Origin of the sequence: Amycolatopsis sp. A1MSW2902 (assembly GCF_017312175.1) — a bacterium.
GTDB lineage: Bacteria > Actinomycetota > Actinomycetes > Mycobacteriales > Pseudonocardiaceae > Amycolatopsis > Amycolatopsis nivea.
Genome location: NZ_QJPO01000001.1, coordinates 6,048,024 through 6,105,380, shown reverse-complemented (window position 1 = coordinate 6,105,380; position 57,357 = coordinate 6,048,024). Strand labels below are relative to the sequence as shown.

General features: G+C 67.7%; 45 protein-coding genes, 3 rRNA genes and 1 pseudogene (2 of these 49 running past the window's edge). 30 read left to right on the top strand and 19 right to left on the bottom strand.

The features are described 5' to 3' along the window. A protein-coding gene (gene panB, locus DMP23_RS28015; RefSeq protein WP_337823030.1) for a 3-methyl-2-oxobutanoate hydroxymethyltransferase crosses the window boundary here: on the bottom strand, positions 1-738 show its 5' portion. The gene continues 153 nt to the left of window position 1, outside the view; the window shows 738 of its 891 coding nt (coding positions 1-738); it begins with the start codon at positions 736-738; its stop codon lies beyond the left edge, outside the window. A gap of 242 nt (positions 739-980) precedes the next feature. On the opposite strand from panB, the gene lysX reads away from it, so the two are divergent. The 3 genes from lysX to DMP23_RS28000 all read left to right on the top strand — a co-directional run bounded on the left by lysX (position 981) and on the right by DMP23_RS28000 (position 6,064). Continuing rightward, positions 981-4,301: a bifunctional lysylphosphatidylglycerol synthetase/lysine--tRNA ligase LysX gene (gene lysX / locus DMP23_RS28010; RefSeq protein WP_337823029.1), complete on the top strand. Its 3,321-nt coding sequence runs from the start codon at positions 981-983 to the stop codon at positions 4,299-4,301. 580 nt (positions 4,302-4,881) lie between these two features. Further along, the gene (locus tag DMP23_RS28005) at positions 4,882-5,475 is read left to right on the top strand and encodes a hypothetical protein (RefSeq protein WP_037815718.1); all 594 of its coding nucleotides are present in this window, start codon (positions 4,882-4,884) and stop codon (positions 5,473-5,475) included. 7 nt (positions 5,476-5,482) lie between these two features. Then, positions 5,483-6,064: a DinB family protein gene (locus tag DMP23_RS28000; RefSeq protein ID WP_238608462.1), complete on the top strand. Its 582-nt coding sequence runs from the start codon at positions 5,483-5,485 to the stop codon at positions 6,062-6,064. Between the two features lie 561 nt (positions 6,065-6,625). Here DMP23_RS28000 and DMP23_RS27995 read toward each other — a convergent pair. From DMP23_RS27995 to secA2, 3 genes are all read right to left on the bottom strand, one after another. Further along, positions 6,626-7,159 carry a methylated-DNA--[protein]-cysteine S-methyltransferase gene (locus tag DMP23_RS27995; protein ID WP_037815715.1) on the bottom strand — a complete coding sequence of 178 codons (534 nt, stop codon included), beginning with the start codon at positions 7,157-7,159 and terminating at the stop codon, positions 6,626-6,628. A 343-nt stretch (positions 7,160-7,502) separates the two neighbouring features. Next, positions 7,503-9,224 carry an NAD+ synthase gene (locus tag DMP23_RS27990; RefSeq protein WP_037815705.1) on the bottom strand — a complete coding sequence of 574 codons (1,722 nt, stop codon included), beginning with the start codon at positions 9,222-9,224 and terminating at the stop codon, positions 7,503-7,505. Between the two features lie 104 nt (positions 9,225-9,328). Then, a complete protein-coding gene (gene secA2, locus DMP23_RS27985) occupies positions 9,329-11,668 on the bottom strand; it encodes an accessory Sec system translocase SecA2 (RefSeq protein ID WP_337823028.1) in 2,340 nt (779 codons plus the stop codon). A gap of 144 nt (positions 11,669-11,812) precedes the next feature. Here secA2 and DMP23_RS27980 point away from each other — a divergent pair, with 144 nt between their 5' ends. Both DMP23_RS27980 and DMP23_RS27975 read left to right on the top strand, forming a co-directional pair. Beyond that, the gene (locus tag DMP23_RS27980; protein ID WP_443111359.1) at positions 11,813-13,390 is read left to right on the top strand and encodes an alpha/beta hydrolase; all 1,578 of its coding nucleotides are present in this window, start codon (positions 11,813-11,815) and stop codon (positions 13,388-13,390) included. 2 nt (positions 13,391-13,392) lie between these two features. After that, entirely contained in the window at positions 13,393-14,802 is a 1,410-nt protein-coding gene (locus DMP23_RS27975) for an alpha/beta hydrolase (protein WP_337823026.1), read from the top strand. Here DMP23_RS27975 and DMP23_RS27970 read toward each other — a convergent pair. Continuing rightward, entirely contained in the window at positions 14,799-15,434 is a 636-nt protein-coding gene (locus tag DMP23_RS27970) for an LppX_LprAFG lipoprotein (RefSeq protein WP_337823025.1), read from the bottom strand. The genes DMP23_RS27975 and DMP23_RS27970 overlap by 4 nt on opposite strands. Before the next feature lie 92 nt (positions 15,435-15,526). On the opposite strand from DMP23_RS27970, the gene DMP23_RS27965 reads away from it, so the two are divergent. From DMP23_RS27965 to rrf, 6 genes are all read left to right on the top strand, one after another. Beyond that, entirely contained in the window at positions 15,527-16,816 is a 1,290-nt protein-coding gene (locus tag DMP23_RS27965) for an MFS transporter (protein ID WP_337823024.1), read from the top strand. A gap of 64 nt (positions 16,817-16,880) precedes the next feature. Next, entirely contained in the window at positions 16,881-18,224 is a 1,344-nt protein-coding gene (glnA, locus tag DMP23_RS27960) for a type I glutamate--ammonia ligase (RefSeq protein ID WP_037368721.1), read from the top strand. A gap of 45 nt (positions 18,225-18,269) precedes the next feature. Further along, a complete protein-coding gene (locus DMP23_RS27955; RefSeq protein WP_037815695.1) occupies positions 18,270-19,853 on the top strand; it encodes an amidase in 1,584 nt (527 codons plus the stop codon). A 685-nt stretch (positions 19,854-20,538) separates the two neighbouring features. Beyond that, positions 20,539-22,058 (top strand): 16S ribosomal RNA (locus DMP23_RS27950). Between the two features lie 276 nt (positions 22,059-22,334). Continuing rightward, a 23S ribosomal RNA gene (locus DMP23_RS27945) occupies positions 22,335-25,454 on the top strand. 84 nt (positions 25,455-25,538) lie between these two features. Then, positions 25,539-25,655, top strand: a 5S ribosomal RNA gene (gene rrf / locus DMP23_RS27940). The 16S, 23S and 5S rRNA genes sit together here, the layout of an rRNA operon. Positions 25,656-25,782: 127 nt before the next feature. Here rrf and DMP23_RS27935 read toward each other — a convergent pair. Beyond that, on the bottom strand, positions 25,783-26,220 hold the full coding sequence (locus tag DMP23_RS27935) for an Lrp/AsnC family transcriptional regulator (RefSeq protein WP_337823023.1): 438 nt from the start codon (positions 26,218-26,220) through the stop codon (positions 25,783-25,785). A 124-nt stretch (positions 26,221-26,344) separates the two neighbouring features. Between DMP23_RS27935 and DMP23_RS27930 the strand changes: the two genes are divergently transcribed. From DMP23_RS27930 to DMP23_RS27910, 5 genes are all read left to right on the top strand, one after another. Next, positions 26,345-26,761 (top strand): rhodanese-like domain-containing protein, encoded by a 417-nt coding sequence (locus tag DMP23_RS27930; RefSeq protein WP_337823022.1) that lies wholly within the window; start codon positions 26,345-26,347, stop codon positions 26,759-26,761. After that, positions 26,758-27,507, top strand: a complete 750-nt coding sequence (locus DMP23_RS27925) for a type 1 glutamine amidotransferase (protein ID WP_337823021.1) — start codon at positions 26,758-26,760, stop codon at positions 27,505-27,507. Before DMP23_RS27930 ends, DMP23_RS27925 begins: the two co-directional genes overlap by 4 nt. Positions 27,508-27,601: 94 nt before the next feature. Then, on the top strand, positions 27,602-28,732 hold the full coding sequence (locus DMP23_RS27920) for an inorganic phosphate transporter (RefSeq protein ID WP_037818247.1): 1,131 nt from the start codon (positions 27,602-27,604) through the stop codon (positions 28,730-28,732). Between the two features lie 30 nt (positions 28,733-28,762). Beyond that, positions 28,763-31,738 (top strand): bifunctional [glutamine synthetase] adenylyltransferase/[glutamine synthetase]-adenylyl-L-tyrosine phosphorylase, encoded by a 2,976-nt coding sequence (locus DMP23_RS27915; RefSeq protein WP_337823020.1) that lies wholly within the window; start codon positions 28,763-28,765, stop codon positions 31,736-31,738. A gap of 10 nt (positions 31,739-31,748) precedes the next feature. After that, on the top strand, positions 31,749-32,177 hold the full coding sequence (locus DMP23_RS27910; protein ID WP_337823019.1) for an acyl-CoA thioesterase: 429 nt from the start codon (positions 31,749-31,751) through the stop codon (positions 32,175-32,177). A 191-nt stretch (positions 32,178-32,368) separates the two neighbouring features. On the opposite strand, the gene DMP23_RS27905 is transcribed toward DMP23_RS27910, so the two are convergent. After that, positions 32,369-32,920, bottom strand: a complete 552-nt coding sequence (locus DMP23_RS27905) for a TetR/AcrR family transcriptional regulator (RefSeq protein WP_134669753.1) — start codon at positions 32,918-32,920, stop codon at positions 32,369-32,371. 232 nt (positions 32,921-33,152) lie between these two features. Between DMP23_RS27905 and DMP23_RS27900 the strand changes: the two genes are divergently transcribed. From DMP23_RS27900 to DMP23_RS27890, 3 genes and pseudogenes are all read left to right on the top strand, one after another. Further along, a complete protein-coding gene (locus DMP23_RS27900) occupies positions 33,153-33,605 on the top strand; it encodes a (2Fe-2S)-binding protein (protein WP_337823018.1) in 453 nt (150 codons plus the stop codon). Then, positions 33,592-34,554, top strand: coding sequence for an FAD binding domain-containing protein (locus DMP23_RS27895; RefSeq protein WP_337823017.1), 963 nt, complete (start codon positions 33,592-33,594; stop codon positions 34,552-34,554). The genes DMP23_RS27900 and DMP23_RS27895 overlap by 14 nt, the downstream gene beginning before the upstream one ends. Further along, positions 34,551-36,721: pseudogene (locus DMP23_RS27890) on the top strand (xanthine dehydrogenase family protein molybdopterin-binding subunit). Before DMP23_RS27895 ends, DMP23_RS27890 begins: the two are co-directional and overlap by 4 nt. A 143-nt stretch (positions 36,722-36,864) precedes the next feature. Here the strand turns inward: DMP23_RS27890 and DMP23_RS27885 are convergent. Further along, positions 36,865-37,716 (bottom strand): oxidoreductase, encoded by an 852-nt coding sequence (locus DMP23_RS27885; protein ID WP_238608451.1) that lies wholly within the window; start codon positions 37,714-37,716, stop codon positions 36,865-36,867. A 72-nt stretch (positions 37,717-37,788) separates the two neighbouring features. Between DMP23_RS27885 and DMP23_RS27880 the strand changes: the two genes are divergently transcribed. Continuing rightward, positions 37,789-38,385 carry a TetR/AcrR family transcriptional regulator gene (locus DMP23_RS27880; protein WP_238608450.1) on the top strand — a complete coding sequence of 199 codons (597 nt, stop codon included), beginning with the start codon at positions 37,789-37,791 and terminating at the stop codon, positions 38,383-38,385. Between the two features lie 199 nt (positions 38,386-38,584). Continuing rightward, a complete protein-coding gene (locus tag DMP23_RS27875) occupies positions 38,585-39,472 on the top strand; it encodes a hypothetical protein (RefSeq protein WP_337823016.1) in 888 nt (295 codons plus the stop codon). 46 nt (positions 39,473-39,518) lie between these two features. Here DMP23_RS27875 and DMP23_RS27870 read toward each other — a convergent pair whose 3' ends face one another. The 8 genes from DMP23_RS27870 to DMP23_RS27835 form a co-directional block, all read right to left on the bottom strand. Continuing rightward, positions 39,519-40,364, bottom strand: coding sequence for a hypothetical protein (locus DMP23_RS27870; RefSeq protein WP_337823015.1), 846 nt, complete (start codon positions 40,362-40,364; stop codon positions 39,519-39,521). After that, complete coding sequence (locus tag DMP23_RS27865) at positions 40,364-41,569, bottom strand: RNA polymerase sigma factor (RefSeq protein ID WP_337823014.1); 1,206 nt, start codon at positions 41,567-41,569, stop codon at positions 40,364-40,366. The genes DMP23_RS27870 and DMP23_RS27865 overlap by 1 nt, the downstream gene beginning before the upstream one ends. Beyond that, positions 41,566-41,928, bottom strand: a complete 363-nt coding sequence (locus tag DMP23_RS27860; RefSeq protein ID WP_037818257.1) for a YciI family protein — start codon at positions 41,926-41,928, stop codon at positions 41,566-41,568. Before DMP23_RS27860 ends, DMP23_RS27865 begins: the two co-directional genes overlap by 4 nt. 148 nt (positions 41,929-42,076) lie before the next feature. Continuing rightward, a complete protein-coding gene (locus DMP23_RS27855; RefSeq protein ID WP_037818258.1) occupies positions 42,077-42,904 on the bottom strand; it encodes a dioxygenase family protein in 828 nt (275 codons plus the stop codon). 50 nt (positions 42,905-42,954) lie between these two features. Then, the gene (locus tag DMP23_RS27850; RefSeq protein ID WP_037818259.1) at positions 42,955-43,890 is read right to left on the bottom strand and encodes a helix-turn-helix transcriptional regulator; all 936 of its coding nucleotides are present in this window, start codon (positions 43,888-43,890) and stop codon (positions 42,955-42,957) included. Positions 43,891-43,964: 74 nt separating this feature from the next. After that, positions 43,965-44,501: a helix-turn-helix domain-containing protein gene (locus tag DMP23_RS27845; protein ID WP_037818260.1), complete on the bottom strand. Its 537-nt coding sequence runs from the start codon at positions 44,499-44,501 to the stop codon at positions 43,965-43,967. A gap of 13 nt (positions 44,502-44,514) precedes the next feature. Beyond that, a complete protein-coding gene (locus DMP23_RS27840) occupies positions 44,515-46,020 on the bottom strand; it encodes a sodium:solute symporter family protein (protein WP_337823013.1) in 1,506 nt (501 codons plus the stop codon). 4 nt (positions 46,021-46,024) lie between these two features. Next, complete coding sequence (locus tag DMP23_RS27835) at positions 46,025-46,252, bottom strand: DUF3311 domain-containing protein (protein WP_051171722.1); 228 nt, start codon at positions 46,250-46,252, stop codon at positions 46,025-46,027. Positions 46,253-46,425: 173 nt separating this feature from the next. Here DMP23_RS27835 and DMP23_RS27830 point away from each other — a divergent pair, with 173 nt between their 5' ends. The 4 genes from DMP23_RS27830 (at position 46,426) to DMP23_RS27815 (ending at position 50,713) form a co-directional block, all read left to right on the top strand. Further along, positions 46,426-47,562, top strand: a complete 1,137-nt coding sequence (locus tag DMP23_RS27830; protein ID WP_337823012.1) for an aminotransferase class V-fold PLP-dependent enzyme — start codon at positions 46,426-46,428, stop codon at positions 47,560-47,562. Further along, entirely contained in the window at positions 47,559-48,797 is a 1,239-nt protein-coding gene (locus tag DMP23_RS27825; protein ID WP_337823011.1) for a metal-dependent hydrolase family protein, read from the top strand. Before DMP23_RS27830 ends, DMP23_RS27825 begins: the two co-directional genes overlap by 4 nt. Positions 48,798-48,829: 32 nt before the next feature. Beyond that, a complete protein-coding gene (locus tag DMP23_RS27820) occupies positions 48,830-49,480 on the top strand; it encodes an HAD family hydrolase (RefSeq protein ID WP_238608444.1) in 651 nt (216 codons plus the stop codon). Positions 49,481-49,570: 90 nt separating this feature from the next. Further along, positions 49,571-50,713, top strand: a complete 1,143-nt coding sequence (locus DMP23_RS27815) for a TetR/AcrR family transcriptional regulator (RefSeq protein WP_337823010.1) — start codon at positions 49,571-49,573, stop codon at positions 50,711-50,713. Here the strand turns inward: DMP23_RS27815 and DMP23_RS27810 are convergent. The 3 genes from DMP23_RS27810 to DMP23_RS27800 all read right to left on the bottom strand — a co-directional run bounded on the left by DMP23_RS27810 (position 50,710) and on the right by DMP23_RS27800 (position 54,768). Next, positions 50,710-51,921, bottom strand: coding sequence for an oxygenase MpaB family protein (locus DMP23_RS27810; protein ID WP_238608442.1), 1,212 nt, complete (start codon positions 51,919-51,921; stop codon positions 50,710-50,712). The two genes, DMP23_RS27815 and DMP23_RS27810, sit on opposite strands and share 4 nt — an antisense overlap. 297 nt (positions 51,922-52,218) lie before the next feature. Further along, positions 52,219-54,213 (bottom strand): hypothetical protein, encoded by a 1,995-nt coding sequence (locus DMP23_RS27805; protein ID WP_337824455.1) that lies wholly within the window; start codon positions 54,211-54,213, stop codon positions 52,219-52,221. Positions 54,214-54,318: 105 nt separating this feature from the next. Further along, complete coding sequence (locus DMP23_RS27800) at positions 54,319-54,768, bottom strand: ArsI/CadI family heavy metal resistance metalloenzyme (RefSeq protein ID WP_337823009.1); 450 nt, start codon at positions 54,766-54,768, stop codon at positions 54,319-54,321. Positions 54,769-54,848: 80 nt separating this feature from the next. Between DMP23_RS27800 and DMP23_RS27795 the strand changes: the two genes are divergently transcribed. The 5 genes in view from DMP23_RS27795 to DMP23_RS27775 are tightly spaced (at most 43 nt apart) and all read left to right on the top strand, a layout consistent with a single transcriptional unit that may run on beyond the window. Next, the gene (locus DMP23_RS27795; RefSeq protein ID WP_134732824.1) at positions 54,849-55,211 is read left to right on the top strand and encodes an ArsR/SmtB family transcription factor; all 363 of its coding nucleotides are present in this window, start codon (positions 54,849-54,851) and stop codon (positions 55,209-55,211) included. Then, on the top strand, positions 55,208-56,272 hold the full coding sequence (arsB, locus tag DMP23_RS27790) for an ACR3 family arsenite efflux transporter (protein ID WP_337823008.1): 1,065 nt from the start codon (positions 55,208-55,210) through the stop codon (positions 56,270-56,272). The genes DMP23_RS27795 and arsB overlap by 4 nt, the downstream gene beginning before the upstream one ends. Next, positions 56,269-56,667: an arsenate reductase ArsC gene (locus tag DMP23_RS27785; RefSeq protein ID WP_337823007.1), complete on the top strand. Its 399-nt coding sequence runs from the start codon at positions 56,269-56,271 to the stop codon at positions 56,665-56,667. The genes arsB and DMP23_RS27785 overlap by 4 nt, the downstream gene beginning before the upstream one ends. Before the next feature lie 43 nt (positions 56,668-56,710). Continuing rightward, positions 56,711-57,043, top strand: coding sequence for an ArsR/SmtB family transcription factor (locus DMP23_RS27780; protein WP_337823006.1), 333 nt, complete (start codon positions 56,711-56,713; stop codon positions 57,041-57,043). Continuing rightward, on the top strand, positions 57,040-57,357 hold the beginning of the coding sequence (locus DMP23_RS27775; RefSeq protein ID WP_337823005.1) for a methyltransferase domain-containing protein. Its footprint extends 375 nt past the window's final position; only the first 318 of its 693 coding nucleotides appear in the window; the start codon lies at positions 57,040-57,042; its stop codon lies beyond the right edge, outside the window. Before DMP23_RS27780 ends, DMP23_RS27775 begins: the two co-directional genes overlap by 4 nt.

The following is a 57,357-nucleotide window of genomic DNA, read 5'->3' as shown; positions in this document are numbered from 1 at the left end:
GACCAGCACCTGGGCGTCGCAGTCCGGACCGGCCCCGATGCCGACCGTCGGGATCTTCAGCTCGTGCGTGACGCGCTTGGCCGCCTCGGCGGGGACCATCTCCATCACCACCGCGAACGCGCCGGCTTCCTGCAGCGCCAGCGCGTCGGCGAGCAGCTTCTCCGCCGCTTCGCCGCGCCCCTGCACCCGGTAGCCGCCGAGGTTGTGCTCGCTCTGCGGGGTGAAGCCGATGTGGCCCATGACCGGGATCCCGGCCGAGGTGAGCGCCTCGACATGCGGTGCGAACCGGTGCCCGCCTTCGAGCTTGACCGCGTGCGCGCGGCCCTCCTTCATGAACCGGACGGACGTGGCCAGCGCCTGCTCCGGGGAAAGCTGGTAGGAACCGAACGGCAGGTCGGCCACCACGAGCGCCCGTTTCGCCGCCCGGGTGACCGAGCGGACCAGCGGGAGCAGCTCGTCGACGGTGACCGGCAGCGACGTGTCGTAGCCGAACACGTTGTTCGCCGCGGAGTCGCCGACCAGCAGCACGGGGATGCCTGCTTCGTCGAAAAGCTCGGCGGTATACATGTCGTAAGCGGTGAGCATCGGCCACGGTTCGCCGCGGTCCTTCAGCTCGCGCAGATGATGAATCCGGACTTTTCGCGGTTTGCCCGGGCCCGCGCTGGTCGCGGGGCCGGTTCCGTAAGGGGCGGCCACCTCGCCGGCGGCGCCGTCGGGTTGGGCAGACTGGGCAGACATCGTCGTCGACCGTCCTTCCCTCGAGGCCTCGCAGAGGTCCCCGGGTCGTGGAGTCAGTACCGGACACAGCGTGACACGCGCGCCGGAGGGCCCCAAGGTCGTGCGACCAGCTTCACACGGCCGGGTAGCGACAACCGTTTTGCCTCCTGTGACGTCTTGATAGGCATCGGGCCGATTTGCGCCCGGTGGGTGAGAAGGTCCGGCGCGTCCCGCAAGGTGATCGCGCCGCAAGAAAGGTACCGATGGGAACCCCAGTGACCCGTCCGCGCAGCCTAGGCTGGAAAGCCCGCGCGGGCGGCCTCGTGGCCACTGTCGTGCAGCTGGCAGCGCTTTTCTCGATCGTGCTGCTGCTCGCCGGCGGACGGCACGGGCACCTGCTGAACGGCATCGACATGGCGTTCGGCGTGGTGAGCGTGCCGACCAGTTCGAGCCTGGTGATCGTGCTGCTGCTCGTCGTGCTCGGCGCGGCGCTGCGCAGGCGCAAGAAGGCCGCGCTGTACGTGCTCGTGCTGTTCCAGGTCGCCGGTCTGGTGACGACGCTGGTCCTGCAGGCGCTGCTGCTGTGGGCTCCCGACCTGCTCACCCTCAGCGCCCGGCAGATGCGCCACATCCCGACCCAGGTCGGCGCGCTCGCCATCGCCGACGTGATCTCGATCCTGCTGATCGTGTTCCTGCTGTCGCTGCGTCCGGCGTTCCCCGCGCGGCTCGCCCCCGGTGCCTGGTGGAACGGGCTTTCCGTGCTGTTCGTCGGGTTCCTCGGCGTGATCGTGCTCGGCTGGGCACTCACCGAGGTGTTCCCGGGCAGTCTCGGCGACGCGTGGGAGCGCTTCGCCTGGGTGGTCAACCACGCCACCGGCGAGAACCTGCAACTGCGCCGGATCGGCGTCGGCGAAGGCCCGGCGTGGATCGACGTGGTTCTCGACCTCGGCGCGACCTTCGTGTCCACAGCCGCGCTGTACACGCTCTTCCGCGGCGTACGCAGCCGTCGCATTCGGACAGACGACGAAGAGTTGCAGTTGCGCCGTCTGCTGGGAGAGTTCGGCGAGGACGACTCTCTCGGCTACTTCGCAACGCGCCGCGACAAGAGCGTCATGTTCGCGCCTAACGGCCGCGCCGCGGTGACGTACCGCGTGCTCGCCGGGACCACAGTGGCGAGCGCGGACCCGATCGGCGACCCGGACGCGTGGCCGGACGCGGTGCAGGCGTGGCTCCACGAAGCGCGTACGTACGGCTGGACGCCGGGCGTGCTCGGCGCGAGCGAGAAGGGCGCGAAGGTGTACGCCGCCGCGGGGCTGCGCGCGTTGCAGATCGGCGACGAAGCGGTCCTCGACGTCCGCGAGTTCTCGCTGACCGGTCCTGAGCGGAAGTCCGTGCGACAGGCGGTGAAGCGGATTCAGCGCGCCGGGTACACCTCGCAGGTCCGGCGGCACAGCGAAATCCCCGAAGACGAGATGGTGCAACTGCTCGCCCGCGCGCAGCAGTGGCGCGTCGACGAGACCGAACGCGGCTTCTCGATGGCGCTCGGCCGGCTCGGCGACCCGAGCGACGGCCGCAGCGTTATGGTCGAGGCGTACGACGCGCACGGCGAGCTGCGCGGCTTGCTGTCGTTCGTTCCCTGGGGCCGCCGAGGCCTTTCTCTCGACCTGATGCGCCGTGACCGGGACGCCGAAAACGGGCTCAACGAGTTCATGGTCGCCGAGGTCGTTTCTGCCGCCCAGCACATCGGCGCACAGCGGATTTCGCTGAACTTCGCGATGTTCCGCGCGGTGTTCTCGGAAGGCGAGCGCATCGGCGCCGGCCCGGTACTGCGCGCGTGGCGGGCGGTGCTCGGCGTCGCGTCGCGGTTCTTCCAGCTGGAATCGCTTTACCGGTCGAACGCCAAGTACGGCCCGGATTGGGAACCGCGGTTCCTCTGCTACTCGTCGGCGCGACGGCTCCCGCGAGTCGGCATCGTCGCGGGCGCGCTGGAGGGCTTCGTGCCGACCGGACGCGCGCGGTCGCTGCGGCTGGAGAACGTCGGCGAGGATTTCGTCGCGCAGGTCCGGCGGATCGACGAGGAAGCGGCGCAGGTCGTGCCGCGGGCCAAACGCCGTCCGGAACAGGTCCGCGTGCGAGTGGCCAAAGTGGACAAACTGCGGGAACTCGGGGTGGACCCGTACCCGGTCGGTTTCTCCCGCGAGGACCACCTCGGCGACATCGTGCACGCGTTTTCCGGACTGGAACCGGATTCCCGCACCGGAAAACGCGTCCGGGTAGCCGGTCGGGTGCTCGCCCTGCGCACCCTCGGCGGCCTGTGTTTCGCGCGGATCAAGGACTTCTCCGGCGAACTGCAGCTGATGCTCGACGCGAAGGTCCTCGACCTGACCGGCTGGCGCACCGGCGTCGACCTCGGCGACCACGTCGGCGTGAGCGGCGAGGTCATCACCTCTCGCCGCGGCGAACTGTCGGTGCTGGTGGACGAATGGACCGTCACCGCGAAGTGCCTGCACCCGTTGCCGGACAAGCGAAAGGGCCTCACCGACCCGGAGACGCGCGTCCGGCAGCGCTACCTGGACCTGGCGGTCAACCCCGACTCCGCGAACATGCTCCGCCTGCGCTCGACAGTCGTCCGCGCCGTCCGCGAACGCCTGCACCAGGGCGACTTCCTCGAAGTCGAAACCCCCATGCTGCAAACCATCCACGGCGGCGCCAACGCACGGCCGTTCGTCACGCACATCAACGCGTACGACATGCGGATGTACCTGCGCATCGCCCCGGAGCTGTACCTGAAGCGCCTGTGCGTGGCCGGCGTCGAGCGGGTTTTCGAGCTGAACCGGAACTTCCGCAACGAAGGTGTCGACGCGACCCACAACCCGGAATTCACGATGCTGGAGGCGTACCAGGCGTACGCGGACTACAACGCGATGCGCCACCTGATGCGCGACCTGATCCAGTACGCCGCCGAAGCCGCGTACGGCGCACAGATCGTGCGACGCCCAGACGCCGACGGCCGCATCGTCGAACACGACATCTCCGGCGACTGGCCGGTGATCCCGGTGCACAAAGCCGTGTCGGAGGCCTTGGGCGAAGAAGTCGACTCGCAGACGCCGGTCGCGACATTGCGAAAACTGTGCGCCGCCGCCGGAGTCCCCGTGCCGGAGGAAGCCGGTGCAGGCGACCTGGTCCTGAAAGCACACGAGCACTTGGTCGAAGGCTCGACGGTCCTGCCGACCTTCTACACGGACTACCCGACCGAGGTCTCCCCGCTGACCCGCCAGCACCGCACCGACCCGCTCCTGGCCGAACGCTGGGACCTGATCGCGTTCGGCTCGGAAGTCGGCACCGCTTATACGGAACTGACCGACCCGCTAGAACAGCGCCGCCGGCTGGAGGCACAGTCACTGCGCGCCGCGAGCGGAGATGTCGAAGCGATGGAGTTGGACGAGGACTTCCTGCTGGCACTGGAACACGGAATGCCCCCGACCGGCGGGTTGGGCCTCGGAGTGGACCGGCTGCTGATGATGCTGAGCGGGACGTCTATTCGGCAGACGGTGCTTTTTCCGTTCGTCCGACCGCAGGGGTGAGGGTGGCGTTCGGGGCTGGCTGTCCTTTTGCCTGCTTGGCGCCGACGCGCTTCGTTCGGCTTCGCCTGCTTTGTCTGCCTAGCGCCGATGCGCTTCCCTCGGCTTCGCCTGCCTAGCGCCGATGCGCTTCGTTCGGCTTCGCCTGCCTGCCTGCCTGCCTGATGCCGATGCGCTTTGCTCAGCTTCGGCCTGATTTTGCTGCTCGGCTCCGACGCGCCTCGCTCGCCCTTGGCCCCTTCGCCTGCCTGCCTCGATGCGCTTTGCTCGGCTTCGACTCGCTTCGCTTGCCTGGCCCTCCGCACTTCGTTCGGCACTGACCCTTTGCCTGCCCAGCCCTGATGCGCATCGCTCGGCACGGCCCGCTTCGCCCTCATCCGGCTGGCCGCTGTCAGTCCCGGCCCGTCCCCGAGGCAGGTATTGGCAGTCCGCCAACTCGGATCCGGTAACCTCCACCAGGGATTCGGTGCGTGAGTTCGTGGTAGCGGATGGTGTCCGGAACCTCCGGTAAGTCACGGGTGTGACACCATCCGGCACTTCGTCGCAGAGATTCGCTTAGGGTGGGCAAGTGCATGCTGCGCGGGTGGCTTCGATAGTCCTGCTCGGACTGGGTTTGGCGGGATATTCCGCGTGGCTGCTGGAGTTCTTCATGCAGACCGGGGTGTCGCCGACCGAACAGCCGGTCTGGGACCTGTTCAGCGCGCAACCGGTCTTCCCGGTAGCGACGGCGATCGGCGGCCTGGCCTTTCTTCTCACCGGACCCGCCCTCATGCGACTCGCGCCAGCACACTGGAGCGGGCGGCTGACGTCGGTTTCGGTGTCCGCGTTCGGAATCATGCTGATGGTGTACGCCGGGGTCCCGGAAACCGCAGTGACCCCGAACCTGCTGAGCGCCGCCGTCGCGGTCGGAGCGCTGAGCCTCGTCTTCTGGTGGCCGTCCGGCTGGCGAGCCTGCGCGGTGGGTTGCCTGGTAGTCGTGCTGCTCGCGTGGGCGCTGGTGGTGGCGTCGAAGCTGACCGGGCACCTGGAAGGCGTGTTCACCAGGGTGCAGTTGGTGGTGCACTCGGCGCAGGTTGTGATCGGCGGCGCGTACATCGTCCAGACTCCCGTTCCGGTCCGCGGCCGAAAATTGTCGGTGGCAGGTGCGATGCTGCGGAGCAACAGACACCGGAAGTGAGGCCACCATGGCTGGAAAGCTCTCCCCGACCCCCGACGAACGCGGCGGTCTGCTCGGTTTCCTGGCACAACAGCGTCAGGCAATGAAGGTCGCCACGTACGGTTTGACCGACGACCAGGCACGCGCCGTCCCCAGCGCGAGCGCGCTGAGCGTAGGCGGCCTGCTGAAACACGTGTCGTCCACCGAAAGCGGCTGGATCGACCTGGTGCTGAAAATCGAGCCAAAACCCTTCGCCGAAGCCGTGGAGGCCTTCCAGGAGAACTACCGGCTGGGCCCGGACGAAACGCTGGAGTCGGTCATCGCCGCCTACGACCAGGTCGCCGCCCGTACCGAAGAGGTCATCGCCGGGATCGCGGACCTGAACCAGGAAGTCCCCATCCCGAAAGGCGTCCCCTGGTACCCGGACGACGCGTCTGCCTGGTCCGTCCGCTGGGTGCTGCTGCACCTGATCGAAGAAACCGCCCGGCACGCCGGCCACGCCGACATCGTCCGCGAGTCCATCGACGGAGCCACCGCCATGCCCCTGCAAGCCGCCGCCGAGGGCTGGCCGGAGACGGACTGGCTGAAGCCTTGGAAACCGGCCGAATGAGCTGACTTTCCGCGCGGGCTGGGCTTGATCGAGCCGGGCCGAGCTTCCCTGGATGGCCGTTGGGACTGGTTCGGTTGCGGGAGGGACAGGGCTTGGTTGCTCCGCGAGGTTGTCACTCCGGTGGTTGGGCTTGGGCGATGTGGCTCGTGTTTCCCGGTAGCTGACGCGGTCGGGGGAGTTGGCTTGGGCGGTCGGCGAGGCGCTCGCCCCGATGGTTGGGCCTGAGCCATGCGGCTCGTGTTTCCCGGTGGCTGATGCGGTCGGGAATCTGGCTTGGCTGCTGAGCGGACCGGCCTGTCCCGGGGAGCCGGAGCGCTCGTCGGCGGGCTGTCGGGTCGGCTCGCCGAGGCGCGCCGATGGGCCCGGGACCGCGAAGCCAAGCGATCTGGCTGCGCTGCACTTGGGGAGGCGTGCAGTCAATTCATTCGGTTGGGCTCAGCAGGTTTGGGGCGTGCTCGGTTGGCGTCCAGCGGCACTGGGGGTGCGGCTGGAACCGACCGAGCGCGCCGACGCCCAATCCGTTCAGGCACCGAGGCTGGTCCGATTCCCGCAGCCGATGCGTCAGAACAGAGTCGGTTCCTCCGGAAACGCCCCTTCGATCACCAACATCCGCCGCTTGGTCTCGACCCCTCCCGGTGCCGAAAAGCCGCCAGTGTTCTTGCCCGCGCCCAAAACCCGATGGCACGGCACGATGATCGGGAACGGATTGCTCCCCATCGCCTGCCCGACAGCCTGCGCGGAGCCCGGCGCACCCAGCTGATGCGCGATGTCCCCGTACGTCAGTACCTTCCCCGGCGGAATAGCCCGCGCGACGTCGTACGCCCGCCGGTTGAACTCCGGCACATCCCGATAATCCAGCGGAGCCGCACGCAAATCGCGTGCCTCCCCCGACAGCAGCGCGACGACGTCATCCACCACCACGCGCAGTTCCTCCGGCACCGGCGATTCCACCGCATCAGGGAAGCGCTTCGCGAGGTGCGCGCGAGTCCGCTCAGCCGTACTCCCCGGCAGCGCGGTTCCGACCACCGCACCATCCCGCCAGGCGAGGCCGCACGCCCCGATCGGGGTGTCGAACACCGTGTACCCAACCGTCATATCGCCAGCGTACGACCCGGCACCGACAGAAACTGGCGAGAAAACGACATGACCCTGCAGCCGCGTTCAGCAACGCGGCTGATCGCGCCCGGCGAGCCGGACGGGCATCGGAGTTTCAGCGAGCCAGGCCGAAAACCAGGCCGTGGAGCCGGAAATCCCGGTCAGCCAAGTTCACCCAGCCGACCGCGCCAGCCAATCCGGCCAGTCCAGCCGACCGCGCCAGTCAGCCCGGCCAGTCCAGCCGACCGCGCCAGCCAGCCCGGCCAACCCAGCCGACCGCGCCAGCCAATCCAGCCAGCCCGGCCAACCGAGTCCGAACAACAACCAGTGTCAGAAACCCCGATCAGGACTTCCGTTCCCGCCACCCGTTCGTCATCGGAAGACGCCGGTCCCGCCCAAACGCCTTGAACGTGATCTTCGTGCCCGGCGGATATTGCCGCCGCTTGTACTCGGCTCGGTCGACCATCCGCACCACCCGGTCGATCGTCTCCGGATCGAACCCCGCCTCGATGAGATCCGCGTAGCCGCGGTCGTTCTCGACGTAATCGTCCAGGACGTCGTCCAGCAGTTCGTAGTCCGGCAGCGAGTCCGAGTCCTTCTGGTCCGGCCGCAGCTCCGCCGACGGGGGCTTCGTGATCGAGTTTTCCGGGATCGGCGGCGTTTCCCCTCGCTTGGCCGCTTCCTCGTTCCGCCACCGCGCCAGCTGCCACACGTGCGTCTTGAACAAGTCCTTGATCGGCGCGAACGCTCCGACCGCGTCGCCGTAAATGGTCGAGTAACCCACGGCCAGTTCGGTCTTGTTGCCGGTCGCCAGCACCAGGTGTCCGTCCAAATTGGACAGAGCCATCAGCAGCATCCCTCGCACGCGCGCCTGGATGTTCTCCTCGGCGAGCCCGGTCAGCTGCAGTTGATTGACATAAACATCGACCATCTCGCCGATCGGCTCGACCCGGTAGTGCGCGCCGATCCGCTCCGCCAAATCCGAAGCGTCGTCCCGCGAGTGCGAGGACGAGTACTTCGACGGCATCGAAACCCCGTACACGTTGTCGCCGCCGAGTGCGTCCGCCGCCAGGGCCGCGCATACCGCGGAGTCGATTCCGCCGGAGAAGCCGAACGTGACCGTCGAGAAGCCGTTCTTGTGCACGTAGTCCCGCAGCCCGACCACCAGCGCGGACCACACCTCGGCCTCGTCCGACAGCGGCTCGCTGATCGTCCGGGCCGAAAGCGGTTCGTACGCGGGCAACGGCGCATCGGTCAGCACTCGACGGTGGACCTCGAGGCCGTCGAAAGAGCCCGTGGCCGATGCGTCCGCAGTGGGGAGATCCAAGTCCAGCACCAGCAGGTGCTCCACGAACTGCGGCGCCCGCGCGAGCAGCGTCCCGTCCGCGCCGACCACGAGCGAGTCGCCGTCGAAAACCAGATCGTCCTGTCCGCCGACCTGGTTCGTGTACACCAGCGGCGCGCCCGCTTCGGCCGCGCGGCGGGCGATGAGCGGCAGCCGCTGTTCGTCCTTCGACCGTTCGTACGGCGACGCGTTCGGCGCGACCACCAGGTCGACCCCGGCCTTGCCCAGCGCGGAGATCGGGCCGCCGTCCTGCCAGATGTCCTCGCAGATCACCATGCCGATGTCGACGCCGTGCAGCCGCAGCACCTCGAGTTCGGTGCCCGGCTTGAAGTACCGGTGCTCGTCGAACACGCCGTAGTTGGGCAGGTGGTGCTTGAACTGCCGGGCCACGACCTCGCCGCGGTAGAGCGCCGCCGCGGCGTCGCGCGGGCCGACCTCGTCGTGGTCGAGATAGCCGACGTACGCGAGCACCTCGCCGCAGCCCGCCTCGTCGAGCCGGCGCGCCAGTTCGGTCACCGAGCGCCGGGACGCGTCGGCGAACGTGCGCCGGAGCGTGAGGTCCTCGACCGGGTAACCGGTCTGGGACATCTCCGGGAACACGACGACGTGCGCGCCCGCCTCGGCGGCTTTGCGGGTCCACTCGACGGTGAGCGCGGTGTTCCCGTCGATGTCGCCGACGGTGGTGTTGACCTGGGCCAGTGCGATGCGCAGTTGCGGCATGCCGCCATTCTGTCCCACCGCACCGACAGAAACTACGCAGAGGTGAGCCAGAGAACGGCGAAGAGCCCCCCCACCCGCGGCGAGGGGCCCTCCGAAAGAAGGAATCAGGACTTCTTCATCCGCATCATGCTGCGCACCTTCTTGACCGTCTGCTCGAAGTCCGAGTCGAACGGGTTGTCGTGCACCAGGTACGTCCACGTCGTGTTCGCTCGCCGCACGCCGACGTCCTCGAGGTTGAGGCCGTTGTCGGTGATCTCGGCTTCCTCGAGCGTCTTCGCCGCCCGCGAGGCGGATTCGGCGATGATCTTGTGGAACTCCGGGATCGCCGCGCGGTGGAATTCGTCCAGCGGCGTCTCGCGGGCGAGCGCGCGCAGGTGGATGCTCTCGCGCACGTCGGTGAGGTACGCCAGGTGATCCGACCACAGCTGGTCGAGGTGGAACAGCCGGACCTCGCGGCACACCTGCTCGAGCCGGTCGTCGTCGTCCAGCTTTTCCTTCAGCTCGGCGAACTTCTCCGGCTGCGCCTTCTCCAGCTCCTCCGCCGCGAGCCCGGTGTGCAGCACCTGGTCGCGGTGTTCCAGCAGCTCAGCGCGCTGCCGCTCGATCAGCCGGGTGTAGCGCCAGGTGTTGCGGTGGATCTCCAGGTCGACGCCCTCGGCGACGCGCTGGGCGTGGTTGAGCTGCCGGTGCGCGGCCGGGTCGGTGATCTCGCCGGTCTCGGTGTCCGCGTCGATGCCGTCCGGCAGGTCCGGCGCGTTCGACAGCACGAGGTCGTCGTTGAGGCTCGCGAAGAAGATCGCGCTGCCCGGGTCGCCCTGTCGTCCGGACCGGCCGCGCAGCTGCCCGTCGAGGCGGCTGGAGGGATACCGCGCGGTGCCGATCACGTGCAGACCGCCCAGCTCGGCGACCTCTTCGCGGGACGCGCCGTCGCTGCCGCCGAGCCGGATGTCGGTACCGCGGCCCGCCATCTGCGTGGACACGGTGACCGCGCCCTTCTTGCCCGCCTCGGCGATGATCGCGGCCTCTTCGGCGTCGTTGCGCGCGTTCAGCACGACGCACGGCAGGTCGGCCTTCGCCAGCTTCTCCGCCAGCTCCTCGGACTCGGCGACGTCCTGGGTGCCGACGAGGATCGGCCGCCCGGTCTCGTGCACCGTGCGGATCTCCTCCTCGATCGCGCGCAGTTTCTGCGACGGCGACGCGAAGACGCGGTCCTGCAGGTCCTCGCGGACGTTCGGGGTGTTCGGCGGGATGACCGCGACCTCGAGCTTGTAGAACTCGCGCAGCTGCTCGGCGACCGCGACCGCGGTACCGGTCATGCCCGCGACCTCCGGGTAGCGCGCGAGCAGCGCCTGCACGGTGATCGAGTCGAGGATTTCGCCCCGGTCGGTGGCCGTGACCTGCTCCTTCGCCTCGACCGCGGCCTGGAGGCCGTCCGGCCAGCGCTGCAGTTCGGCGACGCGGCCGCGGGCGGCGTTGATCAGCTGCACCTTGCCGTCGCGGACCAGGTAGTCGACGTCCCGGGTGAGCAGGGCGTGCGCGTGCAGGGCGACGTTCACCGCGGCGAGCCGGTCCGAACCGGACTCGTCGTACAGGTCGACGCCGCCGAGCGACTTCTCCACGACTGACGCGCCGGCGCTGGTCAGCCACGCGTTGCGGCCCTCGGAGTCGGTTTCGTAGTGCAGGCCGAGCCGCAGCCGCCGGACGATCTTGGCGACCTCCTCGTCGGCGTCGTTGTGGTCGATCGAACCGGCCATGACCAGCGGCACGCGCGCCTCGTCGACCAGCACCGAGTCGGCCTCGTCGACGATCGCCACCTCGGGAGCCTTCTGCACCAGGTCGTCGGGGTGCGTGACCAGGCGGTCGCGCAGCACGTCGAAGCCGATTTCGGCGACCGCGCCGTAGGTGACCTCCTTGCCGTAGGCCTCCTTGCGCTCCTCCTTCGAGTGCGCCGGTTCGACCCAGCCGACGGTGACGCCGAGCAGGTCGTACACCGGGCTCATCCACTCCGCGTCGCGGCGGGCGAGGTAGTCGTTGACCGTGACCACGTGCACGCGCCGGCCGCGCAGCGCGTACCCGGCGGCGGCGAGCGCGCCGGCGAGCGTCTTGCCCTCACCGGTCTCCATCTGCACGACGTGGCCGGTGAGCAGGCCCATGGTGCCGAGCAACTGCACGTCGAAGGCCCGTTCGCCGAGCTCGCGGCGGGCGGCCTCGCGGCCGAGCGCGCAGATCTCGATGAGCTGGCTGTCGGTGAACGAGGCGGCCCCGCCGATGGAGTCCCGCAGCTTGCCCGCGCGCTCGGTGAGCTCGGCGTTCTCGAGTTTCTCCAGCTCCGGTTCGAGCTTCTCGACGGCGGGCAGCAGCGCTTCGTAGCGGGTCAGCTCGACGCTGCCCGGCCGCTGGATGATCCGGCGGAGCCGCTTGCCCACTCGGCTGATCAGTGCCACCCCTGGTCTCCTCGTGTCGATGTGTCTCCGGTCGCACCCGCACTGCCCAACGCGCCGACGGTGCGTTCGAGTTCCGCGCCCGGATGGCACGATCAAACCGTGTCCCGTCATCCCAGCGCCAGCCCGAAAGTCCATCCGTTAGTCGTGTTCGCGGCTGCCGGCCTGCTCGCGACCACGCTCGCGGCGTGCACGTCCAAGCCCGACCAGGCCGCGTCCGCGCCGACGGTCGAATCGCACGCTCCGGTGGGCCCGGTGCCCGCCGGACTGGACCGGTTCTACGGGCAGAGCATGTCCTGGTCCGCGTGTGCACCCTACGCGACCTCGGCCGACGCCCGGTCGGCGTTCAAGGCGCAGGGAATCGAGTGCGGACGCCTCACCGTTCCGTTGAACTATGACAAACCGGACGGCCAGACGATCACCATCGGCGTGCTGCGGCACCGTGCGAGCGATCCGGGCGAGAAAATCGGTTCGCTCGTGGTGAACCCGGGCGGACCGGGCGCTTCGGGCATGGTCGCCGCTGCGGGCCTGATCGACCAGGTGTCGAAGTCCGATCTCGGCGACCGGTTCGACCTCGTCGGCTTCGACCCGCGCGGCATCGGCGCGAGCGAACCGCAGATCCAATGCCTGACCGGACCCGAGCGCGACGCCGACCGCGCCGACGACAGCGAGACCGACGGTTCTCCCGCGGGCGTCACGAAGCAGGAAACAGAGCAGAAGGACTTCGCCGCGAAGTGCGCACAGCGGACGAAGTACGGCGACGACATGCTCGCGCACGTCGGTACGCGCGACGTCGTCAAGGACATGGACGTGCTGCGAAGCGTCCTCGGTGACCAGAAGCTCACGTACCTCGGTTACTCGTACGGCACGCGCATCGGGTCCACGTACGCGGAGACCTTCCCGAAGAACGTGCGCGCGCTCGTCCTCGACGGCGCTGTCGACCCGACGCAGAGCACGGAAGACTCGCTCGTCGCGCAGGGCCAGGGCTTCGGCGGCGCGTTCAACGAGTTCGCGAAGTGGTGCGCGGCGCGTCAGGACTGCGCGCTCGGCAACAACCCGGCTGACGCGACGAAGCAGTTTCAAGACCTCACGCGCCGGCTGATCGACTTCCCGGTTCCGGTCGGCGACGGCCGCAAGCTGTCGTACGACGACGCCACGACGGGTGCCATACAGGCCCTCTACCAGCAGAATCTCTGGGAGTACCTGAACACCGGGCTGAACGAACTGAAGCTGCAGCGCGGCGCCACGCTCGAGAAGCTGGCCGACATCTACAACGAGCGCAATCCGGACGGCAGCTACGGCACCACGCAGGACGCCTTCGTCGCGATTCGCTGTGTAGACGACCCGCGCGTCACCGATCCGAAGCAGATCCTGGAAGGCCAGGAGAAATACGTAAAGGCCGCGCCCTTCTTGGACGACGGCCGCCAACCCAGTTCCGCCCGTGACGCGTGCGCGTTCTGGCCGGTGCCGAACACGTCGAAGCCGCACGAACCGAACGTCGAAGGCCTGCCGAAGACGCTGACGATCTCGACAACGAACGACCCGGCAACGCCGTACCAGGCGGGCGTGAACCTCGCGAAGGCGCTGAAGGGGTCACTGCTCACCTTCGAGGGGACGCAGCACACGGTGTTCCTGCAAGGCAACGCCTGCGTCGACAAGGCAGCCACCGCGTACCTGATCGACGGCACCACGCCTCCGGACGGCACGCGCTGTAAGGCCAACTGAGATTGCGCTGGCTCGCGACGGTCGTGGTGGCGATGATGCTCGCTGCTACGGCTTGCGCGAGCCAGCGGGCAACGCTCGAGTGGGGACCGTGTGCGCCGTACGCGCAGACCGCTGCCGAGAAGAGCCTGTACGCGGACGAGTCGGTCGACTGTGCTCGGCTGACGGTTCCACTCGACTACGCGAGCCCGCAGGGCCCGACAGTGTCGATCGGTTTGCTGCGGCACCGGGCCACAGATCCGGCACACCGGATCGGATCGCTCGTGCTCAACCCCGGCGGGCCGGGCAGTTCGGGGATGACTGCGGCGGCCACGTTGGCGGGACCTGCCGGAAAGCTTGCTGAGCAGTTCGACTTGGTCGGCTTCGACCCTCGCGGTGTTCACGCGAGTGAGCCGCGGATCAGGTGCCGGTCGGATGCCGAACAAGACGCCGCTCGTGCGTCAGACACCGGGGGAGCGGCTGACTGTCTCAAGAAGACCAGCGCGGAGTTCCTCGCACACGTAGGCACGCGAGAAGTCGTACGCGATCTCGACGCGCTCCGTGCCGCCCTCGGCGACACGAAACTCACGTACGTCGGTTACTCGTACGGCACGCAGATCGGTTCCGCGTACGCAGAGGCGTACCCGGACAAAGTGCGCGCCATGGTCCTCGACGGAGCCATCGACCCCGCGCAGAACTTGCCGCAGACGCTGATCGCCCAGACTGCCGGTTTTCAGGACGCCTTCACCCGCTTCGCGCAGTGGTGCGCGAAGCGACCTGGATGCCCGCTAACCAGCGACGCGACCGCAGCCTTCCAGCGAATCGCGAGCCTTCCGGTCTCTGCCCTGCCCGGACGCACGCTGTCTTTCGCCGACGCCGTCACCGCGACAGAAGCCGCGCTCTACTCCCGCGCGCAGTGGCCGAATTTGCAGCAAGCATTGGAAGAACTAGCGACCACGCATAACGGCGCGAAGCTGCTTCAGCTAGCCGACGACTACTACCAACGCGACCAGAACGGCCACTACAGCGGAGCCTTCGACGCCTACTACGCCGTCCGCTGCGTCGACTACGACCGCGTCACCGACCGCGCGACCATCGACGCCGCGCACCGCCAAATGCGCACCGGCGCACCGTTCCTGGCTGGCAGCTCACCCGACGCGCACGAACTCGACACTTGCTCGACTTGGCCGGTACCGCCGACCTCACGGCCGCACCGTCCGTCCGCACCCGGCCTGCCGAAGACGCTCGTCATCTCAACCACGCATGACCCAGCTACGCCCTACCGCCAGGGCGTATCGCTCGCGAAAGACCTCAACGCCGCACTGCTGACTGTCGACGACGTACAGCACGCAGCGTTCCTCAAGGGCAACGCCTGCGTCGACAAAGCCACAACGACCTACCTCAGCACGGCCATCGCCCGCACCGGCGACTGTTAAGGCTGCTGATCCGTCAGCAGCACCTCGTACATCACCGGACTGTCGCGGTTCGTCGCAGGCGGCACCTGCAGCCACATCCGCGCGAACCGGTGCGGTTCGGCGACCGTCACCCAGATCTTCACGTTCACGTCGTCGTGGATCTGCGGCACCAGGTTCGCCGCGACCGCTTGGGGCACGGTTCCGCCGACGCGGTACCCGTCGACGTGCTGGATCGTCTCGCGGATTTCGGTTTTCGGCTGCTGGAGCGAGTCGAGGAGCCGGATCAGGCCGCCGTGCGGGCCGAGGAACCGGTCGACGGTGAAGGGCGTGGGGCCGTTCGTTTCGCGACCCTTCGTGTCCTTTGTGGTCGCGGTGGGCCCGGAGACGGTGAACGAGAACGACCGATCGGTGAATTCCGCGCTGCCGCTCGCTTGCCCGCCGCGTTTGAGGGTCGCGTTGCCGACGAGCTTGGTCATCGGCAGGCCGGGCAGCACGCCGTTGACGCCGACCGAGAAGTGCAGGCTGGCGACCTTGGCGAAGTTCGTCTTGGCGGCGGCGAGCAACCCGTCCGCCGCGGGCAAGGGGGGTGCCGCGGTGCAACCGCCGACCAGCCCGAGGAGCAGCAGCGCCGGCAGGACACGTCGGCTGAGCATGGCCGAGAGCCTACTTGGCTGGCCCGATCCTTTCGCACAGTGTCCTTCCGGCCACTGTCACCGAGGCTTCCGGCGCACCAGACTGTCTGCTCGTGACCGTTGAGACCCGTCCTGCCCGCCGCCTGCATCGCGCCTGGTTCGTCGCGGCGGCCGCGTTCGTCGCCCTCCTCGCCGCCGCCGGCTTCCGCGCCGCGCCGGGCGTCCTGATCGATCCGTTGCACGAAGAGTTCGGCTGGTCCCGCGCCACGATCGGGTCCGCCGTCTCGGTCAACCTCGTTCTGTACGGCCTCTTCGCGCCCTTCGCCGCCGCGCTGATGGAACGGTTCGGCATTCGCCGGGTCGCGGCTACCGCGCTGTGCGTCGTCGCTCTCGGCGCGGGCGGCACCGTCTTCATGAGTGCCAGCTGGCAGTTGATCCTCTGCTGGGGCGTGCTCGTCGGCCTCGGCACCGGCTCGATGGCGATGAGCTTCGCCGCGATGGTCGCGACGCGCTGGTTCATCCGCCACCGCGGCGTCGTAACCGGCGTGCTCACCGCCGCCGGGGCGACCGGGCAGCTGATCTTCCTGCCCTTGATCGCGTCGCTCGCGGCGGACGACGGCTGGCGGACAGCGTCCATGGTCATCGCCATCGCGGCTCTCGCCGTGGTCCCGGTCGTGCTGTTGGCCGTACGCGACCACCCCGCCGACATCGGCACTGTCGCGTACGGAGCGCCCGAAGACGCCGAAGTGGAGCGTCCGGCACCGAAGGTCGGCACTGTCCGCCGCGGTCTGTCGGTGCTGTTCCAGGCCGCGCGCACCCGGACGTTCTGGCTACTCGCTGTCGGATTCGCGATCTGCGGGGCGACCACGAACGGGTTGGTCAGCACGCACTTCGTCCCGGCCGCGCACGACCACGGCATGCCGCAGACGACCGCGGCGAGCCTGCTCGCACTGGTCGGTGTCTTCGACGTGGTGGGAACGATCGCGTCGGGATGGCTCACCGACCGTGTCGACCCGCGGATCCTGCTCGGCATCTATTACGCGTTGCGGGGAGTTTCGCTCGCCCTGTTGCCGCAGCTGTTCACGAATTCGGTCCAGCCGAGCATGTGGGCGTTCATCCTTTTCTACGGTCTGGACTGGGTCGCGACCGTCCCGCCGACCGTCGCGCTCTGCAGCCGCTCCTTCGGGGAAGCCGGTCCGATCGTGTTCGGCTGGGTCTTCGCCTGCCACCAGCTGGGCGCGGCGTTCGCCGCCTCCGCCGCCGGCGCGGTGCGGGACCAGTTCGGCGATTACGCGATCGCCTGGTACGTCGCCGCCGGGCTCGCGGTGATCGCCTCGGTCGCGTCGTTGTCGATCACCCGGTCGAGGAAACCCGGGAAAACCCAGCTCGCGCAGGTGGCGTGAATCCGCCGCCGTTGTGGGTGACCCGTGAAACATGGCGTTAACACGTGCTGGTTAGGGTTCGGCCATGGATCGCCAGCAGGAATTCGTGCTCCGCACCTTGGAAGAGCGCGACATCCGTTTCGTCCGCCTGTGGTTCACCGACGTGCTGGGATTCCTGAAGTCCGTCGCGGTCGCGCCCGCCGAACTGGAGGGCGCGTTCAGCGAGGGCATCGGGTTCGACGGCTCGGCCATCGAGGGCTTCGCGCGCGTCTACGAGTCGGACATGGTCGCCAAGCCCGACCCGTCGACGTTCCAGGTGCTGCCGTGGGAAACCCCCGACGGCGGCCCGTACTCCGCGCGCATGTTCTGCGACATCGCGATGCCCGACGGTTCGCCGTCCTGGGCCGACCCGCGGCACGTGCTGCGCCGCCAGCTGTCGAAGGCCAGCGAAGCCGGATTCACCTGCTACGTGCACCCGGAGATCGAGTTCTTCCTGCTCGCCAACCTCCCCGACGACGGCAGCGAGCCCGAGCCCGCCGACAACGGCGGCTACTTCGACCAGGCCAGCCACGCCACCGCGACGCACTTCCGCCGGCACGCGATCGAGACCCTCGAGGCGATGGGCATCTCGGTCGAGTTCAGCCACCACGAGGGCGCGCCGGGCCAGCAGGAAATTGACCTTCGCTACGCCGACGCCCTCACCATGGCCGACAACGTGATGACGTTCCGTTACGTCGTCAAGGAGGTCGCGCTGACCCAGGGCGTGCGCGCGACCTTCATGCCGAAGCCGTTCACCGACCAGCCCGGCTCCGGCATGCACACCCACGTCAGCCTGTTCGAAGGCGACCGCAACGCGTTCTACGACGCGGAGGACCCGCACGAGCTTTCCGAGACCGGAAAGGCGTTCGTCGCCGGCGTCCTGCACTACGCCAAGGAAATCTCCGCGGTCACCAATCAGTGGGTCAACTCCTACAAACGGCTGATCAGCGGCAGCGAGGCGCCCACGACGGTGTCGTGGGGGAGGGCGAACCGCTCGGCGCTCGTGCGCGTGCCGATGTACTCGCCGGGCAAGGCCTCGTCGCGGCGCGTCGAGATCCGCACGCTCGATTCGGCGTGCAACCCGTATCTGGCCTACTCGGTGATACTGGCCGCGGGGCTGAAGGGCATCGAAAAGGGCTACGAGCTGCCGCCGCCCGCCGAGGACAACATCTGGCAGCTGTCGGATTCCGAACGCCGCGCCGCCGGCTACTCCCAGTTGCCGCAGAACCTCGGCGAGGCGCTCGCCGAGATGGAGAAGTCCGAGCTGCTGCCGGAAGCGCTCGGCGAGCACGTTTACGACTTCTTCTTGCGCAACAAGCGGGTCGAGTGGGACAACTACCGGAGCGCGGTCACTCCGTACGAGCTCCGGACCCTGTTGCCGATGCTCTGAACCGGACCCCGGGGCCGTGCTCCGACGTTGGGGAGGCATCGGAACATGGGAAAAAGACTGCCCGCCGTACTCGCCGCACTGGTCGCGGCGGCGGGCTTGGCCACCGCGCCGCCGGCGGTCGCGATGGAGACTGACCACGCGGACCCGGCCGAACTGCACTTCGACCTCGACCGCGCCGACATCCCGTCGCTGCAGCACCGGATGGCGGCCGGGCAGCTCACCGCGACCCGGCTGACCAGCGCGTATCTCGCCCGGATCCGGGTGCTGGACCCGAAGGTCAACGCCGTCCTCGCGCTCAACCCGGCGGCGCTCGCGCAAGCCGCGGCCAGCGACGTCCGGCACCGGACCGGCCGCACCCGCGGTCCGCTCGACGGGATCCCGGTGCTGGTCAAGGACAACGTCGACACCCACGACCAGCAGACCACCGCCGGTTCGCGCGCGCTGCGCAGCCGTCCGGCCAAGGACGCCACGCTGATCACCCGGCTGCGCGACGCGGGCGCGGTGATCCTCGGCAAGGCGAACCTGTCGGAATGGGCCAACTTCCGCGCCGCGAAGCCGACTTCCGGCTGGTCCGGCGTCGGCGGCCAGACCAACAACCCGTACGTCCTGGACCACAACCCGTGCGGTTCTTCCGCCGGATCCGCGGCGGGCGTCGCCGCGTCGCTCGCCCAGGTCGCGATCGGCAGCGAGACCGACGGGTCGATCGTGTGCCCGGCCGGGATGACCGCGACCGTCGGGCACAAACCGAGTCTCGGGCTCGTCAGCCGCACCGGCGTCGTCCCGATCTCCGCGGAGCAGGACACGGCGGGACCCATCGCGCGCAACGTCGTCGACACCGCGTTGACGCTCTCGGTGCTGCAGGGCCGCGACCCGTCCGACCCGGCCACCCTGCGCTACCCGTCGACCCAGCCGACCGACTACGCGAAACTTCTCCGCCCCGGCGTCCTGCGCGGCGCCCGGATCGGCCTGTGGCGGCTGCCAGTGCTCGGCCCGGACACGGACGCCGTGGTCAGCAAGACGAAGGCTTCGCTGGAACGCGCGGGCGCGACGGTCGTCGAGGTGACGCTGCCGTACCAGGACCGGCTCTCCGAGCTGGAATTCCCGGCGCTGCTGACCGAGTTCCACCGCGACATCGACGCGTACCTCGCCACGCGGCCCACCGGCCCGCGGAACCTGGCGGACCTCATCGCGTACAACCGCGCCGACCCGCTGGAACGCACCTGCTTCGCTGGTCAGGAGCTGTTCGAACAGGCGCTCGCCGCACCCGGCCCGCAGGATCCGACCTATCTGAAGAACCGCGCGGAGCTGACGGACCTGTCGCGCCGGTCGCTGGACGAGACCCTCGCGAAGTACGACCTGGACGCCATCGCGTCGCCGACGAACCCGCCGGCTTGGAAGACGGACTGCAAGGTCGGCGACAACGACGTGATCCCGTCCTCGACGCCGGCAGCGGTGGCGGGCTACCCGGACGTGACGGTCCCGGCCGGTTCGGTCGGACCGCTTCCGGTGGGGATTTCGTTCATGGGCGGACAGTGGACGGACGGCAAGATGCTCGCGCTGGCCGCGGACTACATGCGGGTCGCGCCGGTCCGGGTTCCGCCCCGGTACCTGCCGAAGCTGCCCGGCTAATCCGGTTGGGGTTGCCCGGAGCGGGTGAAGGTTTGTGGCGGCCGCCGGTCAGTGCCCTTGTACTGGCCGGCGGCTTGCTTTTCCGGCGAGATCGCTTGCGCCGCGGTGGTCGGGCAGGGCGCTGACCTGCTGAATCGGGTCTGGTTCCGGGGTCTTCGGCAGCAGGAGGCTCGCCCGATGGGGGAGACCTGGGTCACTCGGGGCCTTTCCGGGGCCCTTCGGAGCGCGGTCCGCGGCCCTCGAAGCGGTCGAATCGGCGCGCTGGCAACCCTCTGACCAGGGTCGATGCCGTTAAGTGACCCCCCTGTTTTCGGGTGGTTGGAAGGCATGTAATCTTCTCTTCGTCGCCAGGAACACCGGGCCGGCGGGGCCGAAAGCCTCACCGACCAGGAGCCAGGGCCGAGCGGGTTGACACCGCGAAACGGACCAGGTAATGTTCAGCGTCGGCCCACGAGCGGCCGCCGACTCCCTACGACTAGCCTTGTAGGTACCGGCATGCTCGACCAAAAGCTTGAAATAACGCATCGAGCTTGGCCTGGTTGATTCCGGGGCTGGTTCGGGGTGTGTTGCTTGAGAACTCAACAGTGTGCTAGTGAACTAAGCCAGTAGAGCTTATATGAAACCCCCTCGTCGGGGTTTCCTTTGAGAAATGATTGAGAAGTAGTCTCGATCGAACTTGAAGACATTGTTGGAGAGTTTGATCCTGGCTCAGGACGAACGCTGGCGGCGTGCTTAACACATGCAAGTCGAACGCTGAACCGGTTTCGGCCGGGGATGAGTGGCGAACGGGTGAGTAACACGTGGGTAATCTGCCCTGTACTCTGGGATAAGCCTGGGAAACTGGGTCTAATACCGGATATGACCTTTCACCGCATGGTGGGGGGTGGAAAGTTCCGGCGGTATGGGATGAACCCGCGGCCTATCAGCTTGTTGGTGGGGTAATGGCCTACCAAGGCGACGACGGGTAGCCGGCCTGAGAGGGTGACCGGCCACACTGGGACTGAGACACGGCCCAGACTCCTACGGGAGGCAGCAGTGGGGAATATTGCACAATGGGCGCAAGCCTGATGCAGCGACGCCGCGTGAGGGATGACGGCCTTCGGGTTGTAAACCTCTTTCGCCAGGGACGAAGCGCAAGTGACGGTACCTGGATAAGAAGCACCGGCTAACTACGTGCCAGCAGCCGCGGTAATACGTAGGGTGCGAGCGTTGTCCGGAATTATTGGGCGTAAAGAGCTCGTAGGCGGTTTGTCGCGTCGGCTGTGAAATCTGGAGGCTTAACCTTCAGCGTGCAGTCGATACGGGCAGACTTGAGTTCGGCAGGGGAGATTGGAATTCCTGGTGTAGCGGTGAAATGCGCAGATATCAGGAGGAACACCGGTGGCGAAGGCGGGTCTCTGGGCCGATACTGACGCTGAGGAGCGAAAGCGTGGGGAGCGAACAGGATTAGATACCCTGGTAGTCCACGCTGTAAACGTTGGGCGCTAGGTGTGGGCGACATTCCACGTTGTCCGTGCCGTAGCTAACGCATTAAGCGCCCCGCCTGGGGAGTACGGCCGCAAGGCTAAAACTCAAAGGAATTGACGGGGGCCCGCACAAGCGGCGGAGCATGTGGATTAATTCGATGCAACGCGAAGAACCTTACCTGGGCTTGACATGCGCCAGACATCCCCAGAGATGGGGCTTCCCTTGTGGTTGGTGTACAGGTGGTGCATGGCTGTCGTCAGCTCGTGTCGTGAGATGTTGGGTTAAGTCCCGCAACGAGCGCAACCCTTATCCTACGTTGCCAGCGCGTCATGGCGGGGACTCGTGGGAGACTGCCGGGGTCAACTCGGAGGAAGGTGGGGATGACGTCAAGTCATCATGCCCCTTATGTCCAGGGCTTCACACATGCTACAATGGCTGGTACAGAGGGCTGCGATACCGCGAGGTGGAGCGAATCCCTTAAAGCCGGTCTCAGTTCGGATCGCAGTCTGCAACTCGACTGCGTGAAGTCGGAGTCGCTAGTAATCGCAGATCAGCAACGCTGCGGTGAATACGTTCCCGGGCCTTGTACACACCGCCCGTCACGTCATGAAAGTCGGTAACACCCGAAGCCCATGGCCCAACCCGCAAGGGAGGGAGTGGTCGAAGGTGGGACTGGCGATTGGGACGAAGTCGTAACAAGGTAGCCGTACCGGAAGGTGCGGCTGGATCACCTCCTTTCTAAGGAGCACAACACATCCCGGCCACGGTCGGGAGTGGGCACGGTCTAACACCCGCGTGTGGTGTTGCCGGGCTTGCTCAAGGAATTGTGGAACTACTGGTTATCGCCGGCGACGGTGGATGATGTTCCTGCTCAGTACTGCGGCTTGCCGTGTGGAACGGGGGAGCGGAGTCCGGGTGGTCGGGTGTTCACTGCACGCTGTTGGGTCCTGAGGCAACACACGTTGTTTCTGGTGTGGTGTTTGAGAACTGTAGAGTGGATGCGAGCATCTTTGTGGTCAAGTTGTTAAGGGCACATGGTGGATGTCTTGGCTTCAGGAGCCGATGAAGGACGTGGGAGGCTGCGATATGCCTCGGGGAGCTGTCAACCGAGCTGTGATCCGAGGATTTCCGAATGGGGAAACCCAGCACCAGTGATGTGGTGTTACCCGCCGGTGAATATATAGCCGGTGCGGAGGGAACGCGGGGAAGTGAAACATCTCAGTACCCGCAGGAAGAGAAAACAAAAGTGATTCCGTGAGTAGTGGCGAGCGAAAGCGGAAGAGGCTAAACCGTTTGCATGTCAAGCTGTCAGGCGTTGTGCAGGCGGTGTTGTGGGACCCAGCGTCGAGGATCTGACAGTCCTCGGAATGTGCGCGCGTGTTAGTGGAACCGCTTGGGATGGCGGACCGGAGTGGGTGAGAGTCCCGTACGCGAAAACATGTTGCGTGTGTTTGTTTGGTGTTCCCGAGTAGCAGCGAGCTCGTGGAATTTGCTGTGAATCTGCCGGGACCACCCGGTAAGCCTAAATACTTCCTGAAGACCGATAGCGGACGAGTACCGTGAGGGAAAGATGAAAAGTACCCCGGGAGGGGAGTGAAAGAGTACCTGAAACCGTGTGCCTACAAGCCGTCAGAGCGTTTCGACGTGATGGCGTGCCTTTTGAAGAATGAGCCTGCGAGTTAGTGCTGCGTGGCGAGGTTAACCCGGGTGGGGTAGCCGTAGCGAAAGCGAGTCTGAATAGGGCGAAATAGTCGCGTGGTCTAGACCCGAAGCGGAGTGATCTACCCATGGCCAGGGTGAAGCGACGGTAAGACGTCGTGGAGGCCCGAACCCACTTAGGTTGAAAACTGAGGGGATGAGCTGTGGGTAGGGGTGAAAGGCCAATCAAACTCCGTGATAGCTGGTTCTCCCCGAAATGCATTTAGGTGCAGCGTCGCGTGTTTCTTGCCGGGGGTAGAGCTACTGGATGGTCTAGGGGCCTTACCGGGTTACCGAAATCAACCAAACTCCGAATACCGGTTAGTGAGAGCGCGGCAGTGAGACGGCGGGGGATAAGCTTCGTCGTCGAGAGGGAAACAGCCCAGAACACCAGCTAAGGCCCCTAAGTGTGTGCTCAGTGGGAAAGGATGTGGGATTGCCCAGACAACCAGGAGGTTGGCTTAGAAGCAGCCACCCTTGAAAGAGTGCGTAATAGCTCACTGGTCAAGTGGTCCTGCGCCGACAATGTAGCGGGGCTTAAGCACACCGCCGAAGCTGTGTCATTCACACAATACATCCGCAAGAGCTTTCGGGTTCTTGTGCAGTGGTGTGGATGGGTAGGGGAGCGTCCTGCATCCAGGGAAGCGGCCGCGGAAGCGAGTCGTGGAGGGTGCGGGAGTGAGAATGCAGGCATGAGTAGCGAATGCAGAGTGAGAAACTCTGCCGCCGGATGACCAAGGGTTCCTGGGCCAGGCTAATCCGCCCAGGGTAAGTCGGGACCTAAGGCGAGGCCGACAGGCGTAGTCGATGGACAACGGGTTGATATTCCCGTACCCGAGCATGTGCGCCCATGGCGAGGCGGTTGACACTAACCACCCGAAGCCGCGGTTGAAGTCTTCGGACGGAGGCCGTGTGTGGAGCGTGGGACCTGATTCCGTAGTAGTCAAGCGATGGGGTGACGCAGGAAGGTAGCTCCGCCAGGCGATGGTTGTCCTGGTGTAAGCGTGTAGGCCGTCATGTAGGCAAATCCGCATGGCATATAGGCTGAGACGTGATGCGTAGCCGTTTGAGGCGAAGTGGGTGATCCTATGCTGTCGAGAAAAGCCTCTAGTGAGTGCATGCACGGCCCGTACCCCAAACCAACACAGGTGGTCAGGTAGAGAATACCAAGGCGATCGGGTGAACTGTGGTTAAGGAACTCGGCAAAATGCCCCCGTAACTTCGGGAGAAGGGGGGCCAAGCACTGTGATACCCCTTGCGGGTGGAGCGGTGGTTGGCCGCAGAGACCAGCGGAAAGCGACTGTTTACTAAAAACACAGGTCCATGCGAAGTCGCAAGACGATGTATATGGACTGACGCCTGCCCGGTGCTGGAACGTTAAGAGGACCGGTTAACTCCTTTCGGGGGGTGAAGCTGAGAATTTAAGCGCCAGTAAACGGCGGTGGTAACTATAACCATCCTAAGGTAGCGAAATTCCTTGTCGGGTAAGTTCCGACCTGCACGAATGGCGTAACGACTTTCCGGCTGTCTCGACCACAGGCCCGGCGAAATTGCATTACGAGTAAAGATGCTCGTTACGCGCGGCAGGACGGAAAGACCCCGGGACCTTTACTATAGTTTGGTATTGGTTTTCGGTTCGGCTTGTGTAGGATAGGTGGGAGACTGTGAAGCGCTCACGCTAGTGGGTGTGGAGTCGTTGTTGAAATACCACTCTGGTCGGATTGGGAATCTGAACCTCGGACCATGATCTGGTTCAGGGACAGTGCCTGATGGGTAGTTTAACTGGGGCGGTTGCCTCCTAAAGGGTAACGGAGGCGCCCAAAGGTTCCCTCAGCCTGGTTGGCAATCAGGTGTCGAGTGCAAGTGCACAAGGGAGCTTGACTGTGAGACAGACATGTCGAGCAGGGACGAAAGTCGGGACTAGTGATCCGGCACCTCCTGGTGGAAGGGGTGTCGCTCAACGGATAAAAGGTACCCCGGGGATAACAGGCTGATCTTGCCCAAGAGTCCATATCGACGGCATGGTTTGGCACCTCGATGTCGGCTCGTCGCATCCTGGGGCCGGAGTAGGTCCCAAGGGTTGGGCTGTTCGCCCATTAAAGCGGCACGCGAGCTGGGTTTAGAACGTCGTGAGACAGTTCGGTCCCTATCCGCCGCGCGCGCAGGATACTTGAGGAAGGCTGTCCCTAGTACGAGAGGACCGGGACGGACGGACCTCTGGTGTGCCAGTTGTCACGCCAGTGGCATGGCTGGTTGGCTATGTTCGGAAGGGATAACCGCTGAAGGCATCTAAGCGGGAAGCCTGTTCCAAGATGAGGTATCCCACCCCATGTGGGTTAAGGCCCCCAAGAGACGATTGGGTTGATAGGCCAGAAATGGAAGCACAGTAATGTGTTGTCGAGTTGACTGGTACTAATAGGCCGAGGACTTGCCCACGAAGATGTTACGCATCCACTCTACGGTTCTGAAACACCACACCGGTCGCCCCTCGAGGGGTGGGTGTGTGTTGTTTCGGAGTGTTTCGGTGGTTTTAGCGTCAGGGAAACGCCCGGTCCCATTCCGAACCCGGAAGCTAAGCCTGACTGCGCCGATGGTACTGCAACCGAAGGGTTGTGGGAGAGTAGGACACCGCCGAACTTAACCTGACAGTCTGGGCCCCGGTCGAGAACCCGAAATGGGTTTTCCCGGGGCCCAGACTCATTTTCACGGACAAGTACGAGGCCCGGAACCCCACACGGGGAACCGGGCCTTCGTCATGTCCGGGTCACAGCGGCAGCCCGCGGCCTCGGACGGGCGACGAGAACACCAGCGAGGTCGTCGTCTCGCCGTAGCGCTGGGCCTGTTCCACAAAACGCTCCAGCTCGGCCGTCGTGCGGCAGTGCACGCGGAGCTGCCAGCATTCGTCACCGGTGACGTGATCGGCGTCCGTGATCTCCGGCAGCGGAAGGATCGTCTCGCGGAAGCGCGGGCCGTCCAGGCTCCGGACGCGAACTCGGACGATCGCCTGGATCGGGCGGCCCAGTTTCTCCGGATCGACGCGTGCCGCGTAGCCGGTGATCACCCCGTGCTGTTCCAGCCGGCGCACTCGTTCCGTCACGGCGGGGGCGGACAGCGAGACCCGGCGGCCGAGTTCCGAGAACGTCAGGCGGCCGTCGGACTGGAGCAGCTTCAGCAGGTGCCGGTCAACGTCGTCCAGGTCCATCGCGGCACCCTCTCAGAAACTCAAGGCCAACTGCCGTCCAGACCCGGAAAACCCTGGTGAGGACGGCGGAACACCTGGATCTTCCCCTGTCCCGGACCAGGACCGGAACGGGAGGATCATCAGTGTGAAACCGCGCATCCTCTCCCTTCCCCGCGAAGCCGCCAACGCCGTCGAGTACTTCGGGCGTGAGCGCGCCTTCGAGGTCGACCCGGTCGACCTCGCCCAGGACCTCGCCGACGGACGCACCGATGGTTACGTCCTCGTCGAAACCCGCAGCCCGGGCGCGTACGCCGAAGCTCATCTGCCGGGCGCGATCTGCTTGCCGTACCGGGAAATGACCGAGGAAAGCACCCGTGACCTCGACCGGAACCTCGTCTACGTCTGCTACTGCGAGAGCATCTACTGCAACGCCGCCACCCAGGGCGCGTACCGGCTCGCGCAGCTCGGCTTCACCGTGAAACGGCTCTCCGGCGGCATCACGACCTGGCTCGCCCACGGCTATCCGACGGAGGCCGTACAGCCCGTACCCTGGACGCCGTGACTCGTCTGCTCATCATCCAGCCCGACGCCAGCGATCCCATCGGCCCGCTCGGGGAGTGGCTCACCGAGGCCGGCGCGGAACTCGACGTGCGGCTGCCGCCGGAGCAGGAGTTGCCCTCGAGCCTCGACGGGTACGACGGGTTGATCTGTCTCGGCGGCGGCATGGGCGCGCTCGACGACGCGAAGCACCCCTGGCTCGCCGACGTCCGGAAGCTGCTCGCCACCGCGGCGGGGCATGCCTTGCCGACGCTCGGGATCTGTCTCGGTTCGCAGCTGCTCGCCGTCGCGACCGGCGGGCAGGTCGCGAAGGGCGAGTCCGGTCCCGAGGTCGGGCCGGGGCTCGTTTCCAAGAAGGACGCCGCGTGGGTCGATCCGCTCTTCGCGGACATGCCCTTCCTCCCAGACGTCCTGCAGTTCCACGGTGACGTCATCACCGTCCTGCCGCAGAGCGCCGAGCTGCTCGCGTCCACTCCGAAGTACCCGCACCAGGCGTACCGGATGAACCGTTGTGTCTACGGTGTCCAGTTCCACATCGAGACCACGCCGGACGTCGTCCGCGCCTGGGCCGAGGCGGCACCGGAAATGGCGGAACTCACCCGTCCGGGCGCGCTGGAGGAGGAGAGCCTGATCTCAGCGCACGCGGACATCGCCGAGACGTGGCGTCCGTTCGCGCGCCGGTTCGTCCAGTTGGCCGCCGGGAAGCTGGAGGCGGCTCCGGAAAGTCAACGCCAGTTGCCGCTGGCTTAACGGATGACGTCGGAATCACTTACGGCGAGTTAACGGTTCACCCAAACGGTCAGGTACCTTGCGAGAGGTATTTCCGTAGGGTTCGGAGGTCGGGGTGGACCCCTCGCTGCTCGTTGTCGTCGTGATCTGCACGGCGCTGGTTTTCGATTTCACCAACGGCTTCCACGACACGGCGAACGCGATGGCGACCTCGATCGCCACCGGAGCACTCCGGCCCCGCGTCGCCGTCGCGATCTCCGCGGTGCTGAACCTGGCCGGCGCGTTCCTGTCGGTCGAGGTCGCGAAAACGATTTCCAGCGGTCTCGTCGACGAGACGAGGATCGGGCCCGCCATCGTGTTCGGCGGGCTCATCGGGGCGATCGTCTGGAACCTCTTCACCTGGTACGTCGGCCTGCCTTCGAGTTCGTCGCACGCGCTGTTCGGCGGCTTGATCGGCGCGACCTGGGTGTCCGCGGGCGCGGACTCCGTCCACTTCGGCAAGATCGTGGACAAGGTGCTCGTCCCGGCCGCGGCGTCGCCGATCATCGCGGGCGTGGCGGCGGCCGCGGTCACGTACTTCGTCTACCGGTTCCTGGTGCGCAAGCGCGGCGGCCGGGGTTTCCGGGTCGGACAGATCGTCTCCGCGTCGCTGGTCTCGCTCGCGCACGGCACCAACGACGCGCAGAAAACCATGGGTGTCATCACCCTGACCCTCGTAGCGGCCGGCAGTCTCCCCGCCGGGTCCGCGCCGCCCGTCTGGGTGATCATCAGTGCGGCGTCCGCGCTCGCGCTCGGCACCTACCTCGGCGGCTGGCGCATCACCCACACCCTCGGCAAGGGCCTCACCGACATCGAAGGCCCGCAGGGCTTTTCCGCGCAGACCAGCAGCGCAGTCGTGATCCTGCTGTCCTCGCACCTCGGTTTCCCGCTGTCGACCACGCACGTCTGCTCGGGCGGCATCATCGGCTCCGGTGTGGGCCGTCGTGAGGCTCCGGTGCGCTGGCGGATGGCGGGCCGGATGGTGCTCGCGTGGCTGTTCACGCTGCCCGCGGCGGCGATCGTCGGCGCGGCGGCGGGCAAGATCGCCTCGCTCGGCGAGGCCGGGACGATCGCGGTCGGCGTCGCCGGGATTCTCTTCGCGGCCGGGATCTACCTCCTTTCCCGGCGCAAACCCGTCACCGCACACAGCTTCCAGGTCCCCGAACCCTCCGCTGTCGACACCGAACCGGACCGCCTGGCTGCCTGAACCGCCCCGGGTCCGGCTACGGTGTGAGCGATGGCAGAGCGCGCGCGGACCACAGCTTCGGCGGCCAGGTACGGCTTCACTGACACCCGGGCCGACGGTCAACTGCGCGCCGCGGGCTGGTGGACCGAAGGCGGACCCGCCGACGGCGCCACCGACGTCCTCCTCGCTCTCTCCCGTGCCGCGGATCCGGATCTCGCGCTGGCCGGGCTCGACCGCATTCGCGAGGCCGACGAACCCGGCTGGTCTGAGCTGGACAGAACGCTCCGCGAGAACCGCACGTTCCGCGGTCGGCTACTGGGCGTGCTCGGCACCTCCACCGCGTTGGCGGATTTCCTCGTCGCCAATCCGGGGGAGTGGCGGTGTCTCGCGGACAACCGGTGCACCGACCCGGCGAAGTTCGCGGAGCGGCTGCTCGAGCGGGTCCGGCAGGACGACGGGACGTACCTCACCGGGACCGCCGCCGAATCCGAGCTGCGGGCCGGTTACCGCGGGCTGCTGCTCGGCATCGCCGCGGCTGACCTCGGCCACCTCGTCGAACCCGGGCTGGAACATCCGGAGTTCCGCGATGTAGCCAGCGAGCTGACCACTCTCGCCGAGGCTTCGTTGCAGGCCGGGCTCGTCGTCGCCGAGCAGGAGGTCGGCGCGTCCGCCGAAGGCACGCTCGCGGTGATCGCGATGGGCAAGACCGGCGGCCGCGAGCTGAACTACGTGAGCGACGTCGACGTCATCTTCGTCGGGGCCGGCGACCTCGGCGTCGCGACCCGGCTGGCCAGCACGATGATGCGGCTGGTCGGCAACGCGTGCTTCGAGGTCGACGCGGCGTTGCGGCCGGAAGGCAAGAGCGGGGCCCTGGTGCGCACGCTCGAAGGGCACACCGCGTACTACCAGAAGTGGGCGAAGACCTGGGAGTTCCAGGCTTTGCTGAAGGCGCGTCCGGTGGCGGGCGACGCCGAACTGGGACGCCAGTACGCGGAGATGGTCGCGCCGATGGTGTGGTCGGCCGCGGACCGCGAGAACTTCGTGACCGAGGTCCAGCAGATGCGCCGGCGGGTGGAGGACCACGTCGCGTCGGAGCATCTCGAACGCGAGCTGAAGCTGGGCCGCGGCGGATTGCGCGACGTCGAGTTCGCCGTGCAGCTGCTGCAGCTCGTGCACGGCCGGGTCGATCCCGCGCTGCGTTCTTCGTCCACTTTGGACGCATTGGCCGCGCTGGGCGACGGCGGGTACGTCGGCCGCGCGGACGCGGCGGAGATGAGCTCGTCGTACGAGTTCCTGCGCACCGTCGAGCACCGGCTGCAGTTGCGCCGGTTGCGGCGGACGCACCTGTTCCCGGCCGCGTCGGACACCGATGAGCTGCGGATTCTCGCGCGTGCCTGCGGGATTCGGCCGGTGCGCGGACGCAGTCAGGGCGAGGCGTTGCTCGCCGAGTTCCGCCGGCACGCGCAGGGGATTCGGCGGCTGCACGAGAAGGTCTTCTACCGTCCGCTGCTGCAGTCGGTGGCGAATGTGCCGACGGAAGCGTTGCGGCTCACCACGAAACAGGCTGCGAGCCGGCTCGCAGCGCTCGGGTATGCCGCGCCGGAAGGGGCGTTGCAGCACATCAAGGCGTTGACCGCCGGGGTGTCGCGGCGCGCGGCGATTCAGCAGGCGCTGCTTCCGGTGTTGCTCGATTGCCTCGCTGACACGCCGGATCCGGACGGTGGGCTGCTCTCGTATCGCAAGGTGTCCGAGGCGCTTCAGGACACGCCGTGGTACCTGCGGGTGCTGCGTGACGAGGGCACGGTCGTCGAGCGGCTCGCTTTCCTGCTCGGCACATCGAACCTGGTTCCGGACCTGCTCGTCCGCGCGCCGGAAGTGCTGCAGCTGCTGGGAGATCCGGCTCGGTTGACCGGACGTACGCCAGCCGAAGTGGCGACGTCGCTTCGGGCCGCCGTACGTCGTCAGCCTGGGCTGCGCGCGGCGGTCACCGCTGCTCGGTCGCTGCGTCGGCATGAGCTGCTTCGCGTCGCGTGCGCGGATTTGTTGGGACTGCTGGATGTTCCGTCGGTCTGCGAAGCGCTGTCGAGCGTGTGGGTCGCGGTGTTGCAGGGAGCGCTGTCGGCGGCTTATCGGCAACGGCAGGCTGAGCTGGGGCGTACTCCGGCGACGATCGCGGTCATCGGCATGGGACGGCTCGGCGGGGCGGAACTGGGCTACGGCTCGGACGCCGACGTCCTCTTCGTCTGCGAGCCCGCGGAAGGCGTTCCGGACGCCGAAGCGCTGCGGTTCGCCTCGTCGGTCGCGGAGACGGTGCGGAAGATCCTCGGCGCGCCGAGCGCGGACCCGGCGCTGGTCGTCGACGCGGATCTCCGGCCGGAAGGACGCAGCGGGCCGCTCGTGCGGACCCTGGAGTCGTACCGCGCGTACTACCAGCGCTGGGGCGAGGTGTGGGAATCGCAGGCGTTGCTGCGGGCCCGGTTCGTCGCCGGGGACGAGGAGCTCGGCCAGCGGTTCATCGAGATGATCGACCCGTTGCGCTATCCGGAAGGCGGGCTCGACCCGACGGACGCGCGCGAGATCCGGCGGATCAAGGCGCGGGTGGAGACCGAACGGCTCCCGCGTGGCGCCGACCCGACCCGGCACACCAAACTCGGCCGCGGCGGTCTCGCCGACGTCGAGTGGACCGTCCAGCTTCTGCAGTTGCAGCACGCGCACGAGGTGCCTGGCCTGCGGACGACGTCGACCCTCGACGCGCTGACCGCCTTGGCCGAAGCGGGCCTCGCGTCGGCCGAGGCGGTGGACTCGTTGCGCGAGGCCTGGCTGCTGGCCACGCGCGTGCGCAACGCGACGATGCTGGTGCGCGGCAAGGCAGCGGACGAGGTGCCCGGCACCGGCCGCGACCTGGCCGCGGTGGCGCGCGTGTTCGGCTACTCGGTGGACGACGACCCCGGCGAGTTCCTCGACGCCTACCGCCGTGTGACGCGGCACGCGCACGCCGTGGTCGAGGAACTCTTCTACGACAACTAGCCTGGACCTCGTGACCGACCGCGAACCGTTCCGCACCCGGATCAAGGTGCGCCACTACGAACTCGACACGCTGGGCCACCTGAACCACGCCGTCTACCACTCGTACGGCGAGGTTTCGCGGCTGGAAGTCTTCGAGGCGGCAGGCGGCAACACCCTGCACGAATCGCATCTCGCGCCGGTGCTGCTCGAATCGAACATCGTGTACCGGCGGGAACTGCGCGCCGGCGACGTGGTGGACGTGACCTGCGACGCCTCGTTCGGCGACGGCAAGGTGTTCTGGATGGCCTCGCGGATCGTCAAGCTGGACGGGACGCTGTCGGCCGAGATCAAGTGCACGCTGGGGCTGATGGATCTGGAGAAGCGCAAGCTGGTGCCGGATCCGCGGGGGCATTTCGAGCGGGCCGGGGTCGATCTGAAGGTGCTGTCCACTTCGGAGTGATCGCGCCTGGCCCAGACTTTCGAGACCGCTGGCGTGGGAGCGGCGCTCGGGCCACTCGCCGCCCTGATCGGCAATGAATCCGGCCGACCGCGAGGCCGATGCCCCGGAATTCGTGGTGACGGTCCGACGGCATACCCGAAAGCCAGCGCGAGGACCGTCGTCGAAACCCTCACCGCGGCTTGATGCCGGGGTCAGTCCAGCCGCATCCCGTGCCACACCAGGTCCACCACCCCTTCCGTCTCGGCTTTCCAATCTCCTTCCGGGGTAAGGAAAAACAGCCCGCCGAGACCGCGCATCAGGGTTTCCGTCTTCAGGTCCGGGCGGATCGTGCCTGCCTCCGCGTTCGCCTCGCGCAGGGTGTCGAGCGCGTCGAGCATCCGCGCGTACGCCTGCGTCGGCAGTTCGCTCTGCGACGCGCGCAACGCGTTGGCCAGCCCGCGTTTCGTCATCATGTAGTGCGCCAGGTGGTCCACGATCCAGACGCGCAGCGCCTGATCGGGGGAATACTCGGCGAGCAATTCGGGCACGATCTCGACGAGCTGGTTCACCTCGCGTTCGTAGACGGCCAGCACCAGCGACTCCGGCGTGGGGAAGTGCCGGTACACCGTGCCGACGCCGACGCCCGCCTCCTTGGCGACCGCGTTGAACGACACTTCTCCTGCCCGGCTCACGGTTTCCGCCGCGACCGCGAGGATCCGTTCGTGGTTGCGCCGGGTGTCCGCCCGCCGCGGGCTCACCGGCATCGCGCCTCCCGGGGTGCTTCGCTTGCCTGACCTGGAGCTGCTCCAGCGTCACCTGGAGTAGCTCCACTTCGTTGCGTAGCGGATTCTAATCCGCTAGCCTCGGTCAAAGCGAGCCAAGCGGATGAATATCCGGTTTAACCTCCGGCGGCTCGCGTTCCCGAAGGGCCGTCACCACCACCATCACGCCGCAGGACGTCCGCCGCGGACGGGCTGCGGGAAAGCGAACCCTACTGTGGACATTTCCCTTGAAGTCAATGGAACAACCGAGGAGCTCGGCGTCGATCCGGGAGTGACCCTCCTGGACGCGCTGCGCGAGCGGCTCGGCATCACCGGCCCGAAGAAGGGCTGCGACCGCGGTCAGTGCGGTGCCTGCACCGTGCACGTCGACGGCAAGCCGGTGCTGTCCTGCCTCACGCTCGCGGCCGCCGTGCGCGGTCCCGTCACCACCGTCGAAGGACTGTCCGCCGAGGACGAACTGCACCCGGTGCAGCGGGCGTTCGTGGACCAGGACGCGCTGCAGTGCGGGTTCTGCACGTCCGGGCAGGTGATGTCGGCGGTCGCCGCGGTGCGCGACGACGTGTCCGACGTCCGCGAGTTCATGTCCGGAAATCTGTGCCGTTGTTCGGCGTACCCGAACATCGTGCGCGCCGTGGAGCAGGCGAGGCAGGCCGATGCGACCGTTTGAGCTCACCGCACCCGCCACCGTCGAGGACGCGCTGGGCAGCGCGGGCACCTACCTCGCGGGCGGCACCACCCTGGTCGACCTGATGAAGCTCGACGTTCTCACCCCGCAGCAGGTGCTGGACATCAACGACCTTCCGCTGCGGGGCATCGACACCGCGGACGGCCTGCGCTTCGGCGCGCTGGAGCGGATGGGCGACATCGCCGCGCATCCCGGCGTGTACCCGGCGATCTCGCGCGCGCTGTTGCTCAGCGCGTCGCAGCAGTTGCGGAACATGGCCAGCATCGGCGGAAACCTGATGCAGCGCACCCGGTGTTCGTATTTCCGGGACGTCGCGATGCCGTGCAACCGGCGTGCTCCGGGCAGCGGCTGTTCGGCGATTTCCGGCGTCAACCGGATGCACGCGATCTTCGGCACCAGTGATTCCTGTGTGGCCACCCACGCCAGCGATGTCGCGGTCGCGCTGGTCGCGCTCGACGCGGAGGTCGTGCTGGCCGGCGCCGAGGGCACCCGGACGGTCCCGCTGACCGAGTTCTACCGGCAGCCGGGCGAAACCCCGGAGATCGAGCACGACCTGCGCCCGGGCGAGCTGATCACCGAGGTGCGCGTGCCGCAGCTCGACTGGGCGGAGAACTCGACGTACGTCAAGATCCGCGACCGGCAGTCGTACGAGTTCGCGCTGTGCTCGGCGGCGGTCGCGCTCGACGTGCGCGACGGGAAGATCGCCGACGCCCGCGTGGCGGCTGGCGGAGTCGGGACGGTTCCGTGGCGGCTGCCCGCCGTGGAAGAGGCGCTGCGCGGCGCGGAGCTGACCGAGGAAGCCTTCGCCGCTGCCGCCGCGGTGGCCGTCGAGGGGGCAAAGCCGTTGTCCGGCAACGTGTTCAAACCTTCGCTGCTGAAGCGGACGATCGTCCGCGCGCTGCTCGAACTGACCGAAGGGAGCCGGGCATGAGTGCGCGGCTGGACGGTCCGCGGAAAGTCACCGGCCAGGCCGATTACGCGCTGGACCGCACGTTCCCGGGCATGCTGTACGGGTACATCGTGCTCAGCACGATCGCGCACGGCGAGATCACCGCGATGGACGTCACCGCGGCGAAGAGCGCGCCCGGGGTCGTGAGCGTCTACAGCCCGTTCGACCCGCTCGAGCTGCACCCGTTCAAGTCGCAGCTGATGGGCGATCTGTGGCTCCCGCTGCAGGACCGGGACGTGGTGTTCTACGGGCAGCCGATCGGGCTGGTCGTCGCGGAGACGTTCGAACAGGCACGGGACGCGGCGGGGCTGATCGAGGTCTCCTACCAGGAGAAGCCCGCGCTGACGTCGATGGAGGACGGGCTCGCGACCGCGGAGGACGCACCGGAAAGCCGGGGCAGCGCGCCGTCGATCGAGGTGCTCGCCGACGGGGTCGAGTCCATCGCGGACGCACTGGCGGAGAGCGCGGTCGTCGTTTCGGAGACCTACCGCACCGCGACGCAGAACCACGCCGCGATGGAGCCGCATTCGGCGGTCGCGAAGTGGGACGGCGGCGAGCTCACCCTTTACAGCGGAAACCAGGCCAGTTACCTGCAGGCCATGGAAATGGCCGGGGTGCTCGGCATCGAACCGTCGGCCGTGCACGCGGTGAACCCGTACGTGGGCGGCGCGTTCGGCGGCAAGGCGGGCACCTCGGCTCCGGGGATGCTGGCCGCGGCCGCCGCCAAGGCGCTCGACCGTCCGGTGAAGTGCGCGCTCACCCGCGAGCAGGTGTTCACGGCGACGGCGAACCGGCCGGCCACGGTGCAGAAGATCGCACTGGGCGCGGACCGCGACGGCACGCTGATCGCGGTGCAGCACGACTCTGGTCGGCCACGTCGATGAGCCGGTCCTTCGTGGAGCCGACGTCGCACGGCACCTCGCGCGAGTGGTACTCGACGCAGAACCTGTCGATCAGCCAGAAGATGGTGCCGCTGCACATCCCGCCGGGCACGTTCATGCGCGCGCCCGGGGAGGCGTCGGGTTCGTTCGCGCTCGAAAGCGCGATCGACGAACTCGCGATCGCGCTGGAGATGGATCCGATCGAACTGCGAAAGCGCAACAGTTCGCTGGCTCCTCCCGGCGTCGATCTGCAGTGGTCGAGCAAGCACCTCGACGAGTGCTACGAGGTCGGGGCGCAGCGGTTCGGCTGGGCGAACCGGTCGCCGCGCGGGCACGTCGACGGGGACTGGCTCGTCGGCATGGGCACGGCGACCGCGATGTTCCCGGGGCTGCGCTTCCCGGCGACGGTCGAGATCGTGCTCAACGCGGACGGGACCGCGGACGTGTCCACCGGCGGGGCCGACCCGGGCACCGGGCTGCTCACCGTGCTGGCCACGATCGGGGCCGAATCCCTCGACATCGACCCGGAACGCGTCACCCCGCACCTGGGCGATTCCCGGTTCGCGCCGGGCGGCATGTCCGGCGGCTCGACCGCCACGGCGAGCACCGGCACCGCGATCATGCTCGCGGCCACCGAACTGCTCGACGAATTGGTGGCGCTCGCCGCCGAGCCGGGCGCGCCGTTCGAGGGCGAGGTCGTCACGTATGCCGAGGGGTTGCTGCACGGCAACAACGGCACCATGCCGTTCGGTGAACTGCTGCGCGCGATCGGCCGGGAATCCTTGTCCGCCAGGGGTTCCTCGGCTCCGGGCGAGGAGATGACGAAGCATTCGTTCAGCTCGTTCGGCGCGCAGTTCTGCGAGGTCCGGGTGCACCGGCTGACGCGCGAGGTCCGGGTGTCGAGGATGCTGGGCGTCTTCGACGGCGGCCGGATCATCAACCCGACGCAGGCGCGGAGCCAGTTGTCCGGCGGCATGATCTGGGGCGTTTCGGCGGCCCTGCACGAGGGGCTGGAAACGGAGCCGAGCGGACGCCCCGCGAACGCGGACTTCGCGAGCTACCTGCTGCCGGTCAACGCCGACATCCCGGAGATCGACGTGCAGTTCGTCGAGTACCCGGACACGCTGCACAACGCGGTCGGAGCCCGCGGAGTCGGCGAGATCGGCGCGGTGGGCATGGCGGCCGCGGTGGCGAACGCGGTGTGCAACGCGACCGGGATCCGGGTGCGGAGCATTCCGATCATGATCGAGGATCTGCTGGTGGAGTGACCGAGGAGGGGGCGTCCGGGTGCGGGCGCCCCCTTCCGGCTTAACCGGCGGCTCGGACTCGGCGGTTTCGCGGGTCGTCGGGGAGTGCGCCGCAGTGCGGTTGCGCCTTTTCCGCGTTTCCCCTCGCGGACGTTCACCGCTGCTCAGCCAGGCAGCTGAGCCCCGCCCGGAAAGTCCGTGGACCGGCTCAGCTCCGCCCATTCCGAGATCTCCTTCTCGACCGCCGCGCGGCCGTTCGCGATGAGGCGGAGGGCGTCGGAGCCGAGGACCAGGTGCGCGGGCGGGTTCGGGACGTCGAGGATGTGCAGCACCGCTTCCGCGGCTTTCTGAGGGTTGCCGAGTTGTTTGCCGCTGGCCGCGAGGCGGTGGTCGCGGATCGGGTTCATCACCTGGTCATAGTCCGGCACCGAGCGGTCGGTGCGGACCATCGACCGGCCGGCCCAGTCGGTGCGGAACGAACCCGGCGCGATCGCGGTGACGTGCACGCCGAACGGTGCGACTTCCTTGCCCACCGTTTCAAGAATGCCTTCGACGGCGTACTTGCTGCCTTGGTAGAACGACGTGCCCGGCACGGTGATCAGCCCGGCCATCGACGTCACGCCGAGGATGTGCCCGCGCCGCCGTTGCCGCAGGTACGGCAGCACCGCCTTCACCGTCGCGACGACGCCGAACACGTTCACCTCGAACTGCGCGCGCAGCTCAGCCATCGTCGACTCTTCGAAGACGCCCTCGTGGCCGTAACCGGCGTTGGCGATGGCGACGTCGATCGGGCCTACCTCGGCCTCGATCTCGTCGACGGTCCGGAACACCGCGTCGTCATCGGTGACGTCGAGGATGCGCGCGAGGGATTTCCCCGGCCGGAGCTGCTCGAACTCCTCGGCGTCGGCCTGCTTGCGGACGGTGCCGACGACGGTGTGGCCGGCTTCGAGCGCGGCCTCGGCGAACGCCCGGCCGAGGCCTGAGCTGGCGCCGGTGATCAGGAAGAGCTTGGTCATGCAGCAAACTCTACCCCACGTCGAGAAAAATCTGCACTGCGTCAAAAATAGTCGGCGTGATAGAACGTGCAGGTGGAAGAGCGAAGCACCCGCCGCCGGACGGCTCCGACCAAGGGCGACCTGCGCGAACGCGCGATTCTCGACGCGGCGGAGCAGCAGCTCAACGAGACGGGCGGGGCGTGCATGACCGTCGCCACGATCGCGCAGGAAGCCGGGATCACCCGGGGCGCGCTCTACTTCTACTTCGGGTCCAAGAACGAGGTGTTCGCCGCGCTGGTCGAGCGGACGGTGGCCAAGCTGCGCGCCGAGGTCGACGCGGTGGACGCGGCCGCCGCGGCTCCCGGCGACGCGGTCCGGCAAGGGCTCGAGCAGACCGCGCGGATGTGGCGCGAGCACGGCACGGTGATGCGCACGGCGGTCGAACTCTCCCCGTCAGTGCCGGCGATCGACCAGGCGTGGCGCTCCGCGGTGGTCGCGCTCGCCGACACCATGGCAGGCGTCGCCGAACGCGCCGGACTTTCGTCCGGGACCGCGGCGGAGGTCGCCGCGGCATTGGTCTGGATGACCGAACGCGTCTTCTATCAGGCGTTTATCGCGGACAGTTCGCTGGACGACGCGGCCGCGACGCTGACCCGGGTGTGGCTGGCGGCGCTCGGCATCCCGGCCTAGCGCCTGGCCGCTCGGCGGGGGCACATCGGAAACCGGCGTGTACTAGAGGGTTGCGACGCCCTTCGCGGTCGTGCCCGCACGGACCAGGCGGGCGCGACATTGGGGCAACGATGGCTCTCCGCGGAACTTCGAGGCAACGTCATTCGGTGCTTCACGTCTTTGTGGGCAGAGATTCGCCAAAAGACACGGGGAGCACGAAATGGGATTCACCGCGATGAAGTCGATGAAGCTGGTCATGGTCGGCGGGGCGGTCGCCGCGACCGCGTTGCTTTCCGCGTGCAGCGGAAACAATGTCGACGGAAATGGTTCCGCGGCGAAGAGCGTTTCCGACGCGGCGGCGGTCAAGCAGAACCCGCAGGGCGGTTCCGCCGGTGCGGCGGGCACCACGGCCACGTCGAACGGCGATGTCAACTGCAGCAAGCACGGCGGGCAGGTCGGCCCGGCCGGCGGCAAGCAAATGGATCTGATCGCGGTGCAAAGCGCGAACGGAACCATTCCCGGCTGCACCGAAGCATTCAATGTGATGACGAAATACTACGAATTGGCGCCGTCGCAGGGCGAAGGCCCCGGCCACCGGGTTCTCGGCATTGAAGGGCACTGGGACTGCGCCTTGGGCGCGGAAGAGGAATTCGCCCAGGGCGTCGTGAACTGCGGCAAGGACGGCGGCACCGAGTTCATGATCAAGACCGCGCCGACCGGCGGCACCGGCGGCCAGCAGCCCGCCGCCCCGACGCGCCGCTTCCCGAACACGACGCAGACCGTGCAGTTCGCCGGGTTCGACCGATCGGTGAACATGGCCCAGTTCCAGCTGGTCACCTGGAAGAAGGGCGGCCCGGACAACGGCCAGTTCGTCCCGGCCGACGCCAAGACCTACCGGCTCCCGGTGAGCAAGACCGCGCAGGTCTTCGGCGCGGCCGAGCTGTGCCCGGGCAGCGAGGTCGCCCTCGACCCGCAGGGCCGCGGCACGAACCCGTGCACCGAGCAGGCCCTGATGGACGCGCTGACCGGCGCGAAGCCGCTGTACGCCGAGATCCACGTCGACAAGAACGACACCATCGACGTCGTCAAGGAGCTCTACCGCCCCTGAGCGGATCCGAACCGGCGGCCGGGTGCGTCCTGGCCGCCGGTTCGCGTTATGCGGTGAGTTTCCGTTGCCCGGCGTCGAAACTGCGCAACGCGGCGCCGACGGCCGCGGCGACGGTGATCTCGTAGACCTCGTCTTCCTGGTATTTCGTGGTCAGCTCGGCGAAATCGGCGTCGGTGAGCCGGTAAGACGCGTCGCGAACCTTCTCCGCGAACGGCTGCAGCGGCGCGGGCAGGCCGTCGCCGCTGGCCGCCGCTTTGCGCAGCGCCGGGTCGGTTGTCGCGGGTGCGGTGAACACGGAATATCGCAGGTTCTCCACCGGATCCTCGTGCTTGCCGCTCGGACCGCCGGCGAGCAGAAACCCGGGGAACCGGTACCCGAATTTGTGCAAGGCACGGGTCCCGCTCTCCAGTTGGCCTTCGCGAAGCACGAAGCCGAACGCGTTCGCGAGCCGGTTCACGATGTTCCACACCAGATTCACCCGCAGCGCTTCGCGAATCGCCTCCGGCGGGAGATCCGGCAGAACGATCTGGTCCGGGTTCAGCGTGACGGTCTCCAGGAACGCCCGAACGGTGCGCACCTCGGGCCGCGCCGCTTCCGGTCGCGACGGGTCGATCTCGCCTTGTCCGGCGATCCGGGTCAGCTCCGCGTGCGAGTCGATGCAGAACGGGCAATCGTGCAGCAACGCCGTTGACATGGCGAGGAATTCGCGTTCCCCGGCCGTCCAGAACGACGGGCCGCGCATCGCCGGAACGGTGACGTCCAGCAACGGCCGGGCGAAAAAGCCGGGCCGGTACAACAGCATCTTGACTATGTCCGGCGGCTGTTTCGACGTGGCCGACATGAACATCTTGGCGCGCAAGCGATGTCCGTTGTCGAGAATGGACAGTCTCATCAGGACTCCAAGGTGGTCAAGCGGCTGGCGAGGAATCGCCGGTCGGCTGGGTTGACAGCGAGTTCGTGGGCGCGCCGGTACGCGGCCATCGCCTCGTCGGTACGGCCGAGTCGGCGCAGCAGATCGGCGCGCGCGGCGTGCATGAGGTGGTACCGGTCAAGGCCGTCGATACCGTCGATCAGCGCCAGGCCTTCTTCCGGGCTGGTGGCCATGGCGACCGCGACGGCGTGGTTCAACGCGATCACCGGAGACGGATTCGTTTCGTACAAACGTTGATAGAGCCCAGCGATCGCCGCCCAGTCGGTGTCCGCGGCGGAACGAGCCTGCGCGTGCTGGACGGCAATGGCGGCCTGCAACTGATACGGCCCGGGATTCTCGAAGCGCAGCGCCCGGTCCAGCAGACCGATCGCTTCGGCGATTTCGCCGTGGTCCCAACGGCTTCGGTTCTGGTCTTCGAGCAACACGACGTCGCCGTCGGGCGTGTAGCGGGCGGCGGTGCGCGAATCGTGCACGAGCAGCAGCGAAACCAGGCCGAGCGCCTCGGGTTCGTCCGGCATGAGCGTCGCGACCAGTTTCGCCAGCCGGATCGCTTCCTGTTGCAGCTCCCGGTGTTCCGGCGCGGTGTAGCCTTGGGTGAAGATCAAGTACAACACCGCCAAGACCCCGGACAACCGCTCCGGCAGCAGATGATCGGCCGGTACGGCGAGGCTGATCCCGGCGTCGCGGATCTTGCGTTTGGCCCGCACCAGCCGCTGCGCCAGCGTCGCCTCGCTGACCAGGAACGTCCGCGCGATCTGCGCCGCGGTCAGCCCGGCCACCGCCTGCAGGGTCAACGCGACGCGGGCCTCCTCGGCGAGCGCGGGGTGGCAGCAGGTGAAGACGAGACTGAGCCGTTCGTCGCCGATCGCGAGCAGGCTGTCCTCGGACCGATCCACCGTGACCTCCGGCTGTCCCCCGAGCTGAGCGAGCTTCTCCAGGCCGCGGCGGGCGCGCCGGAGCCGGTCGATCGCGCTGTTGCGGGCGGCGGTCAGCAGCCACGCCATGGGGTCGTCCGGCGGCTTGTCGCCCCAGCTGCGCAGGGCGAGCGCGCAGGCGTCCTGGAGCGCGTCCTCGGCGAGTTCGAAGTCGCCGAGGACGCGGACCAGCGCCGCGAGCATCCGGGCCCGGTGCTCGCGATAGACCTCCCGCAGCAGCGGCGACGTCATGCGTGGCCGGTCAGCCCGGGCACACTGGCGACCGGGCGCACCTCGACGGTGCCGACCGCGGCCATCGGGCACAGCGCGGCGAGTTCGAGGGCTTCGTCGAGATCGCGGCAGTCGAGGACGTAGACGCCGCCGAGATGCTCGTGGGTCTCCAGGAACGGCCCGTCGGTGATCAGCGTCTTCCCGTCGCGGACGCTGACCGTGGTGGCGGTGTGCTCGCCTTGCAGCGGATGCTCGGACACGAGCGCCCCGCGCCGGCGGCATTCGTCGGCGAACGCGTTCACCCTGGCCAGCGCGTCCGGGAAGGCCGGATCGCCGGGTTCCGGGCGGTCGCAGTTGTAGATCACCAGCAGGTACAGCATGTGTCCTCCGAGGGCCGGTCCGGCGAGTTCGCAATGGAAGACGAACGCGTCGACCGTAACTCGACAGCGCGTGCCGGGCTTCTCGGAAATTCCCGGAGAACGGAGAACGGCGGGCCCGGGGGAGCCCGCCGTTCTCGTGGGGAGGAGATCAGCCCTTCTGCCACAACGCTGGCGCGTTGGGCGGTTCCCAGCCCTGCTGGGCGGTGTGGCCCTGCAGGCACACGTAGCTGACCCCGTTGAACGTGACGCGCGTGCCGGCGGTATACGACTTGCCCGCGGTCCAGGACGTCCCGCCGGGCTGGCCGGTCGGCGACGTCGGACTCGTCGAGGGCCCGCCGGTCGGCGTCTGCTGGACGTTGAGCACGAAGTCGAACGCCGCCTCCTTGGCGTTGTTCGGGGCGTCGCGGACGGTCATGAGCAGCCGCGGGTCGAAGATCGTGTCGGTGTTGTTCCGCGGTTCGCCCGGGAAGTACAGCTGGGTCGTCAGGATCGGCTCCCCGGGGGCCTGCACCTTGACGTGGATGTGCCGCGTCCGGCCGGGGTAGAGGCCGGGCACGATCGTGGTCAGCTTGAACTCGCCGAGGTCGTTCGTGTACTGGTGCCCGCGGAAGGTGTACCCGACGTTGTCGTACGCGCCGTTCACGTCCGCCTGCCAGAAGTCCAGCAGTGCGCGGCTGACGGGCTGGCAGGACAGCCCGAACACGTAGCCGCTCACGGTGAGCCGCTGGCCCGGGGTGTTGGCGTCGACGAGCACGCTGCGCTCGGGGGAGTTCGGCTTGAAGTACGGGCCTTCGGTCTGGTCGATCGTCGGCTCGTCGCCGTCGTGGCAGTACGGGGTGGGCTCGACCTTCTGCCCGCCGGCGAAATTCGTGCGGGCCAAGGCGGGGCCGCCGACGAGTGCCACCGGCGCGGCGACTCCGGCGGCCAGCGCGGCCTTCAGCACTGCCTTGCGGCTGAACTTTCTGTCTTCGTCCATGCCTGCTCCTCGGTGGGGGCTCGGGATTCCCCTCGACGGTAGGGAGGAGATCAGCCCGCAGCGATGGACGGAGTCATGCAGTCGTGGTGAATCTTCGGGGCGGTGTCGCCGGTGCGGCGGAATCCGCCGGGGCTCAACCCCGTTTCGCGCCGAAAGAACCGACAAAAGTAGGCCGGGTCAGCGAATCCGACGCGGCTGGCCACCTGCCGCACGGACAGATTCGTCCGCAGCAGGAACCGTTTCGCCTCCTGGGTCCGCGCCTCGCGCACCAATTCCGCCGCGGTACGCCCGGTTGCCGCCTTGACGGCCTCGGTGAGATAGCCCGGAGTGACGCCGAGCCGTTCGGCGTGCGCGCGCACCGACCACAGTCCCAGCTCCGATTTTTCCGCCTGCTGCGCGAATTCCGCCGCTACCGCACGGGCGCGGGCGGGTGCCGGCGCGGACGGAATCCCGGGAAGCCGCCCGGCGCGCACGATCAACACGTGCAGCAGTGCGCGCAGCACGGATTCGCCGTCCTCGCCGCCGCGCCGGAATTCCTCCTCGAGTTCGGCGATCAGCCGCGCGGTCCGGTCGTGTTCGGCCCGGTCCAGCCGCAGCCACGGCCGTTCGCGCAGCCTGCGCAGGGTTTCGCGGTCGGCCGGATGGTCGAAGAGGAAGTCGTCGGTGAACAGCACGACCGATCCGGCGAGTTCGCTCGCCTCCCAGTGGTGCACCTGGCCCGGCGTGACGACGCCGAGGTGCGGCGGGCTCAGCTCCCACCGCGTCAGGTCGACCACGTGCGCGCCGGTCCCTCCGGTGACGAGCACGATTTCGTAAAACGTGTGCCGGTGCGGGAATTCCGCCCGCGACAACGGGCCCACCGCGTCGAAAGACCCGACCGCGAACGGCACCGCGTCGGGCGCGGGCACCTCGAGCCGGTGCAGCGGAAGTTCACCGGTTTTGACCGGTCGGCAGCACATTCCCGGAGGCACCGTCGTCCCTCGCATCAGTCCGTCCTTTTCGCCGGTTTCGGAACGAAAAGTCTAGACCAATTTTGGCCACGATACTTCCGACGGAAGTATCAGTAACTCGGTGGAGTGACGCTCACGAGGAAACGGGCGGTGGTCCGGCCGTCGTTGCGGAAGCGGTGCGGGATGGTCGAATCGAAGTGGCAGCTGTCGCCCGTCTTGAGCACGTGCGTCTGCTCGCCGACCTGGACGGTCAGCCGTCCGGCGATCACCACCACGCATTCCTCGGAGGGATGCGAGCGCAGTTCGTCGGACGAGGCGCCGCCGGGTTCGAGCACGCCTTCGAGCACCTCGAGCTTCGCGCCGCCGGGGGAGGCGCGGGTGTAGGTGATCGCGTGGTGCGGCGAGGAGATCCGGTACCGGTCGTCGTGCCGGATCACCGCGACGGTTTCCTCGTCCGGCTCCTGGAACAGGCTGAACAGCGGGATGTCGAGCACCTCGGCGATGCGCCGCATGGTTTCCAGGCTGGGGTCGGTGACGCCCCGCTCGACCTGGCTGATCAACCCGGTCGACACGCCCGCCTGGTCGGCGAGCTGGCGCACGGTCAGCCCGCGCAGGGTGCGGAATTCGCGGATCCTCGTCACGGTCACCCGATCATTATCGTCAAACGGTGCTCCGGCGCAGGTCACTGGCCTCCGCGGGTCCCGCTGGGCGGTCCCCTGTCCCGACCTCGACCGCGGTTCGCGACGGCGGGCGGGTCACCAGGCTGACCGCCACCGTCACGATCAGGTTGACGACGAGCGCGGGCAATCCGACGACGGTCCCGGGCGGCATCGCGTGCGCGACGAGCGAACCGAGCGCGGGCACCCCGACGATCAGCCCGCCGCACAACGCACCCGCCGCCAGTCCGGGCGCGGTGACCCGGCGCCACAGCATCGAAAGGAACAGCGCGGGAGCGAGCTGGCCGACGGCGCTGTACACGTTCGTCATGATGCTCAACAGTTTTTCGTTGCTGTGCGCGACAAGAAGCACGGAAAGCGCAGTGAAAACGAGAACGCCGACGCGCATCGCAGTCAGCGACGAGGCCCATTTCTTCGACCGGGCCCCGAGCACGTTGCGGGTGAACAGACTGCTGGCCGCGAGCACGAGCACCGCGGTCGGCACCAGCGCGACGAGAATGCCCGCGCCGCCGAGCAATCCGATGACCCATTCCGGATACTTCTCGCGCACGAAAATCAGCAGCGACGCGTTCGCCTGTTTGTCGGTCAGCTTCGGCAGTGCGAGCACCGCGGCGAGCGCGATCATCACGATCAGGACGTAGAACAGCGAATACAGCGGCTGGACGACTTGATTGCGGCGGATCGTCGCGACGTCCTTCGCGCTGTAGGACACCTGGAACATGTGCGGCAGCGCGAACGAGCCCAGCGGTGTCAGCAGCAGGAAGCTCATCCACCACCAGGTGTTCGTGGCGGTCGAACCGTGGAGTCCGGGCAGTGTCGCGCCGTTCGGGTGCGCTTGTTTCATCGCGTCGAACACGCCGAGCGGACCGCTCACGCCGGCCGCGTCCGCCGCGCCGATCGCGACCACGAGCAGGATCGCGATCAGCAGGACGTCCTTGACGATCGCGGTGAACGCGGCGCTGCGCATCCCGCCGACCAGCACGAACCCGGCGACCAGCGCCCCGCCGGCGACGACGTAGACGAGCGACGGGACCTCGCTGCCGAACAGGCTCGCCAGGATCAGGCTGAGCCCGGTCAACTGGACCTGGGCGTACAGCAGCAGCGCGACGATGCCGAAGACCGCGATCAGGCCGCCGAACCAGCGGGCTTCGAAGCGGGTGGTGAAGTAGTCGGCCATGGTGACCAGGCCGTGCTGTTTGCCCGCACGCCAGATTTTCGGCACCACCCAGTAGCCGACCGCCGCGGTCAGCACGACCGTGCCGAGGACGTAGAACCCGGGCGCGCCGTTGCTGAACACGCCCTGCGACGCGCCGAGCAGCGCGAACGTCGTGAAGGTTTCGCCGACCAGCAGGAACCAGAACAGCCAGGTGCCGAACCGGCGTCCGCCGACGGACCATTCCTGCAGATTCATCGCCCGGCCGCGCGCGGCGGCGACGGTGCCCCAGACGATCGAGCCGACCGCGATCAGGAGAGCGAGTGCCAGTGCCATCGCGCTACACCCGGTCCAGGTCGCCGCGGCGGCGGTCGATCGCGTAGACGAGACCGATCGCGCCCGAGCCGATCAGCACGCCCGCGGTCATCCACACCAGCAGGAACGGGATCGAGCCGAAGACGTAGTCGATCCGGTTGACCAGGGGGATCGCCGCGACGCACCACGCGAACGGGACGACGAGCAGAAGCCAATGCCAGCGGCGGCGGTTGCCTGGTGCGGTTCGGGTCATGATCGCTCCTCAGCTACCCACGTCGATGTGTTCAGCCTGGATGAATGTGCATCAGTGTGAGCGATGACTTGTGTCGCGTCAATGACGACAATCGTGGCGGCGCGAGAGAGGGTTGCGCAGTGGAAGTGCTCGCTGTTCACTGTGGCTGACGGCAGTTCTCGCGGAGGTGACTCGTGGATCCCGACCGGTTCCGTGCCCAGTTCCCCAGTTTGGCCGACACCACGCACCTGGCTTCGTGCAGCCAGGGCGCGGTTTCCACGCAGGTCACCGCGGCGTTGGGGGAGCTGGCGTATTCGCTGCGCGACCAGGGTGCGCCGTGGGGTCCGTGGATGACCGAAGTCGAGCGTTTGCGCACCGCCGCGGCGGGTTTCCTCCATGCGCAACCGGACGAGATCGCGTTGGTGCCCTCTGCGTCGCACGCCGCTTTTCAGGCGGTCAACGCGGTCGACTTCGACGACGGCGGCGTGATTGTGTCGATGGCGTCGGAGTTTCCCAGCGTCGGGCAGGTGCTGCACGCGCAACGTCCGGCACACGAGCAGATGCGGTGGGTCAGCCAGGACGCGATGCGTTCGCTCGGAGTGATCGAGGCGTACCGGGCTCAGATCGATTCGTCGACTCGGCTCGTGTCGATCCCGTTCGCCTTGTACACCAACGGTTCCCTGCAACCGGTGAACGAAATCGCCAAACACGCGCGAGCCGTCGGGGCCCGAGTTTTAGTCGATGCCTACCAAGCGGTCGGTGTCGTCCCCGTCGACGTCACACAACTGGACTGCGACTATCTGGTCACCGGCACCCTCAAGTATTTGCTTGGCTTGCCCGGAATCGCGGTGCTGTTCGCCCGCAGCGGCGTCGAAGACCACCAGCCGCCGCGGATGACCGGCTGGTTCGGCCGCGTCGACCCGTTCGACTTCGATCCCGCGCTCCTCGACGTCCCGACCAGCGCCCGCCGTTTCGAATCCGGCACCCCCGGAATCCCCGCCGCCTACGCCGCCCGCGCAGGAATCGAAGTCCTCAGCCACCTCGATCCCGCGGCGGCCTGGGCCCACGTCGAACGCCTGGTCGCGGAAACAACCGAACGCCTCACCGCCGCGGGAGAAACGCTGAACGGACCCGCACCCGACACTCGCCCCGGTCCGCAAGTCGCACTGGTCGACGCCGATCCCGTTGCCCTGGCGGACTTCCTCGCCGCCCGCCGCATCGTCACCGCGCCGCGCGGGTCGAACCTGCGGATCTCCTTCCACTGCTACAACACCACCGACGACATCGACCGCCTGTGCACGGCGCTCGCGGAATACCGGAGGCACGCATGATCCTCACCGCCGCGCGGCTCTTGACCGACGCGTCCGCCCCGCTGGTCCACGACGCCGCCGTCGCCGTCTCGGACGGTGTGATCACCTATGCCGGACCACGGAATTCCGCTCCGGACGGCCCGGTGACCGACCTCGGCGACGTCACCCTGATGCCCGGATTGATCGACTGTCACGTCCACCTCTGCCAGGACCCGGGTTCCGGCGAAGTCAGCCTGGAAATGCCCAGCGACGATGACGTACTGAGCCGCCGGATGATCGCCAACGCGCAGCGATTGCTCGACGCCGGAGTCACCACCGCCCGCGATCTAGGCGCGCCCGGCACCCTGGGCACCCGCGTACGAGACCTGCTTGCCGCCGCCCCGAACGCCACCCCGCGAATCCTCGCCGCGAACGCCCCGATCACCGTCACCAACGGCCACGCCGCGTCCATGGGCGGCATCGCGGACGGCGTCGACCAGGTCCGCGCGAGGGTCAAACAGCACGCGGAGGACGGCGTCGACCTGATCAAAGTCATGACCACCGGCGGCTTCATGACCCCCGGCAGTCATCCGGCGCAAGCGCGCTACACCGTGGATGAGCTGACCGCGTTGGTGTCCGAAGCACACGACCGTTCCCTGCCGGTCACGACGCACGCGCTGGGCGTCGAAGGCATCGAACGAGCCGTACTCGCCGGGGTCGACTGCATCGAACACTGCGGCTGGGTCACCCGTACCGGTACGGAATTCGATCCGCGAATCGCCGAGATGATCGTTTCCCGCGGAATCGCCGTGAGCCCGACCATGAATACCGCTTGCACCGCAGCGGACTACATGTGCCCCTGGGATGAACGCGACGCCGTGGTCGGCAACCTGCGCGCGCTGATCGCCTTGGGAGCCGTCATCGTCGCCGGGACGGACGCTGGAATCCCGCTCGTGCACTTTGAACGCTACGCAGACTGCCTGGACACCTTCGCCGAAGCCGGAATGACCCCACGGCAAGCGATCGCCAGCGCCACCTCCGTCGCCGCTCGCGTGTGCGGCTTGTCAGACGTGACCGGCCGATTGGTCCCCGGTCTGCGCGCGGACGTGATCGCGGTGGACGGCGACCCGACCGAGTCGCTGGCTTCGCTGCATCACCCGCGTTTCGTCCTGGCGGACGGTCTTCGCCACGAAATCCGCAACACCGACCTGGGAACGGGCGATTCGGCCGCGCGGGAGCGCATCCGCCGAAACCTCGAGCAGGGAGCCGGACGATGACAGACTGAAGATCCGCTGACGGAAGGGATCCAATGCTGTTCGACTGGACGCCACAGGCGGTCGTCTTCGACTGCGACGGCCTGCTGATGGACACCGAACCCTGCTGGTCGGTCGGCGAAACGGAGCTTTTCGCCCGCCGTGGACTCCCGTTCGGACCGGAGCAGAAGGCGCTGGTCATCGGCAAATCGCTCGCCGCGGCGGCCGACACCATGGCCGAGGTTTTCGGCGAACCGGGCAACGGTCCCGCGATCGCGGACGAGTTGCTGGCCTTGGTGACCGACGTGGTGTCCGCCAAAGCCGAAGCGATGCCCGGTGCCCACGAACTGGTCGAACTGGCCGCCGCCGCGGTGCCGGTCGCGGTGGCCAGCAACTCGCCACGCGCTCTCCTGGAAGCCGCGTTGAAGCGAGGCGGCTTCGAGTTCTCGATCAGCGTGGCTGCCGACGAGGTCGTCGCGCCGAAGCCAGCTCCGGAGATCTACCTGACGTCCTGCACCCGGCTCGGCGTGGCTCCGGCTTCGGCCCTCGCCTTCGAGGACTCGATGACCGGCCTTCGGTCCGCCCGCGCCGCCGGCGTGCCAGTGGTCGGGGTCCCGACGTTGTCCGGCACCGAGTTTCCCGCCGACGTCGTGGTCCCGTCCCTGCGCGACGCGGACCTCCTGGCCTGGATCCGGCGGTGGCGGTAACCACGCGTCCGCGCACGTGAAGACCCGCCCGTCTCGTGATTGACTGGCCGGCATGGCCGTACTTCCGCATCCGCGTGTTCGGGGTCCGCAGTGACCTCCGAACCGGCTGCGGCCACGCGTCCGCGCAATCGCAGGCAGCTCATCGTCGAAGCGGCGGGCCGCGCCTTCAGCGAGCGCGGCTACCACGCGGCGTCGATGGAGGAGATCGCCGCCGCCGTCGGGATCACTGCCGCGGCGCTGTACCGGCATTTCCCGAACAAGTACGCCCTCTTCACCGAGTGCGCCAACGTGATGGCAGACCGCCTCGTCGCCGCCCTCGGCGCGCTGCCCGCTGACGCACCAGCCGTGGCCGTCCTCCGTCCGCTGGCCCAGGTCACGGTCGCCCACCGCGAGTCCGGCGGCCTGTACCGCTGGGAAGCCCGCTACCTCGACCGACCGGACCGGCGCGTGCTGAGCGCGAAATTCGCCCAAGTCGTCGCGCGCGTGACCGAGGTAGTGCAGCCGTCCCCGGACGCGGACCTCCGGGCCGTAGCCGCACTCGGCGCGATCGGCTCGATCACCATGCACCGCACGTCGATCGCCCACCATCGCGCCGAGAACTTGCTGGCCGAATCCGCCCTCCGCCTCGCCACGTCGACGATCACCCCGACCGCGCCTTCGGTGGAGCTGCCCGCCCAGCCCGTCGCACGGACCCGCCGCGCGCAGATCCTCGCCGCCGCGGTGCCGTTGTTCGAGCGCGACGGATTCGCGACCGTCACGAACGCCCGCATCGCCGAAGCCGTGGGCATAGTGCCTTCCGCGCTGTACCGCCATTTCCCCAACAAAGCCGAAATCCTGGCGGCAGCCTGCCTGCAAGCCGCAGGACTCCTGTCTCAAGCCGTAGAACAAAACCTCCACGGCACCACCGGCGCGCAAGCCCTGCCCGTTCTGGCCGCGACGTACGTGGCGTACAGCTTCGAACACACCGCACTGACCAACGTCGCCGCCGCCGAACTGGGCGGCCTGCCCGCCGCGTTGCAACGCCCGCTGATCCTCGCCCAACGCGAGCACATCGCGGTCTGGGAACAACAACTCCGCCAGGCCCGGCCGGAGTTGGACGCGCACCAAGCCCGCGTACTGGTGCACGCGGGCTTCGGCGCAGTAGTCGAAACCGGCCGGCGGCTGCGGTGGGAGGACACCCCCGGCCACCGCGCCGCCGCTACCGCTTTCCTGTTGAGCGCATTGGGCCTCTAGGCTCCCGGCCGATTCGCCGTCGGAAGCGTGATCGGCGTCTGCGTCGGCGAGGTCCCGTTGTTGAGGTACAGCATCGAAATGCCGCGCACGAACTGATCGAAAAGATAGAAGCTGCCCGGCATGATCTTGGACGCCCCTTCCCGGAACGCCACATAGGCAGGCCATTCGATCCGCACCAACGCCGCCTGCGCGTAGTCGCGGGGGAGTCCGAGCCAATCGCCCATCTGGTCGTTGAGCAGATACCGCACCAGTTCGTTGACGAACCCGGAATCGAGCCCGAGCGTCGGATTCTCGATATACCCGAGCAACGTCTTCGCCAGGCTGACCCCTTCCTCGGTCGGCCCGAGCACCGGCCACAACATCTGCTGAGCCTGCGCTTCCGCGTCCGCCCACGTCTGCGGAATGAACTGCTCCTGGACGCCGAGCAGATGGAGCGCGACCTGCCAGGCATGCAGATCCGCGTCCTGCTCCGCCGTCGACAACGCGATGTGCCACTTGAGCATGTTGCTGCGCGCGAAAGTCGCCACAGAATGGAACGTCCGCAGAATGTCCCCGTTGCTGATCGGCTTGAGCTGATCCGCGCCCGCCTGGTACTTCGCCGACGTCGGCAGCAAATTCCGCACCGCCGCGTGCACGAGGCGAGTCTTGTTGGCCGTAACGACAAAATGCCCGTCCGGTGCCCAAGCTTTGGAGTTGTGCAGGTCGTAGCCGAAGGTGAACGTCTTGGCCGCCCGCTGCTTCATGTCCGCGCCGCCGGCCGACCAGTAAACCGCCCGCGCCTCCCGCGGGATAACGGTGCTCATGATCCCGCTGCCGAGCGTCTCCGAGACGAACAGATAACTGCTCAACCGGGTATAAAGCTTCTCCGACGCGGCAAGCTTCGCCGGATCCGCCCACGACGGCAGCTTGTTGACCTGCTGCAGATACGTCACCAGATAGTCCGGCATGCCGGCGGGCAACGGCGCACTGTTGTCGATCCAGCCTTCCCAGGCCTTGTTGACCGCCGCTACTTTGCCCTCGGCCAGCAACGCCTTGGCGACCGCGTCCGCGCTGTCGTCCCACACCTGGAACGGATCGGCCCCCGTCCCGCTCCCGGCGATGGACCCCTTGCTCGACCAAGCCCACGCGGTGCCGGTGGTGCCCGCCATCCCCGCGATGCCCAACGCCGCGCCGAGGGTCAGCACCTTCCTTCTGCTGAGATTCTCCATGTACTTGTCTGCCTCTCTGGTAGGCGTCGTTGCCATCCCATCACCGGCCAGGGGCTGCTCGCCGACCCCTGTCGACAGTCTCGGAAGAAGTGATTTCTCATTAACATAACGGCGCCGGACAGCTGGTGGCAAGAGGTGTCGCCGCTCCGGATCAACGACCGGCCGGGGGCGCTCGCTGGCACCGGCATCAGCGGAGGCGGTCCGGATCATGGGCGCGGATCGGCCGGGCGCGCAGGCAGGAGCCCCGGACGTCGGTCCGGGCCAGTCAGGACAGCCGGGGTGCTCGCCCGCGTGGGCTCAGCGCCGCTTCTTGCGCGATTTGTTCGAAGACCGGGAAACCCCGGCCAGCGGATGCGCGGTCGAGTGTCCAGGCCGCGGCCGGGCGAACACCTCCCGAAGCTCCGCCAAGCCCGTCTCGTCGGGATGGCCGCAGGCGAGCACGTTCGCGGTCAAGCCGCGAGCCTTGTCGGGCGGGATCGTGGCGAGAGTGTCGGAGACCGCCTCGGGGCCGCCGGTTTCGAGCAGGTGAATGAAGTGTTCGGCCATGCCGCGCAGTGCTTCCTGTTCGCCGAGGTCCTCCATCGGGAACTCGCCGTCGTCGATGAGGAGTTGCACGGCGATCGGTCCGAGCTGCCGGTCGTGGCTCAGTTCCCGCAGCACCGCGGTGCCGTCGGGAAGAGCCTGGACCGTCACGTCGAGCATCGCTCGCGCGCGCGTGCGGAACGGGCTGCGGCGGACTGCGTTCAGCAGGAGCGGCAGCGCGAGTCGCCGTCCTCCGCACGCGGCCATCCAGTTGGTCAATTCCGCTTTCGCGGCCTCCGGCGGGTAGTGCTCGGAGAGCAAGCCGAGCAACCCGGCGGGTTCGGCGTCGGACAGCTCCCCGATCAGCGGGGCGTGGCGGCCTTCGGCGACCATGCGGGCGCGGACCGCCCGAGCCGCCAACGGAGTCAGTCTCACCAGGTCGGTGCTTTCGCCGGAAAGCGCGGTCCGCAGGCGGGCATCGGTGTCCGGCGGAAACCCGGCGGGCCCGTCCGGGCCGAGATCGGCGCGGAAAATCGGATCGGGCGCACCGGTCGTGAGCGTGACCGCGCCGAAGTCCGCGAGCGTGGCGAACACCCGGCGCAGATCGGCGCCGATTCCGTGACGCGTCTCCGGATCGTCCGGGTCCTCAAGCCAGACGGCTTCGAGGAAGGACAGCCAGACGGTTTCCTCGAGCCGGACCACCGGCATCGGTTCGGGAAAGCCGTAAAGAGCGTTGAGCACGTCCGGCAGCACGATGTCGATGATTTCGCCGAACAGCACGGTGTACTGCGGCACCCAGCGTCCTTGCACGACGAGTTCGGGGGAGGGCAGTGCGTCGAACGCCGCGATCCAGAGAGCGAGACTGTCCCGGAGCAGCCGCGCGTTCTTCGCGACGCGCACCAGCTTGCCCTTGACCGCCCGGACGACGCGGATCTCTTTCGCCAGCTCGACCAGTCCGGCCAGCACGGGCAGGTCGGCGCTGCTCTGGGTCCGGAAAACCCGGTCGCCGATCGTCGGATCGATCCGGTCGCCAGTGCCCAGCAGGTCCACCAGTTCGCGCGCATCGGCCAGTTTCAGCTGGCCGGTCGAGGTCAGCGCCCGGCCGTCGCCGACCCATTCGACCAGTGCGCGCAACCGGGCGACGACCGGTGTCCGCTCGGCTGCCTCCGCGAGCTCCGCGTCCGGCGGAAGCGACACCGGCAGCTGCGGCACCGCACGTTCAGGCTGGCCGCCGTCGAGGAGGTGCCGGGCGGCGATCTCTTCGAGCACTGCTTCGTCGAAGTCGACGTTCCCCGCACGAACTTCGTCGAGAAAACGTTCCATGGCCGCGTTGTCCGTGGGATCGATGCCCTGCCGGAGCGCGTTCATGACCCAGAACTTGGCCACACCGAAGTTCCGTTCGTCGGCCATCGCCGCGGCGAATCCGTAGCTGGCGTTCACCGCCGCGGCGTCGAGGTCGGCCAGCGGATCGCCCGTGGGGTCGGCGAGTTCGTTCGCGTGCAGCCAGCGCAGGAACAGCCGCAGATCGTCCGGGACGCCGGCCGCGTCCTCGGGAGCGGCCGACAGCGTCCGAGGCGTGTAGGACAACAGGAATTCCGCGACCAGACTTGTCGTCCAGTAGCCCAGCCGACCGTCGATGCTGTGGTGCCGGAAGTTCAGCGCCGATTCCACTGTCAGTGGATCGACGTGCTCGTCATCGGCCGCGCAGCGCCGGACCAGCAGGGCCTTGGCCGCCTCGAACGCGTCGGCGTCCTCGGGCTCGAAATACATGCGCACGGTGGGTTTACCGTCCTTGCCGGTCCGAAGCGGGCACGTTGGCAGCGTAGGGCGTGCCTGTCCGTGCCCGCGAAGCACCGTGGAACGCGCCACCGGTTGTCAGGCGCAACAACCCTCTGGCTTGGCCGCCTCATCGGACGTGCAGCACGTGGCGAGCGCGGCACTGTCGGAGCCGTACGTCTGGGAATCCGCCTTGACGGTGTAGACCTCCCAAGGCTCCTGCCCGGGACCGTGCACCCACACCTTGTCCTGCACGGCATAGCAGCAGGTCGTGTTGTCCTCGGTCAGCGTCTCCAGGCCTTCTCCGGTGAGCCGCTTGCTGGCCTCGTTGACCTCGTCGGTCGATTCGACCTCGACGCCGAGGTGGTCCAAGACCGTGTTCTGGCCCGGCTCGCCTTCCAGCAGCACGAGCTTGAGCGCGGGCTCCGCGACGGCGAAGTTGGCGTAACCCGGCCGGAGCTTGGCCGGTTCGACGCCGAACAGCTTTGAGTAGAAGTCGATCGAACCAGCCAGGTCACCGACCCGCAGGGCGAGCTGAACTCGAGACATCGGCACTCCTTGAATAGATGGTTGTCGAAACAGGATGGACCTAGATTGCTGTCTATCTAGAGATCTGTCAAGATAGACGTATGTCGAAGCAAATCCTGCTGGCGGCGATCAGCGCGTGCTGTACCCCGTTGGCGCGCGAACCGCTGTCCGAGGATCAGGCCGCGGAACTGTCGAAGCTGTTCAAGGCGATGTCCGACCCGGTGCGGCTGCGGCTGCTGTCGCTGATCGCGTCCCACGCGGGCGGGGAAGCGTGCGTCTGCGACCTGACCGACGCGTTCGACCTGACCGGTCCCACGATCTCCCATCACCTGAAGGTGCTGCGCGAATCCGGCTTGATCACCGGGGAGCGGCGCGGCACCTGGGTCTACTACCGCGTCCACCCGGAAGTCCTCGCCCGGCTCTCGGCCGTGCTCGTCCCGAGCGACGCGGAGGCTAGGGCATGACGGCGGAAACCGGCGTCGTCGGCAAACTGTCCACTTTGGACCGCTTCCTCCCGGTGTGGATCGCCGCCGCGATGGTGCTCGGGCTGCTGGCCGGCCGGTGGATTCCGGGACTGAACACCGTGTTGTCCGCGGTGGAGGTCGACGGGATCTCGCTGCCGATCGCGCTCGGGCTGCTCGTGATGATGTACCCGGTGCTGGCGAAAGTCCGCTACGACCGGCTCGGCAGCGTGACCGCGGACCGGCGGCTGCTGTGGCCGTCGCTGGTGCTGAACTGGCTGATCGGCCCGGCGCTGATGTTCGCGCTCGCCTGGCTGCTGCTGCCCGACCTGCCGGAATACCGGACCGGGCTGATCATCGTCGGCCTCGCCCGCTGCATCGCGATGGTGATCATCTGGAACGACCTCGCCTGCGGCGACCGGGAAGCCGCCGCCGTGCTGGTCGCGCTCAACTCGGTGTTCCAGGTCGTCATGTTCGGCGTCCTCGGCTGGTTCTACCTCGCCGTGCTGCCCGGCTGGCTCGGTCTGCCGCAAGCCGATCTGAGCGTTTCCGCGTGGCAGATCGCCAAGAGCGTGCTGGTGTTCCTGGGCATTCCGCTGCTCGCCGGCTACCTTTCCCGGCGGCTGGGCGAACGCGCGAAGGGCCGCACCTGGTACGAATCCCGGTTCCTGCCGAAGGTCGGCCCGGTCGCGCTGTACGGGCTGCTGTTCACCATCGTGGTCCTGTTCGCGTTGCAGGGAGACCAGATCACCAGCCGTCCGCTCGACGTCGCCCGGATCGCACTGCCGTTGTTGGTCTACTTCGGACTCATGTGGGCGGGCTCCTACGCGCTCGGCAAGGCGGTCGGCCTGTCGTACGAGCGGACCACCACCCTGGCGTTCACCGCGGCGGGCAACAACTTCGAGCTCGCCATCGCGGTCGCGATCGCGACGTTCGGCGCCATGAGCGGACAGGCGCTCGCCGGAGTGGTCGGGCCGCTCATCGAAGTCCCGGTCCTTGTCGCGCTGGTCTACGTGTCTCTCGCGCTTCGCCGCCGATTCGCGACCGCGGCGGTTGCGTCATGAGCGTCCCTGAAGTGCTTTTCGTGTGCGTCCACAACGCCGGGCGTTCGCAGATGGCGGCCGGGTTGCTGCACCATCACGCGCGGGGCAAGGTCGTCGTCCGGTCCGCCGGATCCGCGCCGGCCGACACAGTCAACCCCGCCGTCGTCGCGGTCATGGCCGAACTCGGCATCGACCTGTCCCGCGAATTCCCCAAGCCCTTGACCGTCGAAGGCGTCCAGTCGGCGGATGTCGTCATCACCATGGGTTGCGGCGACGCCTGCCCGGTCTTCCCCGGCAAGCGCTACCTGGACTGGCAGCTCGACGACCCGGCGGGCCTCCCGCCCGAGCAGGTCCGTCCCATCCGCGACGAGATCGACCGCCGGGTCCGGGCGCTGCTCGCCGAACTAGCCAACTGACCCCTTCATCGTCTATCGTCGATGGACGATGAAGGGGGTTGCCGTGTTGGACCGAGCCGAGGCGGAGACCTACGCCGGATGGTTCCGCGCGCTCGCGGATCCGACGCGCGTCCAGATCCTGCACCTGATCGCCTCCGCGAATCGCCCGCTGTCGGTCGGCGAAATCGTCGAGCAGGTAAGCGTGAGCCAATCGACCGTCTCGGCGCATCTGAAGATCCTCACCGAAGCTCGGTTCGTCCTCGTGCAGCCGCACGGCACCGCCCGGTTGTACCGGGTGAACGAGCGGTGTTTGTCCTGCTTCCCCAGCGCGGCCGACGTCGTCATGGGCCGCGCCGCCGTCCCCTTCGCCGACATCGCTTGCGAGGTACCGAGATGAGTCCAGATCAGGACGCGGTCCGGGAACGCTACGCCAATGCCGCACGACGAGCGCTGGCCGGCGAAGCCGCCGGGGAACTCGGCGCACTGCACTACGCCGGGGAAGACGTCCCCGAAACCGTGGCAGCCACCAGTCTGGGCTGCGGCAACCCGCTCGCCGTCGCCGACCTGCGCCCCGGCGAAACTGTCCTCGACCTCGGCTCCGGTGGCGGCCTGGATGTCCTGCTTTCCGCGCGGCGCGTCGGACCTTCCGGCCGCGCCATCGGCCTCGACATGACCGACGAAATGCTCGCTCTCGCCCGGCGACAGGCCGCG

Excerpts from the sequence above, each read along its gene's own strand:
- DMP23_RS27860 (WP_037818257.1), bottom strand. The coding sequence starts at position 41,928 with ATGCTGTACCTGCTGGTGATCTACAACTGCGACCGCCCGGAACCCGGC.
- DMP23_RS27875 (WP_337823016.1), top strand. The coding sequence starts at position 38,585 with ATGGGATTCACCGCGATGAAGTCGATGAAGCTGGTCATGGTCGGCGGG.
- arsB (WP_337823008.1), top strand. The coding sequence starts at position 55,208 with ATGACGGCGGAAACCGGCGTCGTCGGCAAACTGTCCACTTTGGACCGC.
- DMP23_RS27970 (WP_337823025.1), bottom strand. The coding sequence starts at position 15,434 with ATGCTCAGCCGACGTGTCCTGCCGGCGCTGCTGCTCCTCGGGCTGGTC.
- DMP23_RS27870 (WP_337823015.1), bottom strand. The coding sequence starts at position 40,364 with ATGAGACTGTCCATTCTCGACAACGGACATCGCTTGCGCGCCAAGATG.
- DMP23_RS27795 (WP_134732824.1), top strand. The coding sequence starts at position 54,849 with ATGTCGAAGCAAATCCTGCTGGCGGCGATCAGCGCGTGCTGTACCCCG.
- lysX (WP_337823029.1), top strand. The coding sequence starts at position 981 with ATGGGAACCCCAGTGACCCGTCCGCGCAGCCTAGGCTGGAAAGCCCGC.
- glnA (WP_037368721.1), top strand. The coding sequence starts at position 16,881 with ATGGATCGCCAGCAGGAATTCGTGCTCCGCACCTTGGAAGAGCGCGAC.
- DMP23_RS28000 (WP_238608462.1), top strand. The coding sequence starts at position 5,483 with ATGGCTGGAAAGCTCTCCCCGACCCCCGACGAACGCGGCGGTCTGCTC.
- DMP23_RS27990 (WP_037815705.1), bottom strand. The coding sequence starts at position 9,224 with ATGCCGCAACTGCGCATCGCACTGGCCCAGGTCAACACCACCGTCGGC.
- DMP23_RS27995 (WP_037815715.1), bottom strand. The coding sequence starts at position 7,159 with ATGACGGTTGGGTACACGGTGTTCGACACCCCGATCGGGGCGTGCGGC.
- DMP23_RS27895 (WP_337823017.1), top strand. The coding sequence starts at position 33,592 with ATGCGACCGTTTGAGCTCACCGCACCCGCCACCGTCGAGGACGCGCTG.
- DMP23_RS27800 (WP_337823009.1), bottom strand. The coding sequence starts at position 54,768 with ATGTCTCGAGTTCAGCTCGCCCTGCGGGTCGGTGACCTGGCTGGTTCG.
- DMP23_RS27955 (WP_037815695.1), top strand. The coding sequence starts at position 18,270 with ATGGGAAAAAGACTGCCCGCCGTACTCGCCGCACTGGTCGCGGCGGCG.
- DMP23_RS27825 (WP_337823011.1), top strand. The coding sequence starts at position 47,559 with ATGATCCTCACCGCCGCGCGGCTCTTGACCGACGCGTCCGCCCCGCTG.
- DMP23_RS27785 (WP_337823007.1), top strand. The coding sequence starts at position 56,269 with ATGAGCGTCCCTGAAGTGCTTTTCGTGTGCGTCCACAACGCCGGGCGT.
- DMP23_RS27905 (WP_134669753.1), bottom strand. The coding sequence starts at position 32,920 with ATGCCGGTGAGCCCGCGGCGGGCGGACACCCGGCGCAACCACGAACGG.
- DMP23_RS27840 (WP_337823013.1), bottom strand. The coding sequence starts at position 46,020 with ATGGCACTGGCACTCGCTCTCCTGATCGCGGTCGGCTCGATCGTCTGG.
- DMP23_RS27820 (WP_238608444.1), top strand. The coding sequence starts at position 48,830 with ATGCTGTTCGACTGGACGCCACAGGCGGTCGTCTTCGACTGCGACGGC.
- DMP23_RS27855 (WP_037818258.1), bottom strand. The coding sequence starts at position 42,904 with ATGGACGAAGACAGAAAGTTCAGCCGCAAGGCAGTGCTGAAGGCCGCG.
- DMP23_RS27810 (WP_238608442.1), bottom strand. The coding sequence starts at position 51,921 with ATGGAGAATCTCAGCAGAAGGAAGGTGCTGACCCTCGGCGCGGCGTTG.
- DMP23_RS27935 (WP_337823023.1), bottom strand. The coding sequence starts at position 26,220 with ATGGACCTGGACGACGTTGACCGGCACCTGCTGAAGCTGCTCCAGTCC.
- DMP23_RS27850 (WP_037818259.1), bottom strand. The coding sequence starts at position 43,890 with ATGCGAGGGACGACGGTGCCTCCGGGAATGTGCTGCCGACCGGTCAAA.
- DMP23_RS27865 (WP_337823014.1), bottom strand. The coding sequence starts at position 41,569 with ATGACGTCGCCGCTGCTGCGGGAGGTCTATCGCGAGCACCGGGCCCGG.
- DMP23_RS27885 (WP_238608451.1), bottom strand. The coding sequence starts at position 37,716 with ATGACCAAGCTCTTCCTGATCACCGGCGCCAGCTCAGGCCTCGGCCGG.
- DMP23_RS27805 (WP_337824455.1), bottom strand. The coding sequence starts at position 54,213 with ATGTATTTCGAGCCCGAGGACGCCGACGCGTTCGAGGCGGCCAAGGCC.
- DMP23_RS27835 (WP_051171722.1), bottom strand. The coding sequence starts at position 46,252 with ATGACCCGAACCGCACCAGGCAACCGCCGCCGCTGGCATTGGCTTCTG.
- DMP23_RS27915 (WP_337823020.1), top strand. The coding sequence starts at position 28,763 with ATGGCAGAGCGCGCGCGGACCACAGCTTCGGCGGCCAGGTACGGCTTC.